Source organism: Rhizobium sp. KNZ2-6A, assembly GCF_056755475.1.
In genome coordinates, this window is record NZ_JBNDIC010000008.1 from 1 (window position 1) to 56,615 (window position 56,615).

Annotated in this window: 55 protein-coding genes (1 of these 55 running past the window's edge); 35 read left to right on the forward strand and 20 right to left on the reverse strand. The window is 59.9% G+C overall.

Annotation, left to right across the window (positions count from 1 at the left end):
* Window positions 1-254: 254 nt before the first annotated feature.
* The 6 genes from ACPYOP_RS07765 to ACPYOP_RS07790 all read right to left on the reverse strand — a co-directional run bounded on the left by ACPYOP_RS07765 (window position 255) and on the right by ACPYOP_RS07790 (window position 7,230).
* Entirely contained in the window at window positions 255-1,547 is a 1,293-nt protein-coding gene (locus tag ACPYOP_RS07765) for a hemolysin family protein (RefSeq protein WP_481409805.1), read from the reverse strand.
* 109 nt (window positions 1,548-1,656) lie between these two features.
* Window positions 1,657-2,565 carry a TIGR03571 family LLM class oxidoreductase gene (locus ACPYOP_RS07770; RefSeq protein ID WP_481409806.1) on the reverse strand — a complete coding sequence of 303 codons (909 nt, stop codon included), beginning with the start codon at window positions 2,563-2,565 and terminating at the stop codon, window positions 1,657-1,659.
* A gap of 790 nt (window positions 2,566-3,355) precedes the next feature.
* The gene (locus ACPYOP_RS07775; RefSeq protein WP_481409807.1) at window positions 3,356-4,483 is read right to left on the reverse strand and encodes an S-(hydroxymethyl)glutathione dehydrogenase/class III alcohol dehydrogenase; all 1,128 of its coding nucleotides are present in this window, start codon (window positions 4,481-4,483) and stop codon (window positions 3,356-3,358) included.
* A 50-nt stretch (window positions 4,484-4,533) separates the two neighbouring features.
* Entirely contained in the window at window positions 4,534-5,367 is an 834-nt protein-coding gene (locus ACPYOP_RS07780) for a sugar phosphate isomerase/epimerase family protein (protein ID WP_481409808.1), read from the reverse strand.
* A 280-nt stretch (window positions 5,368-5,647) separates the two neighbouring features.
* Window positions 5,648-6,310 carry an HAD-IA family hydrolase gene (locus tag ACPYOP_RS07785; RefSeq protein WP_481409809.1) on the reverse strand — a complete coding sequence of 221 codons (663 nt, stop codon included), beginning with the start codon at window positions 6,308-6,310 and terminating at the stop codon, window positions 5,648-5,650.
* Window positions 6,310-7,230 carry a sugar-binding transcriptional regulator gene (locus ACPYOP_RS07790; protein ID WP_481409810.1) on the reverse strand — a complete coding sequence of 307 codons (921 nt, stop codon included), beginning with the start codon at window positions 7,228-7,230 and terminating at the stop codon, window positions 6,310-6,312. Before ACPYOP_RS07790 ends, ACPYOP_RS07785 begins: the two co-directional genes overlap by 1 nt.
* 229 nt (window positions 7,231-7,459) lie before the next feature.
* Here ACPYOP_RS07790 and ACPYOP_RS07795 point away from each other — a divergent pair, with 229 nt between their 5' ends.
* The 10 genes from ACPYOP_RS07795 (at window position 7,460) to ACPYOP_RS07840 (ending at window position 17,543) form a co-directional block, all read left to right on the forward strand.
* On the forward strand, window positions 7,460-8,401 hold the full coding sequence (locus tag ACPYOP_RS07795) for a tagatose-bisphosphate aldolase (protein WP_481409811.1): 942 nt from the start codon (window positions 7,460-7,462) through the stop codon (window positions 8,399-8,401).
* The gene (locus ACPYOP_RS07800) at window positions 8,394-9,806 is read left to right on the forward strand and encodes an ROK family protein (protein WP_481409812.1); all 1,413 of its coding nucleotides are present in this window, start codon (window positions 8,394-8,396) and stop codon (window positions 9,804-9,806) included. Before ACPYOP_RS07795 ends, ACPYOP_RS07800 begins: the two co-directional genes overlap by 8 nt.
* A gap of 228 nt (window positions 9,807-10,034) precedes the next feature.
* Complete coding sequence (locus tag ACPYOP_RS07805; protein ID WP_481409813.1) at window positions 10,035-11,024, forward strand: substrate-binding domain-containing protein; 990 nt, start codon at window positions 10,035-10,037, stop codon at window positions 11,022-11,024.
* 108 nt (window positions 11,025-11,132) lie between these two features.
* Window positions 11,133-12,197 (forward strand): ABC transporter permease subunit, encoded by a 1,065-nt coding sequence (locus ACPYOP_RS07810; protein WP_481409814.1) that lies wholly within the window; start codon window positions 11,133-11,135, stop codon window positions 12,195-12,197.
* A complete protein-coding gene (locus tag ACPYOP_RS07815) occupies window positions 12,190-12,936 on the forward strand; it encodes an ATP-binding cassette domain-containing protein (RefSeq protein WP_015343065.1) in 747 nt (248 codons plus the stop codon). Before ACPYOP_RS07810 ends, ACPYOP_RS07815 begins: the two co-directional genes overlap by 8 nt.
* A 193-nt stretch (window positions 12,937-13,129) precedes the next feature.
* The gene (locus ACPYOP_RS07820) at window positions 13,130-13,387 is read left to right on the forward strand and encodes a FitA-like ribbon-helix-helix domain-containing protein (RefSeq protein WP_481409929.1); all 258 of its coding nucleotides are present in this window, start codon (window positions 13,130-13,132) and stop codon (window positions 13,385-13,387) included.
* Window positions 13,384-13,803, forward strand: a complete 420-nt coding sequence (locus ACPYOP_RS07825) for a PIN domain-containing protein (protein ID WP_481409815.1) — start codon at window positions 13,384-13,386, stop codon at window positions 13,801-13,803. The genes ACPYOP_RS07820 and ACPYOP_RS07825 overlap by 4 nt, the downstream gene beginning before the upstream one ends.
* Before the next feature lie 274 nt (window positions 13,804-14,077).
* A complete protein-coding gene (locus ACPYOP_RS07830; RefSeq protein WP_481409816.1) occupies window positions 14,078-15,595 on the forward strand; it encodes an HAL/PAL/TAL family ammonia-lyase in 1,518 nt (505 codons plus the stop codon).
* 115 nt (window positions 15,596-15,710) lie between these two features.
* Complete coding sequence (locus ACPYOP_RS07835) at window positions 15,711-16,715, forward strand: ornithine cyclodeaminase family protein (RefSeq protein WP_481409817.1); 1,005 nt, start codon at window positions 15,711-15,713, stop codon at window positions 16,713-16,715.
* A gap of 51 nt (window positions 16,716-16,766) precedes the next feature.
* A complete protein-coding gene (locus tag ACPYOP_RS07840; protein ID WP_481409930.1) occupies window positions 16,767-17,543 on the forward strand; it encodes a phosphate/phosphite/phosphonate ABC transporter substrate-binding protein in 777 nt (258 codons plus the stop codon).
* Window positions 17,544-17,592: 49 nt separating this feature from the next.
* Here the strand turns inward: ACPYOP_RS07840 and ACPYOP_RS07845 are convergent, their stop codons facing one another.
* Window positions 17,593-18,189, reverse strand: a complete 597-nt coding sequence (locus tag ACPYOP_RS07845; RefSeq protein WP_481409818.1) for a nucleoside 2-deoxyribosyltransferase — start codon at window positions 18,187-18,189, stop codon at window positions 17,593-17,595.
* A gap of 227 nt (window positions 18,190-18,416) precedes the next feature.
* On the opposite strand from ACPYOP_RS07845, the gene ACPYOP_RS07850 reads away from it, so the two are divergent.
* From ACPYOP_RS07850 to pepT, 3 genes are all read left to right on the forward strand, one after another.
* On the forward strand, window positions 18,417-19,664 hold the full coding sequence (locus ACPYOP_RS07850; RefSeq protein ID WP_481409819.1) for an adenylate/guanylate cyclase domain-containing protein: 1,248 nt from the start codon (window positions 18,417-18,419) through the stop codon (window positions 19,662-19,664).
* Window positions 19,665-19,909: 245 nt separating this feature from the next.
* The gene (locus ACPYOP_RS07855) at window positions 19,910-20,434 is read left to right on the forward strand and encodes a DUF992 domain-containing protein (RefSeq protein ID WP_481409820.1); all 525 of its coding nucleotides are present in this window, start codon (window positions 19,910-19,912) and stop codon (window positions 20,432-20,434) included.
* 135 nt (window positions 20,435-20,569) lie between these two features.
* Window positions 20,570-21,802, forward strand: a complete 1,233-nt coding sequence (pepT, locus tag ACPYOP_RS07860; protein WP_481409821.1) for a peptidase T — start codon at window positions 20,570-20,572, stop codon at window positions 21,800-21,802.
* Between the two features lie 131 nt (window positions 21,803-21,933).
* Here pepT and ACPYOP_RS07865 read toward each other — a convergent pair whose 3' ends face one another.
* Entirely contained in the window at window positions 21,934-22,551 is a 618-nt protein-coding gene (locus ACPYOP_RS07865; RefSeq protein WP_481409822.1) for a hypothetical protein, read from the reverse strand.
* A 495-nt stretch (window positions 22,552-23,046) separates the two neighbouring features.
* On the opposite strand from ACPYOP_RS07865, the gene ACPYOP_RS07870 reads away from it, so the two are divergent.
* The 4 genes from ACPYOP_RS07870 to ACPYOP_RS07885 are packed head-to-tail and all read left to right on the forward strand — an operon-like array spanning window position 23,047 to window position 27,640.
* Window positions 23,047-23,544 carry a Csu type fimbrial protein gene (locus ACPYOP_RS07870; protein ID WP_481409823.1) on the forward strand — a complete coding sequence of 166 codons (498 nt, stop codon included), beginning with the start codon at window positions 23,047-23,049 and terminating at the stop codon, window positions 23,542-23,544.
* 26 nt (window positions 23,545-23,570) lie between these two features.
* On the forward strand, window positions 23,571-24,290 hold the full coding sequence (locus ACPYOP_RS07875) for a fimbrial biogenesis chaperone (RefSeq protein ID WP_481409824.1): 720 nt from the start codon (window positions 23,571-23,573) through the stop codon (window positions 24,288-24,290).
* 22 nt (window positions 24,291-24,312) lie between these two features.
* On the forward strand, window positions 24,313-26,676 hold the full coding sequence (locus ACPYOP_RS07880; protein ID WP_481409825.1) for a fimbria/pilus outer membrane usher protein: 2,364 nt from the start codon (window positions 24,313-24,315) through the stop codon (window positions 26,674-26,676).
* A gap of 1 nt (window position 26,677) precedes the next feature.
* Window positions 26,678-27,640 (forward strand): Csu type fimbrial protein, encoded by a 963-nt coding sequence (locus ACPYOP_RS07885; RefSeq protein ID WP_481409826.1) that lies wholly within the window; start codon window positions 26,678-26,680, stop codon window positions 27,638-27,640.
* 46 nt (window positions 27,641-27,686) lie between these two features.
* Here the strand turns inward: ACPYOP_RS07885 and ACPYOP_RS07890 are convergent, their stop codons facing one another.
* On the reverse strand, window positions 27,687-27,992 hold the full coding sequence (locus ACPYOP_RS07890) for a hypothetical protein (RefSeq protein ID WP_481409827.1): 306 nt from the start codon (window positions 27,990-27,992) through the stop codon (window positions 27,687-27,689).
* A 395-nt stretch (window positions 27,993-28,387) separates the two neighbouring features.
* Between ACPYOP_RS07890 and ACPYOP_RS07895 the strand changes: the two genes are divergently transcribed.
* Window positions 28,388-29,347 (forward strand): acetylxylan esterase, encoded by a 960-nt coding sequence (locus ACPYOP_RS07895; RefSeq protein ID WP_481409828.1) that lies wholly within the window; start codon window positions 28,388-28,390, stop codon window positions 29,345-29,347.
* Complete coding sequence (locus ACPYOP_RS07900) at window positions 29,344-30,072, forward strand: esterase family protein (protein WP_481409829.1); 729 nt, start codon at window positions 29,344-29,346, stop codon at window positions 30,070-30,072. Before ACPYOP_RS07895 ends, ACPYOP_RS07900 begins: the two co-directional genes overlap by 4 nt.
* Before the next feature lie 25 nt (window positions 30,073-30,097).
* Here ACPYOP_RS07900 and ACPYOP_RS07905 read toward each other — a convergent pair whose 3' ends face one another.
* Window positions 30,098-30,286 (reverse strand): hypothetical protein, encoded by a 189-nt coding sequence (locus ACPYOP_RS07905; protein WP_481409830.1) that lies wholly within the window; start codon window positions 30,284-30,286, stop codon window positions 30,098-30,100.
* A 356-nt stretch (window positions 30,287-30,642) separates the two neighbouring features.
* Here ACPYOP_RS07905 and ACPYOP_RS07910 point away from each other — a divergent pair, with 356 nt between their 5' ends.
* Complete coding sequence (locus tag ACPYOP_RS07910) at window positions 30,643-32,979, forward strand: glucose/quinate/shikimate family membrane-bound PQQ-dependent dehydrogenase (protein WP_481409831.1); 2,337 nt, start codon at window positions 30,643-30,645, stop codon at window positions 32,977-32,979.
* 14 nt (window positions 32,980-32,993) lie between these two features.
* Here the strand turns inward: ACPYOP_RS07910 and ACPYOP_RS07915 are convergent, their stop codons facing one another.
* From ACPYOP_RS07915 to ACPYOP_RS07940, 6 genes are all read right to left on the reverse strand, one after another.
* Window positions 32,994-34,283, reverse strand: a complete 1,290-nt coding sequence (locus ACPYOP_RS07915; RefSeq protein ID WP_481409832.1) for a DUF763 domain-containing protein — start codon at window positions 34,281-34,283, stop codon at window positions 32,994-32,996.
* Window positions 34,284-34,391: 108 nt separating this feature from the next.
* On the reverse strand, window positions 34,392-35,135 hold the full coding sequence (locus tag ACPYOP_RS07920) for an aspartate/glutamate racemase family protein (RefSeq protein WP_481409833.1): 744 nt from the start codon (window positions 35,133-35,135) through the stop codon (window positions 34,392-34,394).
* Between the two features lie 4 nt (window positions 35,136-35,139).
* On the reverse strand, window positions 35,140-35,961 hold the full coding sequence (locus tag ACPYOP_RS07925) for an ABC transporter permease (RefSeq protein WP_481409834.1): 822 nt from the start codon (window positions 35,959-35,961) through the stop codon (window positions 35,140-35,142).
* 1 nt (window position 35,962) lies between these two features.
* Complete coding sequence (locus ACPYOP_RS07930; protein ID WP_481409835.1) at window positions 35,963-36,874, reverse strand: ABC transporter permease; 912 nt, start codon at window positions 36,872-36,874, stop codon at window positions 35,963-35,965.
* A 71-nt stretch (window positions 36,875-36,945) separates the two neighbouring features.
* Window positions 36,946-38,244 carry an ABC transporter substrate-binding protein gene (locus ACPYOP_RS07935; protein ID WP_481409836.1) on the reverse strand — a complete coding sequence of 433 codons (1,299 nt, stop codon included), beginning with the start codon at window positions 38,242-38,244 and terminating at the stop codon, window positions 36,946-36,948.
* A gap of 31 nt (window positions 38,245-38,275) precedes the next feature.
* A complete protein-coding gene (locus ACPYOP_RS07940) occupies window positions 38,276-39,364 on the reverse strand; it encodes an ABC transporter ATP-binding protein (protein ID WP_481409837.1) in 1,089 nt (362 codons plus the stop codon).
* A gap of 272 nt (window positions 39,365-39,636) precedes the next feature.
* On the opposite strand from ACPYOP_RS07940, the gene ACPYOP_RS07945 reads away from it, so the two are divergent.
* The gene (locus tag ACPYOP_RS07945) at window positions 39,637-40,350 is read left to right on the forward strand and encodes a GntR family transcriptional regulator (protein ID WP_481409838.1); all 714 of its coding nucleotides are present in this window, start codon (window positions 39,637-39,639) and stop codon (window positions 40,348-40,350) included.
* A 94-nt stretch (window positions 40,351-40,444) separates the two neighbouring features.
* On the forward strand, window positions 40,445-41,671 hold the full coding sequence (locus ACPYOP_RS07950; protein ID WP_481409839.1) for an amidohydrolase family protein: 1,227 nt from the start codon (window positions 40,445-40,447) through the stop codon (window positions 41,669-41,671).
* Window positions 41,672-41,700: 29 nt separating this feature from the next.
* Here the strand turns inward: ACPYOP_RS07950 and ACPYOP_RS07955 are convergent, their stop codons facing one another.
* Window positions 41,701-42,006, reverse strand: a complete 306-nt coding sequence (locus ACPYOP_RS07955; protein ID WP_481409840.1) for a hypothetical protein — start codon at window positions 42,004-42,006, stop codon at window positions 41,701-41,703.
* Window positions 42,007-42,276: 270 nt separating this feature from the next.
* On the reverse strand, window positions 42,277-42,531 hold the full coding sequence (locus tag ACPYOP_RS07960) for a hypothetical protein (RefSeq protein ID WP_481409841.1): 255 nt from the start codon (window positions 42,529-42,531) through the stop codon (window positions 42,277-42,279).
* A 194-nt stretch (window positions 42,532-42,725) separates the two neighbouring features.
* Between ACPYOP_RS07960 and ACPYOP_RS07965 the strand changes: the two genes are divergently transcribed.
* From ACPYOP_RS07965 to ACPYOP_RS07995, 7 genes are all read left to right on the forward strand, one after another.
* A complete protein-coding gene (locus ACPYOP_RS07965; RefSeq protein WP_481409842.1) occupies window positions 42,726-43,421 on the forward strand; it encodes a FadR/GntR family transcriptional regulator in 696 nt (231 codons plus the stop codon).
* Complete coding sequence (locus tag ACPYOP_RS07970; protein WP_481409843.1) at window positions 43,418-44,584, forward strand: PLP-dependent transferase; 1,167 nt, start codon at window positions 43,418-43,420, stop codon at window positions 44,582-44,584. Before ACPYOP_RS07965 ends, ACPYOP_RS07970 begins: the two co-directional genes overlap by 4 nt.
* Window positions 44,585-44,625: 41 nt before the next feature.
* Window positions 44,626-45,885 (forward strand): ABC transporter substrate-binding protein, encoded by a 1,260-nt coding sequence (locus tag ACPYOP_RS07975; protein ID WP_481409844.1) that lies wholly within the window; start codon window positions 44,626-44,628, stop codon window positions 45,883-45,885.
* A gap of 90 nt (window positions 45,886-45,975) precedes the next feature.
* Window positions 45,976-46,911, forward strand: a complete 936-nt coding sequence (locus ACPYOP_RS07980; RefSeq protein ID WP_481409845.1) for a carbohydrate ABC transporter permease — start codon at window positions 45,976-45,978, stop codon at window positions 46,909-46,911.
* Window positions 46,912-46,914: 3 nt separating this feature from the next.
* Window positions 46,915-47,745, forward strand: a complete 831-nt coding sequence (locus tag ACPYOP_RS07985) for a carbohydrate ABC transporter permease (protein ID WP_481409846.1) — start codon at window positions 46,915-46,917, stop codon at window positions 47,743-47,745.
* A 4-nt stretch (window positions 47,746-47,749) separates the two neighbouring features.
* Entirely contained in the window at window positions 47,750-48,808 is a 1,059-nt protein-coding gene (locus tag ACPYOP_RS07990) for an ABC transporter ATP-binding protein (RefSeq protein ID WP_481409847.1), read from the forward strand.
* Window positions 48,809-48,958: 150 nt separating this feature from the next.
* On the forward strand, window positions 48,959-50,008 hold the full coding sequence (locus ACPYOP_RS07995) for a DUF2278 family protein (RefSeq protein WP_481409848.1): 1,050 nt from the start codon (window positions 48,959-48,961) through the stop codon (window positions 50,006-50,008).
* 73 nt (window positions 50,009-50,081) lie between these two features.
* Here the strand turns inward: ACPYOP_RS07995 and ACPYOP_RS08000 are convergent, their stop codons facing one another.
* A complete protein-coding gene (locus tag ACPYOP_RS08000; RefSeq protein WP_481409849.1) occupies window positions 50,082-51,224 on the reverse strand; it encodes a M24 family metallopeptidase in 1,143 nt (380 codons plus the stop codon).
* A gap of 240 nt (window positions 51,225-51,464) precedes the next feature.
* Between ACPYOP_RS08000 and ACPYOP_RS08005 the strand changes: the two genes are divergently transcribed.
* The 6 genes from ACPYOP_RS08005 (at window position 51,465) to ACPYOP_RS08030 (ending at window position 55,925) form a co-directional block, all read left to right on the forward strand.
* Window positions 51,465-51,692 carry a DUF1127 domain-containing protein gene (locus tag ACPYOP_RS08005; protein WP_481409850.1) on the forward strand — a complete coding sequence of 76 codons (228 nt, stop codon included), beginning with the start codon at window positions 51,465-51,467 and terminating at the stop codon, window positions 51,690-51,692.
* Window positions 51,693-51,761: 69 nt separating this feature from the next.
* Window positions 51,762-52,613 carry a helix-turn-helix transcriptional regulator gene (locus ACPYOP_RS08010; protein WP_481409851.1) on the forward strand — a complete coding sequence of 284 codons (852 nt, stop codon included), beginning with the start codon at window positions 51,762-51,764 and terminating at the stop codon, window positions 52,611-52,613.
* Window positions 52,614-52,695: 82 nt separating this feature from the next.
* Entirely contained in the window at window positions 52,696-52,857 is a 162-nt protein-coding gene (locus ACPYOP_RS08015) for a hypothetical protein (protein ID WP_481409852.1), read from the forward strand.
* A 385-nt stretch (window positions 52,858-53,242) separates the two neighbouring features.
* Window positions 53,243-53,809, forward strand: coding sequence for a hypothetical protein (locus ACPYOP_RS08020; protein WP_481409853.1), 567 nt, complete (start codon window positions 53,243-53,245; stop codon window positions 53,807-53,809).
* A gap of 258 nt (window positions 53,810-54,067) precedes the next feature.
* Complete coding sequence (locus ACPYOP_RS08025; RefSeq protein ID WP_481409854.1) at window positions 54,068-55,528, forward strand: efflux transporter outer membrane subunit; 1,461 nt, start codon at window positions 54,068-54,070, stop codon at window positions 55,526-55,528.
* 85 nt (window positions 55,529-55,613) lie between these two features.
* Window positions 55,614-55,925, forward strand: coding sequence for a hypothetical protein (locus ACPYOP_RS08030; protein WP_481409855.1), 312 nt, complete (start codon window positions 55,614-55,616; stop codon window positions 55,923-55,925).
* Window positions 55,926-56,189: 264 nt separating this feature from the next.
* Here the strand turns inward: ACPYOP_RS08030 and ACPYOP_RS08035 are convergent, their stop codons facing one another.
* A protein-coding gene (locus ACPYOP_RS08035) for an ATP-binding protein (protein WP_481409856.1) crosses the window boundary here: on the reverse strand, window positions 56,190-56,615 show its 3' end. The gene runs 840 nt beyond the window's last position; 426 of the gene's 1,266 nt are visible here — the last part of the coding sequence; the start codon falls outside the window, past its right edge; it ends in the stop codon at window positions 56,190-56,192.

The window sequence follows — 56,615 nt, forward strand, 5'->3', positions numbered from 1 at the left end:
CGTTGACGGGAACTTTTGCCGCCACCAACTGATGTAGGCGTCGTCGGTCGGCGAGAGCAAGCTGCGTATAGCATCGGGACATGCCAAAATCTCCAAAGTGAAGCCATTGAAATCATTGGCATGTCGCACTTGGAAATAGAATGTACCCCGTTACATACAAATATCAGATAACGTACATTATGGAACTAAATCGTATGCCTCGCATATCGGCGAGCCTGTGCTCTGCCAAGCCATCGTAAGCTTCGATAATCAGCTCAACGACCAACCTCGTCCGTGCTCACTAAGAGCTTGTCGATCCGTCTACCGTCGAGGTCCACCACCTCGAAGCGCCAGCCGTTCTTTGCGAAGCTTTCGCCTACGTCCGGAAGATGGCGCAGCTCCTGCAGCACGAAGCCTGCGACGGTCTGATAGTCGCGATCGTCTTCGATCTTAAGGTTCATGAAATCAGCGAATTCATCGATGGGCATCCAGCCCGAGACGAGATAGCTACCGTCGTGACGGCGGACGATCGCTTGTTCGCCGCCGGCATCGGCTTCTTCCTGTACCGCGCCGAGAATAGCTTCGAGAATATCGCCTGAGGTGATGACGCCTTCGAAATGGCCATATTCGTCATAGACCAGCACCATGTGCGACAAGGACCGGCGCAGCGCCCTGACGACATCAAGCGCGCTCGAAAGGTCCGAAACGATCGGCACCTGCTTGGCCAGCGCCAGAATGTCGACGGCACCGCCGGAGGCCAATGCATCGAAGAAATCGCGCGTCGTCAACACCCCGACGATCTCGTCGGAGCTGTCCTTGCGCAACGGCAGCCGGGCCTTTTCGGTGCGGCGAAGCTGTTCGCGGACCTCATCGAAACTGTCTTCTATATCGATGACCTCGACATCGCGACGCGGTGTCATCAGCGCCCTGGCGTTTCGGTCGGCCAAGCGCATGACACTCGAGATCATCGCCTGCTCTTCCGTCGCGATGACGCCGGCGCTCTGCGCTTCGGCCAAAACCGTCTTGATTTCTTCATCGCTGACGCCGTCTGCGGCCTTGCCGGATTGGCCGAGCGCGCTCAGGACCAGTCTGCCCGAAATATCGAGGAGCCAGACGAGCGGGGCCGCGGCACGAGAAAGGAACACCATGGCCGGCGCAACCTTGCTGGCAACGGCTTCAGGCGCCCGAAGCGCCACCTGCTTGGGCACCAGTTCTCCAATGATCAGTGACAGGTAGGTGATGGCGACGACGACGGAGCCGACACCGATTGTATCGGCAACCGCCGTCGATAAGCTTTGCATGGCAAGCCAGCCCGACAGCCTGGCGCCAAGGGTAGCGCCCGAAAAGGCGCCGGATAGAACGCCGACGAGCGTAATGCCGATCTGCACGGTGGACAGGAAACGCCCCGGCTCTTCGGAAAGCCTTATCGCCATTGCGGCACCGCGGCTGCCTTGGTCGGAAAGAACCTTAAGTCGAGCGGGTCGCGACGATACGATCGCCAGTTCCGACATGGCAAGCACGCCGTTGAGAAGGGTGAGAACGACAACGATCGAAATTTCGAGAAGCAAAATCGGCCCTTTTTGGTTTCAGCGGAAAGATAGGTGGCAGGAGCGGCAAAAACCAGCATCCCATGGCCATGATTTCCATGGCGCCACCATCAAGAACAGTTCGCTGACCCTAGCGCATGGCCGGCAGGATATCCGCGGCAAGCTCTTCCATGACCTCGCCGGGCGGCCTGCCCTGGGCGATGAGGTTGAAAGCGACGTGATGAATTCCGGCTTCGCGCATCGCAGACAGCGCATCGATCAGCCCTCGCCTGCCGGTTCTGCCGCCGAGATTGACCTCCTCATACGGTGCATCGGATCTGTCGAGCAGGTCCAAAACCATCGACTGGCCGAAGCCGCGAAAGTCGGTGACGACTTTTGTCTGGGCGTTATGCCACAACGCCAGCCGGTCTTTCTGGACGGACAGCGGCCGGTAATAAGTCATCCAGGCCGCCGCATGTCTGGCGATCCATTCGAGGGATTGCGACGATGACCCCACAGCCACCATCGGAACGGACGCCTGCTGTCGGTGAGGCCTTATCGCAAATTCCTCCCGTACGCGGCCATCTTCGCCGATGACCTTTTGATCCGGGTGGAGAGCGGCGGCGAGGCGTTCCCAATGCGATTGGAAGAGCGCCTTGCGGTTCTCGACACTTTCACCGAACACCTCATATTCGCTCGGCCTGTCTCCGGAACCAAGGCCGAGGACGAACCGTCCTTTCGAGAGGGATGCCATCGAAAGGGCAGCCTTGGCGATATGAAGCGGATGCCGCAGAGGCAGCACGATCGCGCCCGTTGCCAGGGCGATCCTGGATGTGGAGGCTGCCAATGCCCCGAGGAAGACCCATGGATCGGCGTGGCCGATCGGGTCGGGGTAGCTTTCGCTGTTAAGGGGAACGTCCCTCACCCATAAGGCATCGAAATCCAATCCGTCGGCCTGGGCGGCAATACCGAGCTGGTCGTCGAACCGCACGTCGGCAAGGGTCCTCTCCTGCGCCGGCAGGACAACGCCGAATGAAAGCCCATCGGGATGGAAAAGCACGTTACGCCTGAATCCTGTTGCCTCTGGCAGGGAGATAAGGCGGCCTGCCGCCGAGAAAAAGGGCTGGTGTCTTGTTGTGTGCGGCGGTGCGACATTCACTTGGTATGATCCGCGTGAAGAGGCGGATCATACGGCTTGAAATTAGCATTTCCGATGGAAGATCGCGCCGGCAGCTCAGCTTGCGGCGATGCATTGCTTGACGAAATCGCGCAAAGCCTTCTTTCCCAAGCCCTTGGCCGTGCCTTGATCATGGCAGGTCTCACGTTTCGCCGCTCGGACTGCCAAAAAACTTCAAGCTAGGCTTCGGCTTATAAGCTCGGAGGCAACGAGTTTGTCGGCATCCAAACTTGAACATTGTGAAATGGGCATATTTCGGTCAGTTTCCGCCTCATGCGATATGTCCAAGAAGAGTCTGCCATTCTGTTTTGCACCAACGAAACCGATATGGCTCTGGTCGCAGCCGACGGCGCCCAACGGCCTCTAGGCTTGAACATGCATTAGCGTGCTGTTCGAGTGACTGCTCGTCGAGACGGATGGGCGCACATTCAATTCGGCTCGGAAGAGTTCCGAGTCCGAGAAGAGTGTCTGAGGTTCATTGAGCCGCTGCATTTTCACGTCGGAGACAATGTCGAATTTTGCGATGGTCAAGGAACCATCCGAGACATCATTTGGCATTTCAAAGACGGAGAACCGAACTACCACCTTGAGCAGAGTGGAAAAAAGCTCTCAAGACGCTACCTCACAAGCGATCTTGTTCGCTTGTGAGGCATGGCCTGCTCGCCGGGCACCTTTAGTAAACCACGACGCCCCTGACACTCTTTCCGGAATGCATGAGGTCAAACCCCTTGTTGATGTCCTCGAGCGGCATGGTGTGGGTGATCATCGGATCGATCTCGATCTTGCCCTCCATGTACCAGTCGACGATCTTCGGCACATCGGTGCGGCCGCGGGCGCCGCCGAAGGCCGTGCCCATCCACGAGCGGCCGGTGACCAGCTGGAACGGCCGTGTCGAAATCTCCTGGCCGGCGCCGGCAACGCCGATGACCACCGACTTGCCCCAGCCGCGATGGCTGGCTTCCAGCGCCTGGCGCATCACCTTGGTGTTGCCGGTGCAGTCGAACGTATAGTCGGCGCCGCCGATCTGGTCGGCGCCGCGCTTCGTCATGTTGACGAGGTAAGGCACGATGTCGTCGCCGACCTCCTTCGGATTGACGAAATGCGTCATGCCGAAGCGCTCGCCCCATTCCTTCTTGTCATTGTTGAGATCGACGCCGATGATCATGTCGGCGCCGGCCAGCCGCAAGCCCTGGATGACGTTGAGGCCGATGCCGCCGAGACCGAAGACGATGGCGGTTGCCCCCATCTCCACCTTGGCGGTGTTGATGACCGCGCCGATGCCGGTGGTGACGCCGCAGCCGATGTAGCAGATCTTGTCGAAGGGGGCGTCGGGATTGACCTTGGCAACGGCAATCTCCGGCAGCACGGTGAAATTGGCGAAGGTCGAGCAGCCCATATAGTGATGGATCTTGTCCTTGCCGATCGAGAAGCGCGAGGTGCCGTCCGGCATCAGGCCCTGGCCTTGCGTGGCGCGGATTGCCGTGCACAGGTTGGTCTTGCGGCTAAGGCACGACGGGCATTCGCGGCATTCGGGCGTATAGAGCGGAATGACGTGATCGCCCTTCTTCACCGAAGTCACCCCCGGTCCGACATCGACGACGATGCCGGCGCCCTCATGGCCGAGGATAGCCGGGAACAAGCCCTCAGGATCGGCGCCTGAGAGCGTGAAATCATCGGTGTGGCAGATGCCGGTCGCCTTGATTTCGATCAGCACCTCGCCGGCCTTCGGCCCCTCAAGCTGAACCGTCATCACCTCAAGCGGCTTGCCGGCAGCAACCGCTACGGCTGCTCTTAAGTCCATGGAAATTCCTCCAAAATCAATGGTCTATAGCTGGTATCTCGTTTGATTTGTTAGCTAGATACTCTCGCCCACAAATCACTTACTTCCTGCCTCATCAGCAGGGATTCCTCCCAGCGGTCGGTGGTATCTTCGCCGTCGCGCCCCGTGATGGCATAGGGTTTCGGCCCCAACTCGCAAGTGAAGGCGAGCGTTGCGTCCTTGTCGGCGCGGTTGCGCCAGCTCTTGAAGCCATATTCCCACCAGCCGAGGAAGAGATCGACCCATGGCCTATGGTGCTGGAAGGAGATCTCGATCTGCACCTGTTCGCGCGAGGCGACGCGGCCGTGGAAGGCCCAGGAGCTGTCCAGGATTCGGTGTATGAGCGCATGGTTCTCGTCGGATACCGGCCAGGCGAATTCGCGCCCGACGAGGAAATGGGAGATGTCGCCGAGCAGTCGCAGATCCGGCAGCCGATCGAGCAGGTCAAGCGTGAAGAACAGATCCGTCGTCATGCGGTCGCGATGCGTTTCGATCCAGACGTCGATGCCGGCCTCTTCCGCCAGCCGCTGCCATCCCTCAAGCAGGGGAATGCAGTCTTCCAGCCGCCTCAGGCGCACATCCGGCTGCAGACAGATGTGGTGAACGTTGTATTCGGCGGCGACCTCGAGCACCGGCTTCAGATCGTCGATGGTCTTCGGAAAGCACTGGCCTTCCGCCTGCAGGCCATGCTGCTTGAGCAGACCGGCGACACGGGAAACGACGTTGCGATCGTACCAATGGGTGCTGATACCATCAAAGCCGGCGGCGGCGATCTTTTCGATATTCTCTTCCAGAGAAAGCTCTGGATATCGTGCGCTGCGCCGCTCCATGGACCAGAGCGACTGGAATATGAGCAAGTTCTGCATAGGTCCTCCCGTACCAGTGGCTTGCTCAGATCACGAATCCGAAGCCTTTGCCAGTCGCCGCAGTGATGGCTTTTGATCATCGGCGCGTTTCATTGCAAAGCCGATGTATTCGCAGGCCGCGAGCCAGCGGTATGATGGTTTTTCATCAAAATACTTTCGGACGTTGATAGGCTTCAATTCGAGAGCCTTAACTGAGCGAACAAGCGTCGAATCTGAGATCCCTGTTGCCGAGGGCGGCTGGCCGCGAACTGCTTCGTGCTGAAGCAGGCCGCAGTTGAGCTCAGGCGGGCATTCGTGTCAGACGCAGAACTCCGGTATGGTCGACATCCAGAGCAAGGCGATCATAATCCACGACGTTCGGATGCCGCGTGAACAGCGGCGTTCGGTGGGTCGCGCTGATGACGAGCACGGAAGCGCCAGACGCTTCAGCTGCCTCTATTCCGGCAGGCGCATCCTCAAAAACGAGACAATCTTCAATGGGTTGCGCCAATATCTTTGCAGCCAGAATGAAGCAATCCGGTGCTGGCTTGCCATTCTGCACATCCTCTCCGGTAATCAGAACCAGTGGCCAGGGAATACCGGCCGCCTCAAGGCGAACCCTGGCGAGCTCGCGTGGCGCGGAGGTGACGATCGCCCATCGATCCGCCGGCAGGCTTTTCAAGAAGTCGATGGCGCCCGCAATCGGTTCGACACCGGCCACGTCATCGATTTCGGCCTGTGTGAGGATCCTGGCCTCTTCGGCGGGATCGATCCCCGACAGGCCGAGCCGGGTGATCGTCTCGACCGCCTTGCGGCCGTGAACGGTCGCCAGCAAGTTGACGGCGTCGACGCCGCGTTTTTCAGCCCATGCGGTCCAGACCCGTTCGCCGACCGCGATCGAATTCAGGATGGTTCCATCCATGTCGAACAGGAAGGCGCCGAAGGTGCGGCCGTCAAAGGGCATCAGGATCGATCCTCGGCTTTCTGATTGGACGACAGACGGTCGAGAATGGCCTGTGCGGTATTGGCGTCGGTGACCAAAGCATTGATCATCCCCGATCGCGCGGCGCCGATGATGCCGCTTGCCTTGCCGGGGGTCGCCGCGACCGCGATGCAGAGTGGCACCTTGCGCAATTGTTCGGGCGAGGCGGCGATCATGCCCTCTTCTCCGTCCCAATGCAGGATTTCGCCCGCTTCGGTGACATAGTGGCGCAACACGTCGCCAGCCGCGTGGCTCAGCGCTTTTTCTCCGGGCAGCGCTGTCTCCGAAGGGTTTGCGGCATGCGTCAGCCCGACACCGACGATCGCAGCATCCAGCCTGTCCCAAAGGGAGGTCACCTGCTGCACGGTAGGGTCGCCCAGAAACGCATCCCGGAGTTCGGCCGAGGAAATATAGGGCGCATGCAGAAAATGCGGCACGCCGCCCATCTGGGCTGCCGCCTGGCGGACGAATTCGTTGATCTGGAAATGTGGGGCTGCCTGTTGCATACCGCCATTCAGCGCGACCGTGACGATACCGGGCAATTGCGGCAGCCCCGCCATTGTCACCTCGCGCACCGCCCTTCCCCACCCGATGCCAAGCGTCGAGCCGGAGCGCAGGCCTGCCTGCTGCAGAAGCGAGCCGACCGGTGCTGCAAGCGCGCTCAGCACATTTGACGACGGCGTATCGATCACGGCGGCCGTGCGCAGCTTCAGGCCCTCGATCAGCGCGGCGCTCAGATCCTCGGCGGGAGAGAGATCGATCACTTCGATCCGGACGATCCCGACCGCTCGGGCGCGCTGCAGCAATCGCGAAACCGTCGCCGTCGATAGGCCGAGCTTCCTGGCGATATCCACCTGCGACATGTCGGACTGGTAGTGCAATTTGGCGACCGTATGCAGCAAAGCGCGATTTGCCGCAGCCTCCTGCGATTGAGACGAATTCAGGTTGAAATTCCTTTCTGCAATGTGTTACATCTACGGCACTTGAGGGAGTTATCGCTCAAAACAGCCGGTTTCGCAACGTTTATACCGCGCATGAGAGCCCTCAATTTCAAGAGCAGCGCCCTCTTCGAGGAGTGGAGAAGGCTTGCTCGGGCGGGTGCCGTTTCACGACGGCTGGAGGAAGGATCATATGACGAAATTGACGACAGCGGAGATGCGCGGCTACCAGCAGATTTGTGGTAGCGACGGTGCCATGATGGTAATTGCCTGCGACCAGCGCGGCGGCATGCGTAGCCTCCTGGCCAAGGATCCGGCAGAACAGGCCGCCATCTCGGACCAGGTGCTGGGGGATACAAAGGCCGATATCGCCCGGTTCCTGGCAAGCAAGGCGTCCTGCGTGTTGGTCGATCCGATCTGCGCCGTGCCTGCGCTGGTCGACGATCGTGTCCTTCAGCGCGACACCGCGCTGCTGATCGGCCTCGACGCATCCGGTTGGGATACCTCGTCGGAAGGCTATCGCCTATCGAAATTGGTCCCTGGCATTTCGGCGCGCCGCGTGCGCCAGCTGGGCGCCACCGGCGGCAAGATCATGGTTTATCTGCGCTCGGATCGGGAAGCGGCGAATGTCCATAATATCCGGATACTGAAGCAGTGCATCGAAGACTTTGCCCACGAAGATCTTTTGCTCGTCGTCGAATTCCTGGCCTATAAATTCGAAGATGAGGACGAGGCCGGCTATAAAGCCGAGCTGCCGTCGCTGATCGTCGGGGGCAGCAAGATCTGCCTGGATCTTGGCGCGAAGGTTTTGAAGATCCCTTATCCGGGTTCGTCTGAAGCCTGCGCCGAAGTCACGCGTCTTTCGGGCGACGTGCCATGGGCGGTGCTCTCGGCTGGCGTCGACCATGCAACCTTCCTGACGCAGGTCGAAGATGCCATGCGCAACGGTGCTTCCGGTGTCATCGCCGGCCGCTCGCTGTGGAAGGATTGCATCTCGCTCGACCGCTCGGTCACCAAAGATCGACTGGAATCGGTTGCGGTGCCAAGGCTTCGCGAAATCCAGGCCGTCATCGCGACGCACTTCAAGGGCACGGGCTCGCACGGCGTTGACCACAGGCAGCGCGCCAATGGCTGACATCGCCATCGGCGTCGATATCGGCGGCACGAATATTCGTGCGGCCCGCGTCTCCGCCCGCGGCGAGATCCTTGCCAAATTGTCGGAACGCACCCCGGCCGATCCCTTGCAGGTACTGGAGCGTGTCGTCGCAATGGCGCGCGAGCTCGACGCGCCCGAAGTCTCAGGCGTCGGCGTCGGCATACCCGGGCGGGTCGATGTGGCCAGCCGCGAGATTCTGTCGGGCGGCATCCTCAACCTTGCCAGCCTCGACTTCGTGCAGCGGCTCGAGGCAGCTTTCGGAAAGCCTGTCGTCATCGAGAATGATTGCAGCATGGCGCTGATCGCCGAAATGCGGATCGGCGGCGCCAAGGGCTTTCAAAATGTTGCGATGCTGACGATCGGAACGGGTATCGGCGGCGCGGTCGCCCATGCCGGGCGCATTTATCATGGGCATAGGGCGGCAGGGCAGCTCGGCCACATCTGCGTGGCGCAGGACGGCCCGCCCTGCCCTTGCGGCAGGCGTGGCTGTGTCGAAACCTTCAGTTCCGGAACCGCTTTGCGCCGACACATCGCCGAAGCGGGATTGTCGGTCGTGACAATCAAGGAGGTGTTCGACATGGCTGCCGAGGGAGATGATGCGGCGGCGCGTGTCTTGCGCCAATGGGCAATTCCTCTGCGAGCGGCACTCGATAATATCGCGGCGACGATGGATCCCGAAGTCATCCTGCTTGGCGGCGGGCTCGGCTGCGACGCGGCGCGTGCGCTTGCAGACCTGCCGGCGGCAGCGCCTTGGTTCTGCCCCGCAATATTGCCGGCGAAACTCGCCGACGATGCCGGCGTGATTGGCGCGGGCCTGTCAATTTTCGCTGCCGATGCTCCACCGCAGAGAAAGCAGGTCGTCCTGGTCAACGGCGTGCCGGCCTCCGGTAAAAGTCGCCTTGCCAAGGCTTTGTCTCAGCGAACCGGTTGGCCGGTCCTGTCCCTCGATGGTATCAAGAATCCGTTCCTGCAGCATATCGGACCAGTCGATCGCGACTTCAACCGGACCTTGGGAAAGGCGAGCTACCAGGCGATCTGGTCCTTCATCGCCGAGGCGCCGGCCGGCTCGACCTTCATCGTCGATGCATGGTTCGGTTTTCAGCCCAAAGCGCAGCTCGAAAGCTATATCAGCGCCGCGAAGGTCGGGCATGTCGCCGAGCTATGGTGCGAGGTGCCGGGATCGGTTGCAGGCGCGCGTTATGCCAGCCGGCTGCAGGATCGATTGCCGGGCCATCCGGGTGCCGAATACGTGTCGGAACTAATGAAGCTTGCCGATCGTGCCGAGCCGATGGGCTGCGGTGCGGTGATGACGATCGACCAGACGAAAGAGCCGGACATGGACACGATCCTGGCCTGGGTTTGGCGCGTGTTCGACCGCGAATAATATCAGTCGCCGTCCGGATGGACGGCATAAATGCTGGATAAAGCCGACCGTCGTGCGACGCTATGTCCCTCGGCGGATAATGATATTGTTGTCGACATTGAATTGCTTAAGCATATCAAATGGATGAAGGAAATTCCTTGCAGAAAAAAATTACTTGACGTGCCACGGTAACCCACTGATTATCGCTGTGCCGGACAGGGGAGGTTCGGCTTCAAGAGGAGGAAAATTATGGAGCGCCGCTCATTTCTCAAGGCTTCGGCCGTGGCATCGCTTGCTACGGGTGTCGCGGCTGTTGCCGGCACCACCAAGGCTGCAGACAAGAAATTTACGATTGCCCTTATTCCGGGCCTGACGACCGATGCTTTCTACATCACCATGCGCAAGGGCGCGGAGGCCGCGGCCAAGGCCATCGGCGCGACGCTGGTGTTTCAAGGCGGCCCCGATTTCAACCCGGTGACGCAGGTTCCGGTTCTTGATGCGGTGATCGCCAAGAAGCCCGACGCGATCCTCATCGCCCCGACCGACAAGGATCAGCTGGTCCAGCCGCTCAAGAAGGCTGCGGATGCCGGCATCCCGGTCATCACCGTCGATACCTTCATCGGTACCGGTGTCTACCAGACCGGCAAAGGCGATGCCGATTTTCCGCTGGCCTACATCGCATCAGACAACCTGCTCGGCGGTGCGATCGCCGCACGCGCGCTGGCGAAAGCCGTCGGTGAAAAGGGCAAGGTCTATGTTTCCAACGTGAAGCCTGGCATCTCGACCACGGATCAGCGCGAGCAGGGCTTCAAGGAGGAAATGAAGAAGTATCCGAATATCACCGTTCTGGAGACGCAGTATAACGACGACGACGCCAACAAGGCGGCATCGCAGCTGCAGGCGGTCTTTGCCCGCAACTCCGATCTCGACGGTGTCTTCGGGGCCAATCTGTTCTCTGCCCTTGGTGCCGCCAACGGCGTGCAGCAGGCCGGCCAGACGGGCAAGATCCGCGTGGTCGCCTTCGATGCGCCGACGTCGATCGTCGACAACATCAATTCCGGCCTCGTCGATCTGGCGATCGCGCAGCACCCGGCTGAAATCGGCTATTTCGGCGTGATGGCAGCCTACGCGCACCTGACCGGCAATTCGATCCCGACGTCGATCGGCACCGGCTTCACGGTCATCGACAAATCGAACGTCGCCGACAAAAAGGTCGCGAAGTTCATCTACTCCGATTGATCGGAGATAGTCTGTGCCTCGCCGATCGGCGAGGCACATCATCCAACGATGATAGAGCGAACGGCGCCGTGATCTTCGCGCCTTCAACGCTTCAGTTTGGACCAGTCCATGACAATCGACAATGCAGAGGTCCGCAAGGCGGATCATCACGTGGCGCCGCAGGCGGATCACGGCGACCAGGCAAAAACCATCCTAAACCGCATCGCGCAATTGCGTGCATGGCTCTTTCTTGCCGGACTTATCGTGAGTTTCGAGATCTGGGCGCGGATCGATTTCGGTGGCACGTTCGTCGGCTCAAGCTTCAACTGGCAGTCCGTCGCGATCTTCGCGGTGGCGCCGCTGCTTTTGGCGATCGGGCAGACCTTCGTCATCATTTCCGGCGGCATCGATCTGTCGACCGGCTTCATCATGGGGCTTGCCGCCGTCGTCGCGGCACACATCGCCAATATCGCTGGGCTCTACATGCCCCTGCCGGTCGCGATGATATTCGGCATTCTTGTTGCCATGCTGGCAGCCGCCGTACCCGGCTTCATCAATGGTCTCCTGGTCTCCCGTCTCAAGGTTCCGCCGTTCATCGGCACGCTTGGCATGTTCGGTGTTGCGCGCGGCACGGCCTTCCTGATTGCCGGCGGCACCACCGTGCCGGTCAAGAATTCCTATTTCGCCGAGCTCGGCAACGGGCGGTTCTACGGCGTGCCCTATCTCGTCATCGTCACGCTGGTCTTCGTGGTGATCATGCATTACCTGCTGAGCCAGACCCGCTTCGGCCAGCATAATTACGCCATCGGCGCCAATGCACAGGCCGCGCGCCGCGCCGGCATCGACATCAAGTCCCACCTGCTGCGCCTCTATATTCTCTCGGCCGTCTGCGCGGGCTTGGGCGGTGCGCTTTATGCTGCCCGTTTCACCGCGGGTGCTGCCCAGGCCGGCGAGCCGCTGCTGCTCGACAGCGTGGCCGCGGTCGTCATCGGCGGTGCAAGCCTGTTCGGCGGCTCCGGCACGATCACCGGCACCATTGCTGGCGCTCTCGTCATCGCGGTCATCCAGTACGGCCTCGTCTTCATGAATGTGGAGCCGTTCTGGCAGTTCATAGCCGTCGGCATCGTCATCATCATTTCGGTGCTCATCGACCAGGCGCAGCGCCGGTTCAGCGGAGCGAAACAGGATGAATAGCGCGACTCCCCTCCTCGAGGTCCGCAATCTCTCGCGCTATTTCGGCGCGGTGCGTGCCCTCGACAATTGCTCCATGGTCGTCCGGCCCGGCGAAGTCGTGGCGCTTGCCGGCGATAACGGCGCCGGCAAGACGACGATGATCAAGGCGATCTCCGGCGTCTATCCGCCGACGGCGGGCGAAATCCTGATTGAAGGCAAGCCCGTCACCTTCTCATCGCCGCAGGATGCGCGCGAGAAAGGCATCGAGACGATCTACCAGGATCTGGCGCTCGCCGACAATCTGACGATCGGCTCCAACATCTTCCTTGGACGCGAACCGATGAAGAAACTCTTCGGCTTCTTGCCGGTGCTCGACCGGAAGGCCATGGCGGAAGCGGCCCGCAAGACGATGGCGGAACTTGATTTTCATGTGAAGCGGCTCGATGCGCCGGTCAGCAATTTCTCCGGCGGCCAGCGCCAGGCGGTCGCGATCGGGCGCGCGGTTTACTGGAATGCCCGCATTCTGGTCATGGATGAGCCGACGGCGGCGCTCGGCGTGCCGGAACAGCGCAAAGTCGTGGCGCTCATCAAGTCACTGAAGGCGCAGGGGCGCGGCGTCATCTTCATCTCGCACAATCTGCAGGATATTTTCGCGGTCTCCGACCGCATCGTTGTCCTGCGGCGCGGGATCGTCGCCGGCGAGCGCAACATCGCCGACACCAATCATGAAGAAGTCGTTCGGCTCATGATCGGCGGGTAGCGGGATCGCCAGCACTGAGATCGAGAACGGCAATGGTGTTTATCGCCATTGCCGTTTCCCTATCGGCAATCAAGGGGGGCATGTTGGATTCGCAAGCGCAGCAAAACGCCGGCAAGCGTGATTCCCGTTGATTTATCTGATTGCATTCTTATATGATTGCTATCAATGCAATCAAATGTGGGAGTGTGAAGCAATGCCATCGATCACCATCCGCAATGTGCCGGACGAGGTGCATCGCGCGATCCGGGTGCGAGCTGCAATGCACGGTCGCAGCACTGAAGCCGAAATCCGCGACATTCTGGAAAAAGCGGCAAAGCCGGAAGGCCGCGTGAAGCTAGGTTCGCTGTTGACATCCATCGCCCGTGAAGCAGGTGGTCTAACCGAAGCCGAAGCCGAGAGCTTCAACGAGCTTCGCGACAAGACCCGGGTCGAACCGATTAGCTTCGAATGATCGTTCTGGACACCAACGTCATTTCCGAGCTGTGGAAGGCCACGCCCGATCCCACTGTGTTGTCGTGGATCGACGCACAGATGATCGAAACTCTTTACCTCTCGATCATCACCGTTGCCGAACTGCGCTTCGGCTTAGCCACGATGCCGGAAGGCAAGCGGCGTACGATCTATCAAGACCGACTGGAAAGAGAGGTTTTGCCGGCCTTCGCCAACCGGGTTCTGCCGTTTGACCTGGACGCCTCGCAAGCCTATGCCGATCTGATGACGCTAGCAAGGGCGGCAGGCAAGTCCATTGGCAAGGCGGACGGCTATATTGCCGCCACGGCCGCCTCACATGGCCTTATGGTAGCCACGCGCGATACCAGCCCTTTTGAGGCTGCCGGCTTAAACGTCATCAACCCTTGGAACACCTAGAAATGAAAAGCGGCGAAGGCAGCCGTGCGACGTGCGATAAGTCCGTCGGACAATCCGAACACTCAACTGGCAGCTTGTTCGCGCTGGGCATTGCCTGGCGATCTAGGCGCCCGCACCCATTCGATCGGCGATCGCGGAGCTGACAAGGAAATGTTCGCGACCTTCGACCGGGGACATGCGCACTCCTGACCTATCCCAGCAACAAATACCGTCTGGAGACTGGATCGAGAAAGAACCACCGGGCTATAAGTGCTTTTCCTGGAGGCAAGCAGGCATGACCAAAGCCGTACACACCGTGTCTTTCACAGATGCTGCACCGACGATAGGCGACATCGCTTCGATCGCGCGACGTAGCGCACGGATCGAGGTTTCACCTAATGTCAAAGACAAGATCGCCACAGCCCGCGCTGTCGTTGAACGTTATCTGGTGGCCGACCGGCCTGTTTATGGTTTGACGACAGCATTAGGCGCGGGCGTCGACACTCGACTTGCCACCGACGACCTCATTGCTTTCCAATTGCGCGTGCCGCAAGCCCGCGCAGTCGGCGTCGGGCCAGCGCTGCCGCGCGAAGCCGTAAGGGCAATGATGGCCGCCCGCGTCGCTGGCATGGCGGCTGGCGGCTCCGGCGTGTCGCTCCCGGTTTTCGCCGGCCTCGCCGCCGCGTTGAATGCCGGCTTTCATCCGGTCGTGCCATCGCTCGGCTCGATCGGTGCCGCCGATCTTGCGCCTTTGGCGCATATGGCACGGGCATTGTTGGGGGACGGCGAGGCTGAAGTGGATGGCACGGTCATGCCGGCGCTGGACGCTCTCGCGAAAGCCGGCCTGAAACCTTTGCCGATCGCGCCGAAGGATGGCCATGTCCTTGTCGTCGCCAACAGTCTTTCGGTCGGCAAGGCGTGCCTCGGCATCGAGGATATCGAGCGGCTTTTTGATTGGTCGCTTGCGGCGATCGCCCTGAACTTCGAGGCATTCCGGGCGAACGTCTCGGCCTTCGACGACCGGGCGCTGGCGGCCCGGCCGGCCTTCGGCCAGCGCGAGGCGGCGGCGAGACTTCGCGAGCTGCTTTCCGGAAGTTCTCTTCTTATCGATGGCGCGGCGCGGCGTCTGCAGGATCCCTTGAGCTATCGCTGCGCTCCCCAGGTATGGGGCGCCCTCCTCCATGCGATCGGCGAGGCGCGCGCCGTAACCGAGATCGAACTTGCCAGTTCCGGCGACAATCCCGTCGTGCTGGCCGAGGAAGGGCTTATCCTGTCGCATGGCAATTTCGACATGACGGCCTTCGTTCTCGCATGGGAGCGGCTCGGCCAGGCAATCGCCCATTGTGCGGCGGGGATCGCCTACAGAACCATGAAGATCATGTCACCTGGCATGTCAGAGCTGCCGCGATTCCTGACGCCGCTCGGACAGAGCAGAACGGGTTTTGCCACGGTGCAGAAAACCGTCTCGGCACTCGAAGCCGAGATACGCCATCTGGCTATGCCGGTCTCGCTCACGCCTATTCCGGTGGCGGACGGCATCGAGGACCAGGCGTCGATGGCGCCGAGCGTCCTGTCGAAGATCGAGGCCATGATTGAGTGGCTGCGCTATCTCGTCGCCATCGAACTTGTCGCATCGGCCCAAGCCGTTGAGCTGCGCGATGTGATGGGCGAGCTCGGTGCCGGGACGCTGCGCGCCTATCGCAAGGTGCGCGAATTGGTTCCGCCGCTGGAGGAAGACCGTGCGCAGGGCCCTGATTTTCAGAGGCTGTCGGAGTTCATTAAGAATGCCGACGCGACGGAGGTGGCTTCCTGATCGCTATGGCGGCAAGGTGGTCCGCGCCCATCGCCTTGCTTTTCCGCAGGCCGCCCATGCGGCCCGCATCATTCGTTAGACCGACATGGCCCGGTGAAAGGCCTGGAGAACCGTAATGCAGGAAATCTGGATCGACTATCTGAATGCCATCGATGCCAAGGCGCTGGCGCTTTCCAACGACGAAATACTCGACGCCGTGACCAAGGCGCTCGATGCGCAGGGGCGTGGCGAGACCGTCATCGAGCCTCGCGTTCATCTCGTGCCGGAGAGTTCCGACAAGGGGCATTTCAACGTGCTGCGCGGCTATGTGAAGCCGCTCGACTATGCCGGCGTCAAGGTCGTCGGCGATTTCGTCGACAACTACAAGCAGGGCCTGCCCTCGGAAATGGCGGTCCTCAACCTGTTCGATCCGCGCACCGGCGTGCCGAAGGCCATCATCGATGCGACAGCCATCACCGACATGCGCACCGGCGCCGTCACGGCCATCGGCGCACGCCATCTCGCCCGCAAGGACAGTAAGATCCTCGGCCATATCGGCGCGCGCGGCACCTCCTATTGGAACGTGCGGCTGCTCGATCACATCTTCGATTTCGACGAGGTCCGCGTGCATTCGCGCCGCCCCGAGAGCCGGGAAGCGTTCGCCGCGCGGCTGGAACAGGATCTCGGCAAGAAGATCATCGTGACTGATAATTGGGAGGATTGCCTGAAAGGCGCCGACATCATGATCGAGGCGAGCCGCCTGCCGGAGCCGACGCCGCTCTTCAAGACTGCGTGGGTCAAGAAAGGCGCCTTCGTCGTGCCTTACGGCACGATGAGCGCGCTCGAATTCGACCTGACCGATATCATGGACAAGGTCGTGGTCGATGATTGGGGGCAATGCGGTCCCGGTCGCCCCTTCGGCGCGCTGCGTCGCCATGTCGACGAGGGCAAGGTGACGGCCGAAACACTGCATGCCGAAATCGGCCAGATCGTTTGTGGCGCCAAGCCTGGCCGCGAAAGCGATGACGAGACCATCCTCTTTTGGCATCGCGGGCTCAGCACGACCGATGTCGCGCTCGGCGCGGCGATGGTCGAAAAAGCAAAACGCATGAATATCGGCCAACGCCTTCGGTTTGCGTGACGAGCCATGACGATATCTCCCACGCCCGCCCCTGCCATTGCCTGCTCGCGCATGTACAATCTCAGCCCGAAGATATCGGGGCTTTGGGACCGCCTCTTTCATTGGCTTGCGGATCGGTCTGATGTCGAGCTTGAGGTCATCGCCCATGCCGCTCCGGCGCCGCTTTCCGAGCTATGGGCGCGTCCGGACATGGGCGCCGTCTTCATGTGCGGCTTTCCGTTCTCCAGACTTGCGAAATCGGAGCGTCCGTCGCCGCTCGTAGCGCCTGTTTCGCTGGCGGGTTGGGCAAACGGCCAGCCGGTCTATGCCAGCCATATCGTTGCCGCCCGTGACAGGCCGCTTGCAGAGGCCGACCTTGCGACTGCGCGCTGGGGCTGGACGGTGCGGGACTCGCAATCCGGCTACAATGCGCCACGCGAATTCTTTGCAGCACTTGCCGGCGGACGGCCAGCGACCGAGACCTTCGGTCCGCTCCTCAACCCGCGCGGCGTAATCGAGGCGATCCGTTCAGGCGCCGTCGATGTCGGCGCGATCGATGCCTATGCCTACCAGCTTCTGGAGATGCACGAGCCGGAAATGATTGCATCATTGCGCGTCATCGCCACGACGAAGCCGGCACCCTTCCCTCTGCTGGTTGCCTCCCGACAGCAACCGCCCGAAATCACCGCTGCGCTTCGTGCCGCTCTGCTTGGCGCGCACCAGGACCCGGAAGGGCGCGATATCCTTGCGTCACTCGGGCTGGCTGCGTTCGCGGAAGCGGATATTGCCGCATATGAGCAGCTGCCTGCGCGAGCGCTCGCTGTCGATGAAGCTCTCGGGACGTGGTGAAGTTCGAATAAACTTCCGCCGCTTTCGCTGAGGCAGCAAAAGGAAGCAATCAATAGGCGGCGCATTCCGCGCTGGTGGCTTGCTTCAATAATTTGCCAGCAGCGACGCGAAGGCATTCCTCGAACGCCGTCAGGTCCACAAAGAGCTGATCCGCCGCGACCTGACGCGTTATGATGATGCCGTTGCGTGCCGCAATGCCGCCGTCGAGCATCAGATTGTCGGCCATATCGAAGTTTTCCAGCGCCATTCCGTCGGGACCGCGATGGCGTCCGTCCGGACCGAGACGAACCTCGCCACCATAAAGCCCGCTCACGCGCTCGAAATGGTTCTCCGTGCAATTGGAAAAGGCGAATGCCGGGCAGCCGCGTGCGCACATGAAACCGAGCTCGAAGGCTGTGCCGACATCCGCGGCAATACCGCGAAACGGCGTCAGGTTGGCGATGATGAGATCGGCGCTCGACATCAGTTTCTCGTTGATCGCGCTGATGGCAAGACCCCGCTCTCGACGGGTCTCCGTCTCCGGCACCACTAGATCACCGGGCGAGACGGGCGTAAATCCGTAAGCGCGAGCCAATGCAATCTTGCGATCAAGGATTTCCCTTGCGTTGGGAAGGAAGACTTCGGGGCCTGCCAGATATGCTCTCAATAGCTTTGCCTCTCGACACGATATTGCACCGCGGGAATTGCGGAACCATATGAAGCCCTATGGCCGATTCAAGCCTCTTCTGCCATAGCCTGAAACATAATTTACGGAAACGCGAAATAGAGGCGATTGCCGTTTCCCGGCCGCTGACGAGGCGCGTATAGTCATGTTCACGATCGAATGGCGTCGACGGCCCGTGACAGCTAACGGAATTTGTGGGGTATAAGGAAATGCAATCTTCCATCGAGGCAATTGCCGAATCATCACATGACGACCGCGGCAACTGGCCGACAAAGCAGAGCAAGATTCTCGATTGGCTGATGAACGATGTGCGCGACCAGCGTTTCATCGATAACATCCTCGTCGAGCTCTGCGAAAAAATGCGCGCAGCCGGAATTCCGATCGCAAGAGCGACCATGCATTTCCGGACGATGCATCCGCAATGGCTCGGCGCGCGGATTCTCTGGCGTACGGGAATGAAGGAAGCCGATATCGCGACCTTCAGCTATGGTGTCGAGAATACGCCGCAGTTTCTGGCAAGTCCTATCAACGAGATCTTCAATGGTGCGACCGAAGTCCGGCAAAACCTGGAGGTTTCCGGCAAGGAGCAGCTGACCTATCCTTTGTACAAGGAAATGCATGCCGAAGGGCTGACGGACTATATCGCCTGGCCGATCTATCATACGCTCGGCAAGCGTCACATTGCCACATTTGCCACGGATGCACCCGGCGGCTTCACCGAGCAGCATTTGACTTTTTTGAAGGACTTGCTGCCGGCGCTGACAATGGTAACCGAGATCCGGCTGAAGAATATCATGGCCCGCACGCTGTTGCGCACCTATGTCGGGCCGCATGCCAGTGAGAAGATCCTTGCGGGTGCGACGACACGCGGCAGCGGCACCACGGTCGGCGCTGCCATCCTCATCTGCGACCTAAGAGATTTCACCACCATTTCCGATATGTGGCCGCGCGACGATGTCATCGAACTGCTCAACAGCTATTTCGATGCCATGGTCGAGCCGATCGAAAAACATGGCGGCGAGATTCTCAAATTCATGGGCGACGGCTTGCTCGCCATCTTTCCGTTAAGCGATCCCAACGCATGCCACAATCTTCTTCTCGCCGTCAGCGAGGCGCAGGCGGCCGTCGCCTTACTCAACGAGGAAAACCGCAAGCATGGCCGCGAAGTGCTGCGTTATGGCGTGGGCGTGCATGTCGGCGATGTCATGTATGGCAATATCGGCTCGCGCACCCGGCTCGATTTCACCGTCATCGGTCCGGCCGTCAACATTGCCTCGCGGCTGGAATCGCTGACCAAGGAGGTCAAGCGGCCGGTGCTGCTCTCGAAAGCATTCGTCGATATGGCCGCATGCCGGCGCGATATGGAAAGCCTTGGTTCTTTCCCCCTCAAGGGTCTGGGTGAGCCGGTCGATGTATTCGCCTTCGCGGCAAAAGAGATGCCCCGGCAACCTGGCTGATCGTCGTATCAAATCGCCCGGTGAAGCGGCGATTTGATACGACGCGACTCAGTCGGTTGCAAAACGTGAAATGGTCGGGGGTGCCGCTGCGGATCGACTTCCCTATATTGTGAAGTGGATCATGACGATAGCCGCCTTATTTTTGGGATCGTTCTGCGCGTACGTACGTTTAGTAAGGGTTGATTCTATCGGCTCGACCACGAGGGTGCCTGCCACCCCATAATACTCTGACAAGGAGAAAACAGATGAGAAAAATTTTGACCCTGGCATTTTCAGCAGCATCGTTGATCGTTGCAGGCGTGGCGGTGGCACGGGCGGCGGATATGCCGACGACCTATCGCGAAGAAGAGCCCGATCAGCGCAATGGGGTAAAAATCGGCTATCTCGAATGCGAAATCGGCGGCGGTGTCGGCTATGTCCTTGGCTCGGCCAAGGAGGTGGATTGCACCTTCCATTCGACGGTCGGACGCGAGCGCATCGACCACTATACCGGTGCGATCAGGAAGATGGGTGTAGATCTCGGGTTTACGACCCGCAGCCGGCTTGTCTGGTTGGTCTTCGCGCCGACAGCCGGCTATCATCATGGTTCTCTGAGTGGTCTCTATCAGGGCGCCACCGTTGAAGCGACGGTCGGAGCCGGCGTCGGCACGAACATTCTCGTTGGCGGCACGTCCGGCTCGATCCATCTTCAGACCGTAAGCGTGACAGGTCAGCTCGGCCTGAACCTTGCCGCGACCGGCACGTCGGTTACGCTGACCTCGGCCGAGTAAGCTTTCGGCGACAGTCATATATTGCATGATATGGCCGCTCCCGCCTGGCGCTGGAGCGGCCGTTATTTTTCGTGCGGACGGCGCGCCAGCGCGGCGCTATAGCTAAACAAAATGTGATTCATTGGAGCCAGGTTCATGACCGATACCGTCACCGATCGCTTTCTTCGTTACGTCGTTATCGATACGCAATCGGACCCGACCTCGCGAGCGCAGCCTTCCACCGAAAAGCAGAAAAATCTCGGGCGCGTCCTCGTCGACGAGTTGTTGGCGATCGGCCTTTCCGACGCACATCTCGATGAGCACGGCTATGTCTATGCGACCATCCCGTCGAATGTCGACAAGCCGGTTCCCGTGATCTGCTTCTGCTCCCACATGGATACGGCGCCCGATTTCACCGGCACGAATGTCAAGCCGCAAGTCCTCAAGAACTACGGCGGCGGCGATATCCGTCTGCCCGGCGATCCGCAGCAGGTCATCCTCGTCGACGAGCACCCCGCCCTGCGTGACCAGATCGGCAACGACATTATCACCTCCGATGGTACGACGCTGCTCGGCGCCGACGACAAGGCGGGCCTTGCCGAGATCGTGGCTGCCGCCCAATATCTCGTCGACAATCCGGATATCCGTCACGGCACCATCAAGCTTCTGTTCACGACCGACGAGGAGATCGGACGCGGCGTCGACAAGGTCGATCTGAAGAAGCTGGGGGCACAATTCGCCTATACGGTCGATGGCGAAACGGCGGGCCATATAGAAGACGAAACTTTTTCGGCCGACAGCGTCGACATCGTCATCCAGGGCGTTGCCATTCATCCGGGCTTCGCCAAGGGAAAGATGGAAAATGCCATCAAGATCGCCGGTACGATCATCGACAGGCTGCCGAAAGACATCGCCCCCGAAACGACTGCGGACCGGGAGGGCTTCATTCATCCCACCGGCATCAGCGGTTCGATGGAGAAGGCCGCGCTCGGCTTCATCATCCGCGATTTCGACGAGGCGGGTCTTGCGGTCAAGGAGAACAGGCTGGAGCAGATCGTCAGGGATGTCATGGCCGCCTATCCCGGCTCCTCGCATACATTTACCGTCAAGCACCAATACCGCAACATGAAGCCAATCCTCGATCGCCACCCGCAGATCGTCGAAAATGCCGTCGAAGCCATCCGGCGGGCCGGCATGACGCCGGTGCGCGGCAGTATTCGCGGCGGTACGGACGGTTCCAGGCTCTCGTTCATGGGCCTGCCCTGCGCCAATATCTTTGCCGGCGGACATGCCTTCCATTCGCCGCTGGAATGGGTCAGCCGCCAGGATATGGAACGAGCCGTGAAGACGCTCGTTGAGTTGGCGAAGATCTGGGCGGAACGCTCCTAGAGCGCTCAGCTTTTCACGCAATCCCTGACCGCTCTATCTCTTTGTTGTCCCGCAATTCCGGACGGAAAACCGCTGCGCACTTTTCCTGGAATTGCTTTAAGCGTTTCCCAAAAATGGACGTTTTTCCTGGTTTACCAATCTATGCGAGCGACGTTGTCGAGCGCCTCGCGGCCTCGTCGCAGCATCACGCCTGGCGCATCCACCGCCTTCGTCAATATATGGCGAGCGCCGGCCAGCGGGCGAAAGCCAACCCCTTCCTCCACGACGGGAGGCGGATCGTCGTCCCGGGCAAGAGTTGGCTCCGCCTCGGCATATTGCGGATATCCCGAGATCAACGGATCGCGTGTTTCGCATTGCGGCAGGCAGCGATCGAAACGCTCGACGTCGCCGGAGGCCGCGACACTCGTCTTAACGGCATCGGTGCGTGAAGCGACCTTCCTCGCCGGAGCGCTGCTTTTCGCAGCGGTGAGAGGCGATGGCTGCGGGATCGGCACCGACATCACCTGTTGGGCCGGGCTTGCATCCACCGCGACCTGCATTCCGTTCGTCGCCACATCATCCAGCAGTCCGCCGCTGCTGATCGTAATTCGACCGCTGTCATCTTTAATGCGCATGGCGCGTTCCGTTGGAGCCGTCTGAACAATCATGTAGAGCGCACCAACCACCGTGCCGCAAACGGCGAGACCAGAACCCAGCCGCCGGGTCGTCTCGCTTTGGCCATTCCACCATCTCATAGGCTGCGTATCCATCGATCGCTCCTTAGGACAAGATCTCGCCTTGCCTATTCTGACGCGAACTGTGGCGCGGCTTTTACCGAAACATGGCTAATTCCGGACCTTTTGCAAAAAGATGCTGATTGGGGCGCTTGTCCAGGGGGACGATCGGCAAGTCACGGGCTGCCGTTCGATCCGTGAGCCTGGCGCGTCTCTTTTTCAAAGTTTGACCCCAGCGAATCACCACTCTTTTTTCAAGTGCATGATTCGCGGAATTCGAAGCTCATATTCCCGCCGCCATCAGCCAGTTTTGGTGGTCATATATTTCATTCCTCGTTAACCATATTGTTCAAAATTACCAATCATACGTAAGTAATTGCTCAATAAAACGAAATTATACTTTGGAGGTATACTTTCGATACTGTGGCGTTCTCGTCCGCCCTTTTCTGCCTCATTGCCAGCAAAGCAGATATGTGATTACTTTATTATATTCTGATGTTTTTTGCGGGATGTGCTGAGGGGGGAATGCGAATGCTGAGATTTATGCGCGGCGCTGTCTTTGCTGCTATCACAATGATCGCAGCAGCGCCGTCCGTCATGGCTGCCACCGCGACGGCCAATATGACGGTTCGCATTACCATCCAGGCGCAGTGCCTGATCCAGAGCGCCAACGATCTTGATTTCGGCACCAACGGCGTCATCGCCGCCAATATCGATCAGGCCACCACCATCGGCGTTCAGTGCACATCGGGGCAAACCTACAATATCGGCTTGGGTGCCGGCGCCGGCAGCGGAGCGACGACGGCCGTGCGCGTGATGACAGGGCCGAGCAGTGCAACGATCAATTACGGCATTTATCGCGACGTCGCCCGCACGCAGACCTGGGGCATAACCATAGGTACTGACACTGTCACAGGGACAGGCAATGGCGCGGTCCAGAACATAAACGTTTATGGCCGCGTGCCGCCGCAGACCACGCCGGCTGCGGGCGTCTACACGGATACCGTGGCGGTCACCGTCACCTACTGAAAACCCGTCGATAGAGGGAGGCTGTCATGCAACGCATGTTGCCATGCATTGCCGCGTCCGTGCTTTTCTGTCTCAGTGCCTACGGCATCAACGCGGCGTCCCTGCGCGTAGCGCCCACCAGTCTCGAACTCGTGGCGCCGGCCAGCGCGACTGTTTTGAACCTGGGCAATGACGGGGACCACCCCATCAACGTGCAGATACGCGTTTTCAAATGGAGCCAGGCTGACGGCATAGAGCGCCTGGAGCCGACGAGGGATGTCGTCGCCAGTCCTCCGTCGACGAGGATGAACCCGAATGGCCAATACGTGGTCCGGGTGATCCGCACGAACAAGGCACCGGTCAGAGCGGAAGAAACCTACCGCGTCATCGTCGACGAGTTGCCCGATCCATCACGGAGCCGGGCCGGCACGGTGACCCTCATCATGCGTCAGTCCATTCCCGTCTTTTTCAAGCAGGCGGATGTGAAGGCGCCCGATGTCTCCTGGAGCCTTGCCCGTCAAGGCGGCGGTCTCGTTTTGGTCGGCAGGAACAATGGCGGCAGCCGCTTCCGTTTGTCGAACGTCACCCTGGTGCAAGGAGGGACGAAGATCAGCAACCGCGATGGGTTGGTCGGATATGTGCTCGGCGGTGCGACGATGCAATGGCCGATCGGGACGACGAGGTCCCTTTCCGGCAGCGCGGTAACGCTGCATGGCCAGAGCGATCTTGGGCCGTTCGATGCAAAAGTCGCCGTTAATCAACGGTAGCGCCGGTGCCGTCCTCCTATACATGTGTCTTTCAGTTTCGGTGCTGCGTGCTCAGGAAGTGCCCAATCTGCCGGCGGCGGCCGTGACGGCGGACCGGCCGGCCGGCACCCGCGATATCTACCTGGAAGTATTCATCAACAATACGTCGATGAAGATGATCGGTAACTTCAAACAACGCCCGAATGGCTCGCTTGCAGCCGCCGCCGAGGAATTGCGCGAAGTCGGCATAAAGCCTCCCGCTGATGCCGACGACGACACGTTCATTGAACTCGGCGCTCTGCCCGGCCTGTCATATCAGATCGACGAGGAAACCCAACGGCTCTACGTCCAGACGACCGACCAGGGCCGTGCACCGCACGTCATCGATGTCAGGCGGCAACAGGAAAGCACGGTTCCCGCACCCCAGGCCGGCTACGGCGCCGTTCTCAACTATTCCCTCTATGCAAGCTCCAACAGCCTTTTTGAAGAGGGTTCGAACCTGTTCCAAGGCATCTCCGGCGCGTTCGATGCCCGCTTCTTCAGTCCCTACGGAACGCTCAATCAATCCTTCCTGGCTGGCTACTCCAACGGCAGCCTCGACGGCATAACCCGCCTCAACACAACGTGGAGCTATTCCAATCCGGAGAGGCTCCTGACCTATCGCGCCGGCGATATAACGACAGGCGGCCTCTCCTGGACGCGGCCGGTCTATTTCGGTGGCATTCAATTCCAGCGCAATTTCGCACTGCGTTCCGATCTGGTGACCGAGCCACTGCCGGGCTTTGCCGGCAGCGCCGCCGTCCCTTCGACACTCGATATCTACACGCAAAACGTCCGCACCTATTCAAGCGAAGTTCCCGCAGGACCGTTCGAAGTGACCAATCTCCCCGTCTTTTCCGGCGGCGGGCAAGCGACCGTGGTCTTGCGCGACAGCCTTGGGCGGGAGACGACGCAGACCTTGCCCTTCTATGCGTCCAATTGGCTTCTGCGTCGCGGCCTGCTGGATTTTTCGGCGGAACTCGGTCTCCCGCGGCGAAACTTCGGCACGGAATCGGATGACTATGACGGCCGGATCATGGGTGTTGCCACGGCTCGCTACGGATTGACCGATTGGCTGACGCTGGAGGGGCATTTCGAAGGTGGCGCGGATCTGTTGAATGGCGGCGCCGGAGCGGCCTTCCCGCTCGGCGCCTGGGGCGTGGCATCGGTCGCCGGTGCTGCGAGCAGAAGCGGCTCTCGCACGGGCGCGCTTGTGAATGCCTCGTTTGAGCTGAGCTACGACAGGTGGGCGCTCTATGCGCGCATGCAGCGCGCCTTCGATGATTACGACGACATAGCATCCGTTTCCGCCAGACCGACGGCGAGCACGGCAGGCGAATTCACGATATTCAGCGCCGGCGTGCCGCGTGCCATCGATCAGGTCACCCTCAGCGTGCCGGCGCCGCTGGATCTTTCCAGCCTCAATCTTTCCTATACGAGGCTTGAAAACTCGGACGGAAGCAAGAGCCGGATCGCGGGGCTTTCGTATAGCCAGACGTTCAAGCATGCGACGCTCTACGCCACTGCCTTCACTGACCTCGATGAACGAAGCAATTTCGGCGTCTTCGCCGGCCTTTCCATTCCCTTCGGCGACAGCGTCACAGCGAATACGGGCATCGAGAGCGGGCCGAACGGGCTTGACGTGGTTGCCGACGTTTCCAAGCCGCTGCGGCAGGAGGACGGCAGCGTCGGCTGGCGGCTGCGGACCTCCGAAGGCGAGGATGCCAACCGGGAGGCTGCGATCAGCTATAGAGCGCCATTCGCTGAGTTCGAAGCCGGCGTCCAGCAGCAGAACCATCAGGCACGGGCGGTCGCCCGCATGGACGGAGCCATCGCGGTCGCCGGCGGCGGCATCTTTGCCACCAACCGGATCGACGATGCCTTCGCCGTCGTCGACGTCGGCACACCGGATGTCGAAGTCCAGCAGCAGAACAGGCCGATCGGCAAGACCGGTTCGAGCGGCCGCATTCTGGTGCCGAACCTCAATTCCTATGAACCCAATACCGTTTCCATCGATCCCAAGAATCTTCCCGTCGACGCTGATGTGCCGGCAACCCGGGAAATTGTCGTCCCGGCGGATCGCAGCGGTGTCGTCGTCAAATTCGGCGTGGCGGAAGCGCCGCAGACAGCCCTCGTGACAATCAGAGACAAGAACGGGGCGCTCTTGCGGCCGGGCTCGAGCGGCACATTGCAGGGATCCGATGAGGAGTTTGCCGTCGGCTATGACGGCCAAGCCTATATTCGCGGACTGCATGCGCGCAATTCGATCGATGTGTCGCTGGAAGATGGAACGAAGTGCCACGCCGAATTCGCCTACAAGCCGCAACGAGGCGAGCAGGTGGTGATCGATGATGTCAGGTGTTTTTAGGATGCTGCGGTCGATTACCCTTCTGCTCGTCTTGCTGCTGCCTTCGCTGTGCGCGGCACAGAGCTGCAACTTCACCGCAAGCGATATGAACTTTGGCGCAGTCGATACCTTGTCGGGCACCCCGGTCAATTCAACATCCACGATAGGTGTAAGTTGTTCCGGAGGCGCCCTGGACCTTGGCAAGCGACTCCTGATTTGCCCCAATATCGGCGCCGGCAGTGGTGGCGCATCCTCGTCGGCAGCCCGCCAGATGGTGAACGGCGCAAGTTCTTTGAACTATCAGCTCTACTCCGATTCCGGCCGGAGCGTGATCTGGGGGTCGAGCAACTGGTCCTATCCGTCACGGGCACCGGCCTATGCGCTGACAATGTCCCTGTTGAATGGTTCGCTGGTCGGCGCAACCGGCAGCATGACGGTCTATGGAGCCGCACTCGGGACTCCACCGACGGCGGCGCCGGGCGGTTATACATCGAGCTTCACCTCCCCCGACACCTCGTTCTATTATAGCTACAGCAGCGCCACCAATTGCACCTCGCCCTCCGGAACAGTGGGAACTGCGTCGTTCAGCGTCAATGCGAGCGTCGCCGCCAACTGCCTGGTCAGCGTTCAGAACATCGATTTCGGCACGCAGGGCGTGCTGCGCACCAATGTCGATGCCACCGGTTCGGTAACCGCGACTTGCACGCCGGGCACGAACTACACGATCTCCCTGAACGGCGGCACCGCGAATGCCGCACCGACGGCACGCAAGATGGCGAAAGGGGCCGAGACCGTGACTTACGGCCTCTACAAGGATACGAATCGGCTGCAGCCTTGGGGCGATGCCAATACGCCGGGCAGTACCGTCGCTGGAAGCGGAACGGGTGCGGCTCAACTCCTGACGGTTTACGGCCGCGTACCGCCACAGACGACGCCATCGCCCGGGGTCTACACCGATACGGTCGTGGTCACGCTCACCTACTGACGTGACTTACCGGCGGCGAGCCGGTCAAGCGACCGTTGCAACAGATCTAGTTCTGAACGAAAGCCGGCGGCATAAAATTGGCGCGGGCGGAGTAGTGCGGCTGGCCGACCACATGCGCTATCACCAGCGCATAGACCAGGATCGAACCCAGGACGATGACGATGCCGTTCAGCGGAAAGCCCGTCTTCGATGTCGCACCGGGTGACGCTTCGGGGGGATTTATGCCGACGCGCTTTTTCGCGACTGGTCCAGTGTTCGCAAAGGGAAGCAGCAGTTCCCTTTCCAGGCGGGCTTGCGCATCAAGATGCTTGTCATGTTTGCTTGTGGGCCGGAACTGGATGACTTCGCCCATTTTTCTCGCGGTCCTTTTTTACCGCTCGCTGCTATCGGCCATTCTCTTGGCCATCATCGGCATCAGTGTAATCGACACGAACCACGACCTTTTCGGGCCGTTGCTCACCATGCGGAACGATCACGGCTGCAACCGAAATTCCCGTAAGTGCCGTAAGCATCCTGATCATCAACCCACTATACGCCAGGGGACGGAGGGATGCGACAGCAGTGCGCAGGAAACCCAGCCTATTTGCGCCATCTTTTCATTATGGGTGGCCAAACTGCAAAGGACGAATATCGTCCGGAGATGATCGACTTTCCTGGCGAATTCATGGATGGAGAGACTGCCGATTTGCAGACGCGCAGGCAGTGTTCGTCCTTGCCTTGCCGATCCTTTCACGCGACAAATTTGCCATGAGTATACCGACAACCCATCCCTTCGACTTCGATCCGACCTATGGCTTGCAGCTGAGCCAATTGCAGGCCATCGAGACACCGAAGGCTCCGCCCGGCTTCGACGATTTCTGGCATCGGCGATACAATGCCGCCATTGCGGTCGACCCGCAACCGAAGCTTCGTCACAGCAGGTTGCGTCACGATAACTGGCATGTTTTCGATATCAGCTATGTGTCGACGGGATCGTTTCAGATCAATGGTTGGTTGCTCGTTCCGCGCCGTGGTCAGGTGCGACGCGGGCTCGTCGTCGGACATGGATATGGAGGAAGGGACCAGCCCGAGTTCGATCTGCCGCTGGAAGAGACCGCGGTTCTGTTTCCCTGCAGTCGCGGCCTTTCTCTAAGTGCCCGCCCGCCGATCCCCTCGGATGCGTCGGGGCATGTTGTCCATGGCATCGAAAGTCGCGACACCTACGTCATCGGCGGCTGCGTCGAAGACATCTGGCTCGCCGTTTCGACCTTGGAGACCCTATACCCATGGCTTGCCGGTCATATCGGCTATAGCGGCATCAGCTTCGGCGGCGGCATCGGTGCGCTGGCAATTCCGTTCGATGCGAGGATCAGGCGCGGCCATCTCGTGGTCCCGACCTTCGGCCATCGTCCGCTATGGCTGACCTTGCCGACCGTCGGCAGCGCGCAATCCGTTCAGACCTATCAGAGGCAACATGGCAGCGTTTTGGAAACCCTGCGCTTCTTCGATGCCGCGATCGCGGCAAGCCGCATCACCGTTCCGATGCTCGTCGCGCCTGCCCTTTTCGATCCGGCCGTTGCGCCGCCGTGCCAGTTCTCCGTCGCAAATGCGCTGCAGAAGTTTAACGAAATCTTCACCCTGGATGCCGGCCATTTCGATTATGCTGGCATCGAAGAGCAGAACGCGATTCTGCGAGACAAGGTCGGGCGATTTTTCAAGGTTCTATGAACCGCGAATACCTGCGCTGGCATAGCCCGCGGCTGGATCGAGACATGGAGCTGCTGGTGTTCGGCCACGCCTGCGCCAAGGTATTGGTGTTCCCCACGCGCGACGGTCGATTCTGGGAATATGAGCAGATCGGCATCGTCGCCAGCCTCGCCGACAAGCTGAAAGACGGGCACCTTCAACTCTATTGCATCGAAGGGCTGGCTCGGGAAACCTTTTACGGTGCTCATCGCCATCCGGCCGAGCGCATTCGCAGGCATAAAGCGTTCGAGGACTATATCCTGAACGAAGTCCTGCCTTTGATGGCGCAGAAGAATGCGCATGAGTGCACCATCGTTCATGGCTGCAGCCTCGGCGCCTTCCAGGCCGCCAGCCTGGTTTTCCGTCACCCTCACCTCTTCCGTAAGCTGGTGGCCTTTTCCGGCCGTTACGATCTGACGATGACGGTCGAATCCTTCACCGATCTGTTCGACGGTTACTACGACGAGGAAATCTACTTTCACACGCCGACACATTTTCTGCCGGGACTGGCCTGCGAATGGCGATTGGAGAAGCTGCGTCAGATCGAGATCGTCATGACGATCGGAGATGCCGATCCCTTCATCGACGACAACCGCCATCTGAGCCGCCTGCTGGCCGACAAACAGATCGATCATCGGCTGCACGTGTGGAATGGACGCGCTCATCGAGCCGGCGCATGGCGCAGAATGGCGCCGCTTTACATCTGATCAGGCAGCGTCCGCTGGCGGGATATCAGGCAAGTCCGGCCGGGATTGGCCTCAAGGCCTTGCGCGCACCATAGTCCCGCTCGTGAGACTTGCGATGTTGCTGTTCAGAGCTTACGGAGAACTCAATCAGAATGCGCTCCATCATGCCATCCGGATAGGTTCCGGTGTCGGCGGTCTCGACTTCCGACTGGGCGGTAACGATCTTCAGATTCATCTTTAGTCCTCCGGCTCGGCACGGAAACCCTTGATTCCAATGTTTGTTCCATTAGTATCCGCATAATTGTTAAAAAATTAACTACGTCCGTTAATCAATTCGGGCGAGGCGGTATCGAACTTGAACGGCCGGCCGGATTGGAACATTCTTGCAATCCTGGCATTCAATCTCTGATGGATTGGGGAGCTTGATGCATCGATCCAAATCACTTTGGAAACGGCACTGGATGCTGCCAGCGAAACAACCGACATCGATTTCCACTTAAAGACCTGCCCCGGACTCCGTTTGGAGCCCGCGTGCTTTTTGCATGCCTTCGATCAATCACTGTCCAATCGGCGGATAGACTGGAACGGATCATGGCCATCATCATCACTTCGATCATTCTGGCACTCATTGGCCTGGCGCTTGGCGGCGGCGGACTTTGGCTCGTATTGCTCGGCGGAAGTTTCTTTTATCTTCTGGCCGGGCTCGCCTTTCTCCTGACCGCCATCCTGCTTGCCATGCGCAAGGCCGCCGCCCTTTGGCTCTATGCGATTTTCGTGCTTGCAGCGCTTGCCTGGGCGATATGGGAGGTCGGCTTCGACTGGTGGCAGCTCGGTCCGCGCGGCGGCCTCATCATTCTGATCGGGCTGTGGTTGCTGACGCCCTGGATCCGGCGCCCCCTCGGCTTTCGTAGCCTCGACGGGGTTCACTATGGAGCCAATCCCTGGCCGCTTGCCATTTCTCTCGTCATCGCCATCGTCGTTGCCGTCTATTCGATGACGACGGATCCTCATGACCTTGCCGGCGAGTTGCCGACGAGCGTTGTCTCAAGTGCCCCGACGGGCGGCGATGTGCCTGATGGCGAATGGCATCAGTATGGCAGAACCTCCTTCGGCCAGCGCTATTCGCCTCTCGATCAGATCAATCCGCAGAACGTTGCCAATCTCAAGGAGGTCTGGCGCTATCAGACCGGCGATGTGAAGCGTCCCGACGATATCGGTGAGACCACCTATCAGGTCACGCCGCTGAAGGTGGGTGACACGCTTTTCATTTGCACGCCACATAGCCTGGCGATCGCGCTCGATGCGAAGGACGGCAAGGAAAAATGGCGTTACGACGCCAATGCCGGCATGAACCCCAACCGCCAGCATCAGACCTGCCGTGGTGTCTCCTACTATCACGACACGGCTGCCACAGTCGGAGCGCCTTGCGTCGATCGGGTCTATCTGCCGACCTCGGATGCCCGATTGATCGCGCTCGACGCAGCCAATGGCAAGGTATGCCCAAGCTTTGCCGATCAGGGCACGCTGCATCTGGAAGCCGGCATGAAATACAATCCCGCCGGCTATTATTATTCGACGTCGCCGCCCGTCATCGTCGCCGACAAGATCATCATCGGCGGTGCGGTCAACGACAATTACTCGACCCAGGAGCAATCCGGCGTCATTCGCGCCTTCGATGCCCGGACCGGCGCGCTGCTCTGGAACTGGGACTCGGGCAATCCGGACCATACGGCCCCCATACCGGCAGGACAGACCTACACCACGAATTCGCCGAACAGCTGGTCGGTTTCCAGCGCCGACGAGGCGCTCGGCATGGTCTATGTCCCGCTCGGCAACCAGACGCCCGACCAGCTCGGCATGGGGCGCAGCGAAAATGTCGAACGGTTTTCCTCCTCGGTGGTGGCGCTCGATATCAACACCGGCCAGCTCAAATGGGTGCAGCAATTCGTCCATCATGATCTCTGGGACATGGATGTGCCGGCCCAGCCCGTGCTCTTCGACCTGACCAAGGCCGATGGCAGCGTCGTTCCCGCGCTGGTCGCTTCGACCAAGCAGGGCGACATCTATGTGCTCGATCGCCGGACCGGCGCGCCGATCATTCCCTTCAAAGGGATTCCGGCGCCGGGTGGCGCCATTCCCGAGGATCATGCCTCACCCAGTCAGCCGATCTCGGACCTGACTTTCTCGCCGCCGCCGCTGCAGGAAAAGGACATGTGGGGCATCTCGCTGTTCGACCAGCTCGCCTGCCGCATCTCCTTCCATCAGCATCAATATGAAGGCCGCTACACGCCGCCGTCGCTGCGCGGCTCCATCATCTTTCCAGGCAATTTCGGTACCTTCAACTGGGGCAGTGTCGCAGTCGATCCGGAACGGCAGATCATGTTCGGCATGCCAACCTATCTCGCCTTCACATCGCGGCTGGTGCCGCGTGCCGAGATCCCGCCGAAGGGAGCCGGCGACAAGGGCAGCGAACAGGGGCTCAACCGAAACGAGGGCTCGCCCTATGGCGTCTACATGGGGCCATTTGTCAGCCCCCTCGGCATTCCCTGCCAGGCGCCGCCCTGGGGCTATGTCGCCGGTGTCGACCTGAAGACCGGCAAGATCGCCTACAAGCACAAGAACGGCACCGTCCACGACATGACGCCGTTGCCGCTTCCCTTCAAGGTCGGCGTTCCCGGCATCGGCGGTCCTATGGTGACCAAAGGCGGCGTCGCGTTCCTTGCTGCCGCGGTAGACGATTATCTTAGGGCCTATGACGTGACGACCGGCCGGCAGCTCTGGCAGGCGCGCCTGCCGGCGGGCGGTCAGGCAACGCCGATGACCTATACGACAAGCGACAACAAGCAGTATGTCGTCATCGTCGCCGGCGGTCACGGCTCCGTGGGAACGAAGCCGGGCGACTATGTGATCGGCTATACGCTGCCATAGGTCGATGATCTTGGTCAGCGTTTCCGGGAGCGGAAGCGGTCGGCTTCGATGTGATCGCCATCGGGCTCGGAGGGAGGCTCCCAGCCGAAAACGCTGCGGCCACCATAAGAGCGGGAGCGGTCGAACTCGCCGGCAACGATCTCCTTGAGATCGGGGCCGGTGACATAACGCTCCAGCATTCTCGACTGATCGTCCAGGCGCTTCAAGGCCGACAATTCCTCGTCGCGACCGAGGCGACCCTTTCTGACGGCTGATTTCATCACGCTGATCGTCTCGTCATAGACTTTCAGCGGCACGGGAAAAGGATGCCGATCCTTGCCGCCATGCGCGAGAGAAAAGCGCGCCGGATCGGAAAAACGGCAGGGCGCGCCATGCACGACTTCGGCGACCATCGCCAAAGCCTTGACCGTTCTGGCGCCGACGCCGGGCGTCAGCAGCAGCTCCTGGAAATCGACTGGGCCTCGGTCGGCCGCGGCGGCGAGGTTTCCATGCAGGCGCCGCATGTTCACGTCTTCTTCGCGCACGTCATGATGGGCCGGCATGATGAGATAGGGCAAGGTCGGCTGAAGCTCGACTTTATTATTGACTTCAGCCTGTCTTTCCAGCGCATTGAATTCACGGATAATTCCATCAGGACCAATCGAGGCGAGCAAATCGAGCTGTTCGCCGCGGGAGTGCTCCGCACGCCGATCGGCGAGATTGATGATCTCGCCCTGCTCGCGCCCTTCGATGGCCGCGTGGGGTGAATCCAGGAAGCTCGTGAGGCCTTCGGATAACCAGTGATAGCGCCGCGCCTGCCGCCGTTCGCCATTCATGCCCTGCTGGATGACGACCCACTTGCCGTCATCGGCGACGATGAAGCCATGCAGGTAGAGATCGAAACCATCCTGCACGGCCGCACTATCGACCTTCGCGATCAGCCGGCTCTTGGTGGCGAGCGATGCGCCGTCGATACCGACGCGATCGCCGATATCAAGCAATTCGCCCGGTGTCTTGCGCGATTGCGCGCCACGCCCGCCGCAGACATGAATGCCGAGCTCGCCCGAAAGCGGCGTCAGGCCGCGCTTCAAAGCGCCGAGAACGCTTGTCGTGATCCCCGAGGAATGCCAATCCATACCCATGACGGCGCCGAAGGACTGGAACCAGAAGGGATTGGCAAGACGCCGAAACAGCTCATCGCGCCCATAATGCTGCACGACCGCCTCGGTGATGACTGCGCCCAGGCGCGTCATCCGGTCTCCAAGCCAGCGCGGTACACGGCCGCCATGCAGGGGAAGATCAGCTTTGCCAGCTCTCTGTGCCAAATCCACGACTCTCGTTCTTTACCGTGGCATTGTAGTCCGGGGAGCCGTGATATGCCATTCGCAAGGTGCGGCGATCAGCCGAGGCACAAAATATGAATTGTGATGAGGTTAAGCCAACGCCGACGTCGGCGCAAAATCCTGCATCGCACCTGAAAAAGACTTGGGCAATGGGGAGGCGTAGGAACTGCGCTTGCTGGTGGATAGGCCCAGCGACACCAAAGCTTCAGCCTGCTTGACCGCTGCGGCGACACCATCCACGACCGGGACGCCGTAGATCGATTGCAGTTCCCTTGCGAGATCGGTCATGCCGGCACAGCCAAGCACGATGGCCTCCGCTCCATCTTCGGCAAGCGCACGCTCGATTTCCGCCCTCAGCTTTCCGATTGCGCCGGAAGACGAATTCTCGAGCTCAAGAACGGGAATGTCCGAAGCTCGAACCTTCGCCCGGCCGCCCATGCCATAACGTTGGACGAGATTGTCGATGAGGATGCGGGAGCGCTCGAGCGTCGTCACCACGCTGAAGCGCTGCGCCAGAAAACCGGCCGTTGCGACAGCCGATTCACAGAGCCCTACGACTGGAACGTCGCAGAACATGCGGGCAGCTTCCAGGCCGGTATCGTCGAAGCAGCAGATAATTGCCGCATCGTAGCCGGCTGCCTGCCTCTCTTTCAATTCGCGCAGCATGCCGGGTACGGCTATCGCTCCATCGTAATAGCCCTCGATCGAAGCCGGCCCCATCTGCGAGGTGGCGGCGATGATTTCCGTGCCGGCACTTGCCACGGCGCGCGCAGCGATTGCCGCCTTCTCCGTCATGGAAACGGTCGTATTCGGATTGATAAGCAGCAGGCGCATGATCTCAACTTTTCTTGGCTTGGCGGCGGCCGAGCATGGACATGACTGCAAGCGCCAGCAGAATGATGGTGAAGGAAAAGAGCGTCGTCACCGTTCCGAGCGCATAAAGCACCGGCGTCGTGACGTTCGTCGTCATCCCGTAGATTTCGAGCGGCAGCGTATTGTAGGTGCCTGATGTCATCAGGGTGCGGGCGAACTCGTCATAGGACAGCGTGAAGCCGAACAGGCCGACGCCGATGAGACTTGGCGCGATCATCGGCAGCACGACATGGCGAAAGGTTTGCCAGGAGCTGGCGCCAAGATCGCGGGCGGCTTCCTCATAAGCCGGCGAAAACCGGTTGAAGACCGCAAACATGATCAGCACACCGAAGGGCAAGGTCCAGGTCAGATGCGCGCCGAAGGCCGAGGAATACCAGGCGGGTGCAAGACCGCCCTGCTGGAAGACGACGCCGATCCCGAGCGAGATGATGATGGACGGCACGACGAGACTGGCAACGGTGGCATAGAACAGGAACGTCGAGCCGCGAAAGCGGCGGCGAAAGGCAAGGCCCGCCAGCAGCGACACGACCACGGTCACGATCATGACCATCACGCCGAGCATCAGCGACCGCTGGAACGAGGCCCCGAAATCGCCGACCGCCTGCTTCTCGAAAAGATTGGCGAACCAATGCAGCGAGACGCCGTTCAACGGGAACGTCAGGCCGCCGTCCGGCCCCTGGAAGGATAGGATGACGACAGCCGATAGCGGGCCGTAGAGAAACAACACGAAAATGGTGAAGAAGATCGCCAGGACATAGAATTCCAGGCTGCGCTTTTCGCTGTTCATCTCAAAGCTCCTTGCGGATATCGACGATGCGCAGGATGGCGGCGACCATCAGCAGCACGACGATCAGCAGCACCACGGCATTGGCGGCTGCCGCCGGATATTGCAGCAGCGACATCTGGTTCTTCATCATCAAGGCGATGGAAGCGCTCTGGCCGCCGGACATCACCTGGACGGTGGAAAAATCCGCCATGACGAGCGTAACGACAAAGATGCTGCCGATCGCCATGCCCGGCTTGGCAAGCGGGATGACGACATTCCACAGCACCTGCCATCCGCTGGCGCCGGCATCCCGCGCGGCTTCGAACAGGGAACGGTCGATACGCATCAGCGTGTTGAAGATCGGCGTCACCATGAAGAGCGTATAGAGGTGCACCATGGCAAGTACGACGGCGAAATCGGAATAAAGCAGCCATTCTATCGGCTTCGGGATCAGGCCCATCTCGATCAGCGTCGAATTGACCAGCCCGTTGCGCCCGAGCACCGGGATCCACGAGATCATGCGAATGATGTTCGACGTCATGAACGGCACGGTGCAGACGAGAAAAAGGATCATCTGCGTCGAGGTGCGGCGAATATGGAAAGCCAGGAAATAGGCGACCCAGAAGCCGATAAACAAGGTCAGTGCCCAGACAATCGCGGTGAATTTCAATGTGTTGAGGTAGGTTTTCCATGTAACCCACGAACCGAGCGTGTCGGTGTAATTCGTGGTCAGGAACGCCGGATAAAGGCCGGCGAAATCATAATCCCAGAAACTGACGATGCCGATCATGGCAATCGGCAACAGGAAGAAGAAGCCGAGGATGAGAAACAGCGGCGTTGCCTGCAGATAGGCGACGGCCCAGGCGGGCACGGCAAATCCGCGTCCGGCTTTCTGAGTTTCCTGCTCCGCATCCGAGGAAGCGATTGTCGCCATATTCCGGCCTCTCCATTGATAGAATCCTCTCCCCGTTTCGATACGGGGAGAGGCGATGACGGATATGCAGCTTAGGCAGCGATGAACTCGTTCCAGCGGCGAACCATGTAGCGGTCCTCGTCCATGACCGAGTTCCAGCAGGCGACCGCACCCATGCGGGCTTCGAAGGAACCGCCGTCGCGAACGGCGCCGGCCTTCTCCATGACCTTGCCTTCCGGAGAAAGGATATCGCCCTGCGCCGGCTTGCCCTCGATCCAGTAGCCCCATTCGTCGGCCGACATGAAGCCCTTCGCGGTGTCCATGCAGGCGGAATAGTAGCCCTGACGGTTAAGGTAACCGCCGACCCAGCCGGAGGTGTACCAGTTGATGTATTCGTAGGCAGCGTCGAGCTGCGCACCCTTCAGATGCGAGGCGAGGCCGAGGCCGCCGCCCCAGGCGCGATAACCTTCCTTGAGCGGCTGGAAGGTGCAGGCGATGCCCTTCGAGCGAACGGCGGCAACGGCGGGCGACCACATGGACTGGATGACCACTTCGCCCGATGCCATCAGATTGACGCTCTCGTCGAAGGACTTCCAGAAGGCGCGGAACTGGCCATCGCCCTTGGTCTTGATCAGGAAGTCGATGGTCTTGTCGATTTCCGCCTTCGTCATGTTGCCCTTGTCGGCATATTTGATCTTGCCGGCAGCTTCCATGATCATCGCGGCGTCCATGATGCCGATGGACGGGATATTGAGGATCGCGGTCTTGCCCTTGAAGGCCGGATCGAGAATGTCGGCCCAGCTGTTGATCGGACGACCCGTGAGATCGGGACGAATGCCGAGCGTATCGGCATTGTAGATGGTCGGAACCATCGTCATCCACTGCGTCGGCTCCTTGGCGAATTTCTTCGAGCCCTGCCCTTCGACAAAGCCCACCGTGTGCGGTGCCGTGCCCTGCGCGATGACGCTGTCGGGCTTCAGCTTGCCGTTGATGAAGAGCGGCACGATCTTGTCGTAATATTTGAGCTTCTTGACGTCCATCGGCTGCATGACGCCGGTCGGGAAAACCTTCTTGGCGATCCAGTATTCGATGTCGGCGATATCGTAGCTGTTCGGCTGCGTCACGGCTCGCTGTGCTGCGGCATCCGAATCGGTCGCCGTCATCTCGAGCGTAATGCCGAGATCGGCCTTGCACTTCTCCGCAATGGCATTGATGTTCGAAACGCCGGTACCGAACTGGCGCAGCGTGATGTTCGATTGCGCCCAGATGGTCGGAAAGCCCGTGATGGCGCCGGAGCCGGCCATGGCGCCGAGAGCGGCAGCACCGGTCTTCAGCAGTGAGCGGCGGGAAATGCCTTTCGTCGTCTTGGTAGTCTTGATTTCAGTCGTCATGTCAGTTCCCCTTTTTTGATGCTTCGGATTTTCATGCGGACATACGGCCAAGAAGGATCGCGTCCTCCTGAGCCCAACTCAATGAGACGGCGTCGCCGACCGTCATGGATTTGGCTGAAACGTCGTCGTTGCTTGCGATCACGGTGAAATCGTCGCTTCCCGCGCCGATGACAGTGATCTTCAGAGTCGCACCGCGATATTCGATATTGGAGACCACGCCGTTGAAGCCGAGGCCTTTACCGTCGGACTGCGAAAGTCTGATACGATCGGTGCGAATGGCGATATCCACGGCTTCGCCGGTCTGGCGTCCCGTCCCTCTTGCGGAAAAGCCCTGCCCTTCCGGCACGGTCATGGTGACGAGGCCGTCTTCGCTCGACGCTACCCGACCCGACAGGACGTTGTGGTCGCCCATGAAGCGGGCGACGAAGGCGGTTGCAGGATGCTCGAAAATTTCCCGCGGTGAGCCGGCCTGCTCGATCCGCCCGTCATTCATGATGACCATGATATCGGCGAGCGCCATCGCCTCTTCCTGGCTGTGGGTGACATGGACGAAGGTGATGCCCAATGTCTTCTGCAGCTTCTTCAGCTCGGCGCGCATGCGGATCTTCAGGAATGGATCGAGCGCCGACAGCGGTTCGTCCAGCAGCAGCGCTTCGGGGTCGGTGATCAAGGCGCGAGCGAGTGCGACACGTTGCTGCTGACCGCCCGAAAGTTGTGCCGGGCGCCGGGTCGCATAGGCCTCCATCTGCATGAGCTTCAGCATTTCGAGCGCCTTGGCGCGACGCTCATCCTTTGCGACACCCTTCATCTTCAGGCTGAACGCCACATTGTCGACGAGGTCGAGATGGGGAAACAGCGCGTAGGACTGGAACATCATTGCCGTGCCGCGCCTGGCCGGCGGGAAGTCCGTCACGACGGTATTTCCAAGGCGGATGTCGCCGGAGGAAATGCCTTCGTGGCCCGCGATCATGCGCAGGGTCGACGTCTTGCCGCAGCCGGACGGACCAAGGAAGCAGCAATAGGAGCCGGCCGGTATCTTCAGGCTGATCGCATGAACAGCCGTGGTCGCTCCATAGATCTTCGAAACGGATACTATATCGATTTCTGCCGCTTTCGACATCATCCATCTTCCCCTTTGGTTTGGGAAGGACATTGCATCAATCGTGCCAGTTTCGCTGCAGCGCACTAAATCACTGAGATGTCTGCGTTATTCCGGAGGGGATGGATTTCTGCTTTGTTGGAGGCGGTTCGGAATCTGCTCATCAAATAGGCTATTGTGCTCGATTTGTGCAAATCATTGTATACAATTTAGCGCTATCTTTGCATAAGATTTCATTTAACTTCCACGCGAAACCGGGCTATCATTTTCGTCGACCATTCGGGTAGGCGATCATGAATTCTTCAGCAGACGGGCTTCTGATGCCCATCGATTCTACGGATACGGGCGCACAGCAGATCCGTGACGCCATTCGCGACGCGATCGTCGAACGCAGGCTCGCACCCGGCACGAAGCTGTCCGAGAGCGATGTCGGCGGCCTGTTCAATGTCAGTCGCACGCTGGCGCGTGCCGCCTTGCAGGCGCTTTCCTATGAGGGCCTCGTCAGCGTCGAGAAGAACAGGGGCGCTTTCGTTGCCTATCCATCCCCCGAGGAAGCCAGGCAGATATTTGCCGCGCGCCGCCTGGTGGAGCCGGGCATATTGAAATCGGCGGCCGAGCGGATCACCCCGCTTCAGCTCGGGCAGCTAAGACAGCTTCTCTTGGAGGAAGGCCGTCTGATGGGCGAACGTGGGCAGTCCGCCCGCCGCGCCGAGATCAAGGCTTCGGGCGATTTCCATCTGATGGTGGCGGCCATTTCCGGCAATCTCATCATGCAGCGCTTCATGGAAGAGCTTGTCGCCCGCTCGTCATTGGTGATCGCGCTCTACGGACAGTCGAGCGCCTCCAGTTGCGGCCATTCCGAGCACGGCGACATTATCACCGCTCTGGAGCAGAAGGATGTCGATACGGCCTGTCACCTGATGCTTCATCACATCGCGCATATCGAAGCCGATCTAGATCTGCGCGAGCGCAAAAGTTTCGGCCTCAAAGAAGCGTTCGAGCAGTGAGACGGCCGTCTTGCAGACAGTTCCGACCCTGTCCTGCGGAACTGATCGGCAAGACCGGACTGCTATCCCACCCTCCAATGAGCGAGGCAGCTTCATGCTCGATTTGGTGATTTCGAATGTCCGCATCGCCAGGCGGGAGGGCTGCTTCGATATCGGTCTTAAGGACGGCAGGATTGCCGCGATCGAGCATGATCTGATTGCGGATGCGCCGCGTCATGATATGTGCGGCTGCTTCGCCTTCGGCGGCTTTGTCGACAGCCACATCCATCTCGACAAGGCCTGCATCCTCGACCGCTGCTTCATATGCGAAGGCACGCTGGAAGAGGCCGTGCGCGAGACGGCCAAGGCAAAAGCCGCCTTCACGGTCGAGGATGTCTATGCTCGCGCCGCCCGCGTGGTCGAGAATGCGATCGTCAACGGCACCATGGCGATGCGGACCTTCGTCGAGATCGATCCACGCGCCGGTTTTCGATCCTTTGAAGCAATCAAGCAGATCAAACGCAGCTATGCCTGGGCGATCGATATCCAGATCTGCGCCTTCGCCCAGGAAGGGCTGACTAACGAAGCCGAAACGGCGGGTATGCTGGATCACGCGCTGCGCGATGGAGCTGACCTCATCGGCGGCTGCCCCTATACCGATCCTGATCCTCTGGCCCATATCAGCCGGATTTTCGATCTGGCGGAACGCCACGACGTCGACGTCGATTTCCATCTCGATTTCGATCTCAATCCATCGGGCTCCGCAATCCCGGCCGTGCTTGCGGAAACGAAGCGGCGCGGCTATGGCGGCCGCGTCTCCATCGGCCATGCCACCAAGCTTGCAGCCATGCCGACATTCGAAGCCGGCGTAATTGCCGCGCGTCTTGCCGATGCTGGAATCGCGGTAACGGTTCTGCCGGCGACCGATCTCTTCCTGCTTGGCCGGGACAGCGATCATCTTGTCCCGCGCGGCCTTGCCCCGGCGATGCTGCTGGCAGCCAATGGAGTCACCGTGACGGTCGCGACGAACAATGTTCTCAACCCATTCACCCCCTTTGGCGATGCCTCGCTTGCCCGGATGGCCAATTTCTTCGCCAATATAGCCCAGCTGTCGCGGGACGAAGACATCGCTGCGGCATTCGACATGGTCACGGCCAATGCCGCGCGAATGATGGGGCGCGACTATGACCTCAAGCTGGGCGTACAGGCGGATATCGTGGTGGTGGATGCGGCCGATCCGTTGTCGCTGGTTCGCGAGATCCGGCACCCGATCGCCGGCTGGAAAAACGGCAGGCAGACTTTCATGCGCCCGCAGGCGCGCCTACTCACACCCGCAAACTAGCAGACAAGACCGAAGGCGCCGCGCCGCGTCTACCGCTTCAGTTCTCGCTCGAATTTTTCGATCTGCTGAAGAACCCAGGGATCATCGGCGGAATGTTGGGTCACGTCCTGCTGCAGCCGCGTTTGGCGGCGGCGCAGGATCCAGTCGACGAAAGCGCGAAGCAGCCGCATGCCTATATCCAAGTTCATTTCAGTATTTGCGAGGCTCGGCGACGAGGCCCGAAAGCCAATCGGAATCCGAGCCTCGACAACCGCAAGGCGTTGCGGCAATTGCCTTTTTGCGCGTGCGAAAATGAACGGTAGCTGAACAATGTTGCACGGTAAAATGGTTTTCACCTGTATCTCTCGCTAAGAGCAAGTGCCCTCTTCCGTGAGATCGGCAGCGTTTCCTTGGAAGAAATTGACGGGAGTTTCTCGCCGAATCTCCCCAAGCGGGATTCACGAGTGAAGGGCTTTTTTACGCAAGCGTACCGTTATCGGCAAAACTGACCTAGCCGAGAGCGAGGGCGGCCATTAAGAACGCGGCGTCGCTTCCGATTTCCCCGGAGCGGCACAAGCTTAGCCTCGCCCGTGCGAGGCTTTTTTCTTTCCTGCTTCCATTTTTATTCAACGGCGCGGCTCGCCGCCGGGCGCATAGGCCGTGTCCTGCTCGAAGGGAAATACGGAGCCGCAACGGCAGCGCATCATGTGCTTGCGCGGGTCGGGCGACGGACGTTCGGTGGAAAAGCCGCGAGGCATGTCGTCTACCTTGAAATCCCGGCTGGCAGCCCGGCGGTCGTCGGTTTCGGAAACCTCGGCAAATCCGGTATGGGCGCATTTCGCGCATTCCAGCTTCCGTGAATATCGATCTCGCGCGGCCATTCTCTTCCAATCCGGGACTCACATTCGCACCCTTCTAGCAGTGCCGTCGACGCACTTGAAGGCCGTGGACGATCTGCCTCACAGCTCGATGTCTTTCCCTTCGCAATTGAAGGTGCGGAAAAAAGCGCATCATTTGAAAAAGAGATTGACCTGATGGCAGATGTCAGACCAATTTATCACTCATGACCAAACCAATGCTGACACCTCTTCCTTCCATCGACCGGACGCAGCAAGTCATCGACGCGCTGTCGACCTTCATCGAATCGTCGAAGCTGCAGGCGGGCGACAGGCTACCGACCGAGCGCGAGTTGATGGCGGCGCTTTCGGTGGGGCGTTCGACCATTCGCGAAGTGCTCACCTACTTTCAGGCGCTAGGTGTGATGGAGACCCGCAAGGGCAGCGGCACCTATCTGCTGAAGCCGGTTTCCAAGGCGACCATCCACATGCCGCTTTCCCTCGATCCGTCGCATCTGCGCGATGCGCTGCTGCAGACGCTGGAGGTCCGCCGTGGCATCGAATGCGAGGCCGGCATGGTGGCGGCGAGAAAGCGCACGGACGAGGATATCGTCATCATCGAAGAGAAGCTCAACGAGATGGAGCGTGTCCATATGGCCAAGGGCACGTCCGGGCCGGAGGATCTTGCCTTTCACCTGGCGGTCTACGACGCCACGCACAATCCGCTGTTTCGGCAGCTTCTCGAACAGATGCGCGAAACCTTCGAACGCTTCTGGGATCATCCCTTCGACCGGCAGGATTTTGCGCGCCGGTCCTTCCCTTATCATCGCACGCTGTTCAACGCGATCGTCGACCAGGATCCCGAGGCGGCGCGCGCCGAAACACTGAAAATTCTCGACGTTGTCGAGGAAGACATCAAGGAAATGTCCCAATGACCGACGGGCTAGAGCCGTTCGAACTTGCGTCCCTTATCACAGCCCATGACGACGGCAATTTTGCCGAGGCCGTGGTGCCGCCGATCTTTCAGACCTCCTTGTTCACCTTCTCCAGCTATGACGAGATGATCGCATCTTATCGCGGCGAAAAGGTGCGGCCGATCTATACGCGCGGGCTCAACCCGACGGTGCGCATGTTCGAGGAGATGCTGGCAAAGCTCGAGGGCGGCGAGGATGCGCTTGGATTTGCGAGCGGCATGGCCGCGATCTCGTCGGCGATCTTAAGCTTCGTCGAGCCCGGCGACCGGATCGTTGCCGTCAAGCATGTCTATCCCGATGCCTTCCGCCTCTTCGGCACGGTTCTGAAGCGCATGAAGGTCGAGGTGACTTACGTCGACGGTCGTGATGAAGAAGCCGTCGCCAAGGCGCTTCCCGGCGCCAAGGTCTTCTACATGGAAAGCCCGACCAGCTGGGTGATGGAAGCGCATGATGTCGGCGCGCTGGCCGCCCTTGCCAAGCAGCATGGCGTCGTCTCGATGATCGACAACAGCTGGGCCACGCCTTACTTCCAGCAGCCGCTGAAGCTCGGCGTCGACCTCGTCATCCATTCCGCCTCGAAATATCTCGGCGGTCACAGCGACGTTGTCGCCGGCGTCGTCGCCGGCTCGAAGGAAATGATCGCGCGACTGAAGGCCGAGGCCTATCCCTATCTCGGCGGCAAGCTTTCGCCCTTCGACGCATGGCTTTTGATCCGCGGTCTGCGCACGCTGCCGATCCGCATGAAGGCGCATGAGGCCGCGGCGATGACCATCGCGATGCGGCTGCAGGAGCTCGATGTCGTCGAGCAGGTCTGCCATCCGGGCCTGGCCAATCGGCTGCCGGCCGGCCTGAACGGCACTTCCGGCCTGTTTTCTTTCATATTCCGCGAGGGCGTCGATATCCGCGCCTTCGCCGATCGCCTCACGCTCTTCAAGCTGGGTGTGAGCTGGGGCGGACATGAGAGCCTGATCGTGCCGGGCGAAGTCGTGCTGCAGCAGAAGGCGCAGCCGAATTCGGCGCATACCTTCGGCATCCATCCGCGCTCCGTACGTCTCCATATCGGTCTAGAAGGAACCGAGGCCCTATGGAAAGAGCTCGAGGAGGCGATCGCCGCCGCCTCGTAAAGTCGTCAATCTGAGAGGAAAACTTAAAAAGGGGAACCAACATGAAAAGACTGGTAACAGCAGCACTCTTTACCGCAATGATGGCGGGCACCGCCTTTGCCGACACCACACTGAAGCTCGTCGAAGTGATCACGAGCCCCGAGCGCACCGAGACGCTCAAATCGATCGTCGCCAAGTTCGAGGCCGCAAATCCCGGCACCAAGGTCGACATCATCTCCCTGCCCTGGAACGAAGCCTTCCAGAAATTCGCCACCATGGTTTCGGCCGGCGACACGCCCGACGTGATGGAAATGCCGGACACCTGGCTGTCGCTCTACGGCAATAACGGCATGCTCGAAAGCCTGGAGCCTTATCTGGCGAAGTGGGAGCATACGAGTGAACTGACGCCGCGCGCGCTTCAACTCGGCCGCGATGTGAAGAACACCGCCTATATGCTGCCCTACGGCTTCTATCTGCGCGCCATGTTCTACAACAAGAAGATCCTGAAGGATGCCGGCATCGCCGAACCGCCGAAGACGATGGACGAGTTCGTCAAGGCATCCGAGGCCATCTCCAAGCTGCCCGGCAAATACGGCTACTGCATGCGCGGCGGTCCGGGCGGTCTCAACGGCTGGATGATCTTCGCTGCCTCCATGGCCGGCGACAACAAATACTTCAAGGATGACGGCATTTCGACGATGAACAGCCCCGGCTGGGCCAAGGGCATCGAGTGGATGGTCGATCTCTACAAGAAGGGCTATGCGCCGAAGGATAGCGTCAACTGGGGCTTCAACGAAGTCGTCGCCGGCTTCTATTCCGGCACCTGCGCCTTCCTCGATCAGGATCCGGACGCGCTCATCGCTGTTGCGGAACGCATGAACAAGGATGATTTCGGCGTCGCACCGCTGCCGAAGGGGCCTGATGGCAAATCCTTCCCGACCATCGGCTACGCCGGCTGGTCGATGTTCTCGGCGAGCCAGAACAAGGATCTGTCCTGGAAGCTGATCGCGACCCTTGAAGGCAAGGAAGGCAATCTGGAATGGAACAAGAAGATCGGTGCGCTCCCGGCCTATACGGCGGCTGAAAAGGACCCCTTCTATGCCGGTGATCAGTTCAAGGGCTGGTTCCAGGAACTCGCCGACAAGGACACCGTTCCCACCGTGATGCCGACCTATCTTGAAGAATTCGCCTTCTTCAAGGATGCGCTGGCGATCAAGACCTCGCAGCAGGCGCTGCTTGGCGATATCTCGGCCAAGGACCTAGCGGACCAGTGGGCCGATTACCTGACCAAGGCTCAGCAGAAATTCCTCGCCAAGAAATAATCCGCATACCCGGCGGCGGAGCGATCCGCCGCCGTTCCTGCCCAATTGAAACAGACGGCGTCCGAGCGCCGCGAATGGGAACTCTTGCAGATGACTTCGATCACCGACACGCTCGACAGGCGTCACGACCGCAGGTCGTGGCTGAAGCGCCTCGCCGACGCCTCGGAGCCCTATCTCTACAGCGCCCCTGCCCTCATCCTCATCATCGCCGTGATGCTGGTGCCGCTGGCGATCGGCATATCCTACGCCTTTCGCGATATTCAATTGCTCAATCCATTTTCCGGCGGCTTCATCGGCCTGGAGCACTTTCGCGAGCTCTCCAAGGACAAAGCTTTTTATTGGGCGCTGAAGAATACGCTGTGGTGGACCGGCGCTTCCGTGGCGCTGCAGTTCATCTTCGGACTGATCCTGGCATTGCTGCTGGACAAGCCGTTCGTCGGACGGTCGATCGTGCAGGCATTGGTGTTCCTGCCCTGGGCCGTTCCCTCCTTCCTTGCAGGCCTTAACTGGTCGTGGCTGTTCAACCCGGTCATCGGCCCCATACCGCACTGGCTTTATGCCATGGGCCTGATGAGCGAGCCGGGCAACATTCTCTCCGATCCGCACTACGCCATGTGGGGACCGATCGTCGCCAATGTCTGGTGGGGCATTCCCTTCTTCGCAATCACGCTTCTGGCCGCACTTCAGGCCATCCCACGCGACCTCTATGAAGCGGCATCGATCGACGGCGCCGGCTGGTTCGAGCGCTTCCGCTCGATCACCCTTCCCTTCCTTGCGCCGACCATCGCCATTACCGTTCTCCTTCGCACGGTCTGGGTATCCAACTTCGCCGACCTGATCGTCGTCATGACGGGCGGCGGCCCTGCCGATCGCACGCAGATCGTTGCCAGCTATATCTTCACGCAGGCCTTCAAACGGCTGGATTTCGGCTATGCCTCGGCCATCGCCCTGGTGCTGCTGGTCCTTCTCCTCATCTATTCCATGCTGATCATCCTGCTGCGGCAGACCCTGCTGAACAAGGATTGAGCCATGAGACGATCCATCTTCCCCACTATCGCGCATCGCCTGGCAATTCTTTGCTACGTCGTCTTCGCGCTCTTCCCGCTCTTCTGGCTGCTGAAGGTCTCGGTGACGCCGAACGATCTGCTCTATACAGAAGGCGTGCGCATGTGGCCGTCGCGCACGACCTGGGAGCACTATGCCTTCGTGCTGCAGCACAGCGACTTCCCGACTTTCTTCAAGAACAGCTTGATCGTCTCCGCCTCGACGGCGATTGCGGTGACGATCTGTGCGTCACTCTCCGGCTATGCGCTCTCGCGTTTCAACTTCCGCGCCAAATACTGGATCGTGGCGCTGATGCTGCTGACCCAGATGTTTCCGCTGGTCATGCTGGTCGCGCCGATCTTCAAGATCCTGACGCCGCTGCATCTGACCAACAGCCTGAGCGGCCTCGTCATCGTCTACACGGCCTTCAACGTCCCCTTCGCCACCTTCCTGATGCAGTCCTTCTTCGACGGCATTCCGAAGGATCTGGAGGAGGCTGCGATGATCGATGGCGCGACGCAGTTTACCGCCTTCAGGCAGATCATCCTGCCGCTGACGCTCCCCGGCATTGCCGCGACGCTCGGCTTCGTCTTCACCGCCGCCTGGAGCGAACTGCTCTTTGCGCTGATGCTGATCAACGGCAATCAGGCCGCCACCTTCCCGGTCGGCCTGCTCACCTTCGTCTCGAAATTCTCGGTGGATTTCGGGCAGATGATGGCGGCGGGCGTCATGGCGCTCATTCCGGCTGCGCTCTTCTTCCTGCTCATCCAACGCTATCTCGTGCAGGGCCTGACGGCCGGCGCGGTCAAGGGTTAGTCATATGGCATCGATCGATATTCAGAACGTCAAGAAGGCCTATGGCCATGTGCAGGTCCTGCACGACATCGATCTCAGGATCAAGGACGGCGAATTCGTCGTTCTCGTCGGCCCTTCCGGCTGCGGCAAGTCCACCTTGCTCAGGATGATTGCTGGTCTCGAAGACATTAGCGGCGGCGAAATCCGTATCGCTGACAACCGCGTCAACGAGCTGCATCCGAAGGACCGCGATATCGCCATGGTCTTCCAGTCCTATGCGCTCTATCCGCACATGAATGTCGCCGGAAATATGAGCTACAGCCTGCGGCTGCGGAAGATGGCGAAGGACGGCATCTCAAAGGCCGTCGCCAATGCCGCCGCGAAGCTCGGCCTCGATCCGCTGCTCGAACGCCGCCCGAAGGCACTCTCCGGCGGCCAGCGCCAGCGTGTCGCCATGGGCCGCGCCATCGTGCGTCAGCCGAAAGCTTTCCTCTTCGACGAGCCGCTGTCGAATCTCGACGCTCGCCTTCGCGAGCAGATGCGCGCTGAAATCAAGAGGTTACATAGCGATCTTAAAGCGACGTCGATCTATGTGACCCACGACCAGATCGAGGCGATGACGCTGGCGGACCGGATCGTCGCCATGCATGGCGGAGTGGTGCAGCAGGTCGGCAGTCCGCTTGAACTTTACGATCGACCCGCCAACCTCTTCGTCGCCGGCTTCATCGGTTCGCCCGGCATGAATTTTCTCGATGCGACCTGCGAAGGGAATGGCGTCAAGCTCAAGGATGGCACGCTCGTGCCGCTTTCCGGGCCGTTGAGCCTGGCTGCCGGCGCGAAAGTGACGCTCGGCATTCGGCCGGAGCATGTCGTACTGTCGTCCAACCCGTCCGACATGGCCGCCAATGTCGAACTCATCGAGCCCACCGGCTTCGGCATCATCCTGCATCTTTCGCTGCATGGCCTGCCGTTCAAGGTATTCACCCTGGATCGCAGCGCATTGAGCGCAGGTCCGCAGGTGAATGTCGCCTTCCCGCCGCAGCATTTGCATGTCTTCGGCGAGGATGGAACGAGAGCGGGATGAGATTGCCCTTTCGATCTGGGATGATCGCGGCGGCTTCGCAGCCGGTGAAGCCGGAAAAACTCTGACACGCCTACAAGACCCTGCGGTGTCGCAGAAGCTTCATTCTGATGCGACACTATGTGCTGCTTATGTGCACTATGGGAGGATGTCGTGCCGCTTAACAACTACGCCGTGCTCAAGGGCAGACCCATCAACAATCGATTGGCAACCGGCTCGAGCCCGCATTACCAAGTGCTGGTTTCGGAAAACGGGACGTTGTATCGCATCGCCATCAATGTGCGTTCGCAGGACGGCAGCGAGGTCGAGTTCCTCGTGCGCTCCCGTTTCGAACACCCGATCACCGCACAGTTGGCGGAGCTGCCGGAAGGCTTGCACCCGACACCGAGCCAGCCAGGCGGCGTCGCGCTCGATTTCATCCGCGGCAACCTCATGCAGCCTTGGGAGCTGAAACCGCTCCCGATCTCGGCCGCAGGCCCGGACAATGACCTTAACGAAAAGATCGACGCCTATATCCAGCGCGCCATGTCGGACGAAGAAGCGATGATCTATGCCTTTGGGGAGATTTGGGGACCGGAGAACAACAAGGCCGATCAGTATTTCGGCTTCAAGCCCGGCCGCGGCATTCATGACATTCATTTCAACCAGGGCAATCCGCCCGGCAATTATGCCTCTCAGAACGGCCCATGGCAGGATGGTGGGCTGATACTGGAGTTTCCCCGCGAGCAGCAATGGGTCGCGATCTTCATGAAATTCCAGACGCAGGCATGGCATTCGGACGATAAGGACGGATCGCTCATCGTGCCGCGGGATCGGGATCATCCAAACCTGCCGCACGCGCCGATCGACCGCGACGCCATACCCTCCTTCGATGTTCCGGATGGGCTGGTGCGCATCATTGCGGCCTATGTCAACGATGTGAAGACGCCCGAGCGGGAAACCGTCACCTTGCTGAATACCGCCGATGTGCCGGTCGATCTCACCGGCTGGCAGATCAAGGACAAGCAGAAGAATGCGATGGCGCTCAGCGGTTCGATCGCCGCTGGCGCGACGCAGGTGGTCGAAATCCAGCCGCCCGTCACCCTATCCAACAAGGGCGGGATCATAACCCTGCTCAACGCGCAGGGCCTCAAGGTGCATGGCGTTTCCTATACCAAGGAGCAGGCAAAGCAGCCTGGGCGAACCATTCCGTTCCAGGGGTGAGAGTTTCGGCTAATGCCGAAAGCCGATATCGGGGCATTGCCCTGCGCCTGTGCGTCGGGCTGGGTCTCCGCAGTCAGGCGAAAGGTTCGGTCGGCCCCTTGGATGGCTGAGTAAACCAGCGCGGGCCGTCCGCGGTCATATAGATATGATCCTCCAGCCGAATGCCGAATTTCTGTGGAAAGACGATCATCGGCTCGTTCGAAAAGCACATGCCGGGCGCAAGCGCCGTCGCATTGCCGCGCACGATATAAGGCTCCTCGTGGATGTCCAGCCCGAGACCATGGCCGGCGCGGTGTGGCAGGCCAGGCAGCCTGTAGTCGGGGCCAAGTGCATGTTTTGCCAGCACGGCCCGCGCCGCATTATCCAGGCTGGAACAGGCAGCACCCAGCTTTGCCGCGTCGAAAACTGCTTGCTGCGCCTCGCGCTCGATCGCCCAGGCGTCTTCGAAGGCACTATCGCCGGACTTCAGCTTGTATGTTCTTGTCAGGTCGGAATGATAACCGTCGATGCGTGCGCCGGTATCGACGAGGATGACATCATCTTCGCCAAGCGTCTGATCGCCGTCTGCGCCATGCGGAAGCGATGTCGCCTCGCCGAAGGACACGATGCAGAAGGTCGAGCCGCCACCGGCTCCGGCCTCTCGATGCCGCCGATCGATGAATTCGACTACTTCCGACGCGCGAATTCCCGGCTTGAGCAAGGCATGAGCCTGCTTGTGTACATCGAGCGTCAAGTTCATCGCATATTGGATGAGCGCGATTTCCGTAGGAGATTTGATCCGGCGCAGGCCGTTGAGGATCGGTCCGCCATTGGTCAGCCTTTCAGGCCCGAACTCGCTCGCCAATGCGTTGTAGAAATAGAGCGGCATATTGTCGTCGAGCGCCAAAACGCCCGAATTTCCAAGCACCCGCGCGATCAGTGCCGAACTGCTCTCCTCTTCCTGCCATTCGAGGATTTCGGCCGGCAGATGCGCCAGCGTCTCCACGCGACTGCGCTCGAAGCCAGGAACGATGTAATAGAGTGCTGTCGGTGTGACGAGTGCCCCCAGAAACCTCTCGCTCGCATGCCAGACGAGCCCGGTGAAATAGCGCAGGCTTTCTGTCGGCCCGAGCAGCATGCCAGCCAGTCCGTTCTGGTCGAGCAACTGGCGAAGCCGCGAAAGGCGTTGCTGCCTTTCCTCTTCGGTGATCCGGGGTACGGGATGTTGCCACGACATTTTCACTCTCCTCAGTAACCTTGGCCTTAAGCTAGTTGGCCTCGACCCTATCGTCGCTGTGGGCAATATGTCGACAATAAAAATACTGCCATTGCGACCGCCATCCACGATTGTTTGCAGCCACCCCCTATATGGCGTTCCTCTCGCTTGGCCGCCCCGTCGATCGCTAAATTATCTGACAGCGCGGATGTCGCTGCAATGGTTCACTGTCTCCATCGAAACAAGCGATGGAGTATCGTCATGCAAGTCGCAAACATCACAATTCCCTCCGAATGCAGCCGTGCCGTCCGCAGAGCCCAGCGTACGCCTCTCTCGGCTTTCATCGATCTGGTGCGCCTCTTTGCGCGCAAAATCGCCGAGAGAAAAAACCGGAATGCGCTGCTTGAGCTTTCCGACAGCCAGCTGAAGGACATAGGGCTTTCTCGCGGGCAAGCTGGAAGCGATGTCCATGTTTACAGCCGCTACTAAAAATATGAATCAGAACGTGCTAGGTTCACGCTGTGCAACCGGCTGAAGCGGTGGGATGAGGATTTCGGCATGCTACAATTTTCGACAACCGTGCTGCTGAAGACGAAAACCGTCTTCATCCGCGATGTCGTCTGCAATGGCGACTGTCGACACAAGAGCGATGAGGAATGCGCCCACAAGACAAGTCTCGTCTATACCTATCGCGGCGTCTTCAAGCGCCATGTCGGTCAAAGCGAGGCCGTTTCGGAAGCCAATCAGGTTGTCTTCTTCAATCGTGGCCAGGACTACAGGATCAGCCACCCCGTCGAGGGTGGCGATTCCTGTCTCGATCTCATGATCGACGACGCCCTGCTGCATGAGCTTACGCCAAAGGAACAGATGCAGTCTGGCGACGGCGTCGTTTTCCGCCGCCAGCGCCGCCGCATCGATCCGCGAGCGCAAGCGCTTGTGGCGATGCTTCGTCACGGGCTCAGCCGCAACATAGCCGAAAGCCTGGAGGGTGAAACGCTGGCGCTGACGCTGGTGCGCCGCTCGCTCGGCGAGCGCACCTCGCATGAGGCGGGCGCAAGCTTCGGCCGGCAGAAGCTCGTCGACCGCGCGAAACTCGTTCTGACTTCCGATCTCGCCCGGCGGTGGACGCTTGCCGAGATTGCCAAGGAGGTCGGCGTCTCGCCGGTATATCTGACGCAGGTCTTCCAGCAGGTCGAAGCCATGCCGCTCTATCGCTATCAGCTGCGGCTGCGGCTGGCGCGAGCACTCGATCTTCTCGGCACTTATGACGACCTGACCATGCTCGGGCTCGATCTCGGCTTCTCCAGCCACAGCCATTTCAGCGCCGCCTTCAAGCAGACCTACGGGCAGACGCCGGCGGAGTTTCAACGCTCGGCGCAACTGAAGCCGAGGCGCTACGCGGTTCGCTAAAGATTCCGACAGCATCTACCTGTCGATCGATGCTTTCATGATCCTGCCCCGGCAAGGGGAGCAATCGGGAAAGGATCAGGACATGAAGAAAACAACATGCGCTGCCTGTGACTGCGAACTCGGCGCAGACACGATCAAGGTCAACCTCGGCGGTAAATCGGTCGAGGTGTGCTGCGAGGAATGTGCGGCTGCCTTGAAGGAAGCCGGGCAGTCGACGTCAGCTGTTGCGAGCGGGAAGGAATAGGAAAGCTGTTCGGCCGCCCCGGAGCGCCGTGCCGACCAAATCAGGAAGGAGCCGTACCCAAGGGTGCGGCTCTTTTCATGGGCGATAGCCTCGCTTGCGCTGGGATCGTCATCTTAGGAACAGCAGCAGTTTCGATTCTGGATCGGGCCTCGACGCAATTTTAATGCTCGCTCTGCGCGTGTTCCGTCAAGAAAAGTTGTAATGAATTGTTGCCGCCGGCTCATCTGGCAAACTTCGTTCGCAACATTCTCCCGACGAGAAATGTTTAGAAATATCGGGACCTATTGCGTTCATATGGCCCCACTAGCTTCAGCATCAGTCAATCGTAATGAAGGCACTGATTATGAGGCAACGATATCTAGTCGCAACTTTGTTGATAACGGCCATGGGCGGTATCGCCGCTTCGGCACTCGCCGGCGAGACGGCCGCTACGCCCGACATGCAGACCCCATTCATCGCCGAGATGGCGCCGCCTCCCCCGGCTCACATGCAAGGTTGGGGCTTTCCCGGTCCGCATCCCCAAGGCCCGATGATGGCTTTTGGCGAAGACATGCCCATGCCGCCGCATGGCTTCCCTCACCCGTCGAACCCGGCTCTGGAACTGGCAGGCAAGTTGTCGGCGATGGAAACCTTGATCGGTATTCGCAGCGCTCAGCTCGATGCCTGGCGGGATTATACCAACGCACTTACGGATTTTCTGGCCTTTGCAAAGCACCAGCCCCCCGGCCCGCCGCCGGCAAATAGTGACACCGCGCAGCCCGGTCACGATGCGGGTAAGCCAACGGAGCTCTTCGGCGAACGTCTCGCCGATGGCGCTCTCGATCGTGCCGCCAAGGCAACCGTCCTCAAGGACAAGGCTGCCACCCTTCGCACTATTCTGACCGCAGATCAGCTTGCAAAGCTTGAGGATGCCGAACGGTCCCTCGTTCCCGGCCCTCATGCATTCCGCTGATCGCAATAGAGCTTCGATCAGGGAAAGGCCGCTGCCTAGTCAATCCAGACCATTTCCTCTCCACCTCCAATCGATCGAGATCCCCCCGGACGCCCTTGTCGGTTGGAAGGAGTAGCCCCTTCTGGGGCTGAATGATCCGGGAGCGCCCCGCCCGGTGCTCCCGGACCTTTCGCGTGCACGAGGATCGACAAAGCCGGCACAAAAGACCAATTGATCAGGGATAGAAACGTGTCGACATATTCGTGTTCACGAAAAAGCTTGCCCCATATAGCCATCGCCGCCGCCCTTGCCGGAACGCTGACAGGCTGCGTTGTCGGCCCGGATTATCGGACACCCGACCTGACAATGCCGTCTCATTGGGGCAGCAAAGCCGGAACGAAGCCTTCGAAAGCGCCCCAGCTATCGCAATGGTGGAAGCAACTCAAGGATCCGACACTTGATGCGCTGATCGAGGAGGCGATCGGCAGCAACCTCGATGTGGCGACCGCCAAGGCGAAAATCCGCGAAGCGCGCGCCACTTACCGCGAGCAGAAAGGCGCATTGCTGCCGAGCGTCGAGGGAACCGGTTCTGGGACGCGAACACGCACATCGGCCGCATCGAGTGGTGGCACAGACGCGACTTTTTCGACGCTCTATGCCGGCGGTTTCGACGCCAGCTGGGAACTCGATCTTTTCGGCGGCAACAAGCGCGCCGCCGAGGCGGCAAAATACGGCGTCGATGCTGCCGACGAGCAGCTGCACGACACTATGCTGACACTGATCGGCGATGTTGCTTCCTATTATATCCAGACACGCGAATACCAGGCGCTGCGCGATCTTGCCAAGCGCACCGCCGTATCACAGCGCAAGAGCGCAGCCCTGACGCGTATGGAGTATCTCGCAGGTAGCGCCACCGGCGTCGACACGGCCAAGGCCGACGCTCTCGCCAGCGGCACCGAGTCGGATATTCCGGCCTATGAAATCTCCTATGCGGAAGCGGTCCATCGACTGAGCGTGCTGCTGGGCAAACCACCGGCCGCGCTCGAGGAAAGACTTAAGACCGGCGGCCCGATTCCGAGCCCCAGGATGAATGTCTCGACCGGTATTCCCGCCGATATCCTGACTTCGCGGCCGGACGTCCGTCTCGCGGAGCGGCAACTCGCGCAATATACGGCCAAGATCGGCCAGGCCGAAGCCAACCGTTATCCGTCCATCTCCCTGACAGGCGACATTTCGTCGTCGGCCGCCAATATCGGCGATCTGGCAAAGAAGTCCTCCATCGGATGGACATTCGGCCCGTCGCTGACGGTGCCGATCTTCCAGGGCGGCCAGCTCAAGGCCGCCGTCGACGTTGCCAAGGCGGAGCGGGATCAATATTTCATCGCCTACCAGTCCGCCGTGCTGTCGGCCATGGAGGATGTCGAGAACGCGGTCGTATCCCTGACCCAGGAGCGGCTGAAATATGCCAAGCTCGTTTCGTCCAGCAATTCCTACCGCAACGCATCGGATCTTTCGCGCACGCTGAATAAAGCGGGCGTTTCGGATTTTCTCGATGTGCTCGATGCAGAACGTTCGCTCTACAGCGCCGAGGAGTCCGTCATTCAAAGCAAGGCCTCGGTCGCCACCGATTACATCTCGCTGAACAAGGCGCTCGGCGGTGGCTGGGACGGGCAGATCGATGTCTATAAGCCTGCGGTGGCCGACAGCAATAGCGGTCCGCATTTGACGGCGGCCAAGTAATCCCATGCTGAAAACCCGGATTGCCAAGCGCCAACGACCATCAATCCGAAGCGCGCCGAAAATTCGGTATTCGTAAAGTCCCGCCATGCTGGTTTGTCTGCCCGGCGGCGCTTTGGGCATTGCGACGGCACTTAGTCTCGGTGCCTCGTTCAAATATTTCGAATCTAATTTTACTTCGGCCTATTCGGCGAGTTCGATCATCCTCGCCTTCACCTGCTCCTGCGCGAGCGGCCTTATCTGCGGCGGCACCCTCAAGCGACTGATCATTCGGGATAAAATCACGGTGGCATTGCCGGAGAGCAATCCGGCTTCGCCATTCGTGTTGGGGGCGTCATGGCGAAGCCGGGTATGCGGGGCGATCAAAGCCTGCTCGAGCCAAGCTGCTGATCATCCATAATTTTACATAGATCGACGCCCGGAACATTTCCGAATGTTGCTGAAACAGGGCATTTTGACGAATTTTAATGTCTCGGCTTTTCTATCGGAAAAATATTATTTAGTAAATTCTATGATCTTACTGCAAATACTGTTGTTCATAGAATTTCGAAAATCCTACGTAAGTAAATCCTGTTTTGAGGCAAAATTCGAGTATTTACCCGGCCACCACCTTGGAGCGTGGCTGAATTTGCATGCCGCTGATTGTTCGGTCTGTTCCGCTTGATCAGCCCGCGGGCTTCGCCTCGGCACTCTTGAACGATACGACTTGCTCCAGTCCTCGCGGCTGGCGGTTTCGAACGGTGATTTCGCCCTCGAACCGGGTGACGATTTCGCGCGCAATGGCCATGCCGAGGCCGGCGCCGGGGAAGGATCTCTGCCTTGCGATGTCGATGCGGAAAAAGGGTTCGAATACCTGATTCAATCGATCCTCGGGAATGCCGGGACCGGTATCGATGATCCTCACGACAGCCCGGTTGCCAAGATGCGTGACGGTTACCGTCGCCGACTGGCCATGCGTTGCGGCATTGATGAGCAGGTTACGCAAGGCGCGGGTGACGGCCAGCGGCCCCGCGCAGATCGTCGCCTGCTCAAGATCGCCGCTCTTGACGTTCATATCGATCGCCTTCAGTTCCGTGACGATGCCGTCGAC

What these genes read in the sequence shown, in the direction of transcription:
- ACPYOP_RS07775 (WP_481409807.1), bottom strand. Translation starts at nt 4,483, where the DNA reads ATGGACTTAAGAGCAGCCGTAGCGGTTGCTGCCGGCAAGCCGCTTGAG.
- ACPYOP_RS07780 (WP_481409808.1), bottom strand. Translation starts at nt 5,367, where the DNA reads ATGCAGAACTTGCTCATATTCCAGTCGCTCTGGTCCATGGAGCGGCGC.
- ACPYOP_RS07785 (WP_481409809.1), bottom strand. Translation starts at nt 6,310, where the DNA reads ATGCCCTTTGACGGCCGCACCTTCGGCGCCTTCCTGTTCGACATGGAT.
- ACPYOP_RS07795 (WP_481409811.1), top strand. Translation starts at nt 7,460, where the DNA reads ATGACGAAATTGACGACAGCGGAGATGCGCGGCTACCAGCAGATTTGT.
- ACPYOP_RS07800 (WP_481409812.1), top strand. Translation starts at nt 8,394, where the DNA reads ATGGCTGACATCGCCATCGGCGTCGATATCGGCGGCACGAATATTCGT.
- ACPYOP_RS07805 (WP_481409813.1), top strand. Translation starts at nt 10,035, where the DNA reads ATGGAGCGCCGCTCATTTCTCAAGGCTTCGGCCGTGGCATCGCTTGCT.
- ACPYOP_RS07810 (WP_481409814.1), top strand. Translation starts at nt 11,133, where the DNA reads ATGACAATCGACAATGCAGAGGTCCGCAAGGCGGATCATCACGTGGCG.
- ACPYOP_RS07815 (WP_015343065.1), top strand. Translation starts at nt 12,190, where the DNA reads ATGAATAGCGCGACTCCCCTCCTCGAGGTCCGCAATCTCTCGCGCTAT.
- ACPYOP_RS07820 (WP_481409929.1), top strand. Translation starts at nt 13,130, where the DNA reads ATGCCATCGATCACCATCCGCAATGTGCCGGACGAGGTGCATCGCGCG.
- ACPYOP_RS07825 (WP_481409815.1), top strand. Translation starts at nt 13,384, where the DNA reads ATGATCGTTCTGGACACCAACGTCATTTCCGAGCTGTGGAAGGCCACG.
- ACPYOP_RS07830 (WP_481409816.1), top strand. Translation starts at nt 14,078, where the DNA reads ATGACCAAAGCCGTACACACCGTGTCTTTCACAGATGCTGCACCGACG.
- ACPYOP_RS07835 (WP_481409817.1), top strand. Translation starts at nt 15,711, where the DNA reads ATGCAGGAAATCTGGATCGACTATCTGAATGCCATCGATGCCAAGGCG.
- ACPYOP_RS07840 (WP_481409930.1), top strand. Translation starts at nt 16,767, where the DNA reads ATGTACAATCTCAGCCCGAAGATATCGGGGCTTTGGGACCGCCTCTTT.
- ACPYOP_RS07850 (WP_481409819.1), top strand. Translation starts at nt 18,417, where the DNA reads ATGCAATCTTCCATCGAGGCAATTGCCGAATCATCACATGACGACCGC.
- ACPYOP_RS07855 (WP_481409820.1), top strand. Translation starts at nt 19,910, where the DNA reads ATGAGAAAAATTTTGACCCTGGCATTTTCAGCAGCATCGTTGATCGTT.
- pepT (WP_481409821.1), top strand. Translation starts at nt 20,570, where the DNA reads ATGACCGATACCGTCACCGATCGCTTTCTTCGTTACGTCGTTATCGAT.
- ACPYOP_RS07865 (WP_481409822.1), bottom strand. Translation starts at nt 22,551, where the DNA reads ATGGATACGCAGCCTATGAGATGGTGGAATGGCCAAAGCGAGACGACC.
- ACPYOP_RS07870 (WP_481409823.1), top strand. Translation starts at nt 23,047, where the DNA reads ATGCTGAGATTTATGCGCGGCGCTGTCTTTGCTGCTATCACAATGATC.
- ACPYOP_RS07875 (WP_481409824.1), top strand. Translation starts at nt 23,571, where the DNA reads ATGCAACGCATGTTGCCATGCATTGCCGCGTCCGTGCTTTTCTGTCTC.
- ACPYOP_RS07880 (WP_481409825.1), top strand. Translation starts at nt 24,313, where the DNA reads ATGTGTCTTTCAGTTTCGGTGCTGCGTGCTCAGGAAGTGCCCAATCTG.
- ACPYOP_RS07885 (WP_481409826.1), top strand. Translation starts at nt 26,678, where the DNA reads ATGCTGCGGTCGATTACCCTTCTGCTCGTCTTGCTGCTGCCTTCGCTG.
- ACPYOP_RS07890 (WP_481409827.1), bottom strand. Translation starts at nt 27,992, where the DNA reads ATGGGCGAAGTCATCCAGTTCCGGCCCACAAGCAAACATGACAAGCAT.
- ACPYOP_RS07895 (WP_481409828.1), top strand. Translation starts at nt 28,388, where the DNA reads ATGAGTATACCGACAACCCATCCCTTCGACTTCGATCCGACCTATGGC.
- ACPYOP_RS07900 (WP_481409829.1), top strand. Translation starts at nt 29,344, where the DNA reads ATGAACCGCGAATACCTGCGCTGGCATAGCCCGCGGCTGGATCGAGAC.
- ACPYOP_RS07905 (WP_481409830.1), bottom strand. Translation starts at nt 30,286, where the DNA reads ATGAATCTGAAGATCGTTACCGCCCAGTCGGAAGTCGAGACCGCCGAC.
- ACPYOP_RS07910 (WP_481409831.1), top strand. Translation starts at nt 30,643, where the DNA reads ATGGCCATCATCATCACTTCGATCATTCTGGCACTCATTGGCCTGGCG.
- ACPYOP_RS07920 (WP_481409833.1), bottom strand. Translation starts at nt 35,135, where the DNA reads ATGCGCCTGCTGCTTATCAATCCGAATACGACCGTTTCCATGACGGAG.
- ACPYOP_RS07925 (WP_481409834.1), bottom strand. Translation starts at nt 35,961, where the DNA reads ATGAACAGCGAAAAGCGCAGCCTGGAATTCTATGTCCTGGCGATCTTC.
- ACPYOP_RS07930 (WP_481409835.1), bottom strand. Translation starts at nt 36,874, where the DNA reads ATGGCGACAATCGCTTCCTCGGATGCGGAGCAGGAAACTCAGAAAGCC.
- ACPYOP_RS07935 (WP_481409836.1), bottom strand. Translation starts at nt 38,244, where the DNA reads ATGACGACTGAAATCAAGACTACCAAGACGACGAAAGGCATTTCCCGC.
- ACPYOP_RS07940 (WP_481409837.1), bottom strand. Translation starts at nt 39,364, where the DNA reads ATGTCGAAAGCGGCAGAAATCGATATAGTATCCGTTTCGAAGATCTAT.
- ACPYOP_RS07945 (WP_481409838.1), top strand. Translation starts at nt 39,637, where the DNA reads ATGAATTCTTCAGCAGACGGGCTTCTGATGCCCATCGATTCTACGGAT.
- ACPYOP_RS07950 (WP_481409839.1), top strand. Translation starts at nt 40,445, where the DNA reads ATGCTCGATTTGGTGATTTCGAATGTCCGCATCGCCAGGCGGGAGGGC.
- ACPYOP_RS07960 (WP_481409841.1), bottom strand. Translation starts at nt 42,531, where the DNA reads ATGGCCGCGCGAGATCGATATTCACGGAAGCTGGAATGCGCGAAATGC.
- ACPYOP_RS07965 (WP_481409842.1), top strand. Translation starts at nt 42,726, where the DNA reads ATGCTGACACCTCTTCCTTCCATCGACCGGACGCAGCAAGTCATCGAC.
- ACPYOP_RS07970 (WP_481409843.1), top strand. Translation starts at nt 43,418, where the DNA reads ATGACCGACGGGCTAGAGCCGTTCGAACTTGCGTCCCTTATCACAGCC.
- ACPYOP_RS07975 (WP_481409844.1), top strand. Translation starts at nt 44,626, where the DNA reads ATGAAAAGACTGGTAACAGCAGCACTCTTTACCGCAATGATGGCGGGC.
- ACPYOP_RS07980 (WP_481409845.1), top strand. Translation starts at nt 45,976, where the DNA reads ATGACTTCGATCACCGACACGCTCGACAGGCGTCACGACCGCAGGTCG.
- ACPYOP_RS07985 (WP_481409846.1), top strand. Translation starts at nt 46,915, where the DNA reads ATGAGACGATCCATCTTCCCCACTATCGCGCATCGCCTGGCAATTCTT.
- ACPYOP_RS07990 (WP_481409847.1), top strand. Translation starts at nt 47,750, where the DNA reads ATGGCATCGATCGATATTCAGAACGTCAAGAAGGCCTATGGCCATGTG.
- ACPYOP_RS08000 (WP_481409849.1), bottom strand. Translation starts at nt 51,224, where the DNA reads ATGTCGTGGCAACATCCCGTACCCCGGATCACCGAAGAGGAAAGGCAG.
- ACPYOP_RS08005 (WP_481409850.1), top strand. Translation starts at nt 51,465, where the DNA reads ATGCAAGTCGCAAACATCACAATTCCCTCCGAATGCAGCCGTGCCGTC.
- ACPYOP_RS08010 (WP_481409851.1), top strand. Translation starts at nt 51,762, where the DNA reads ATGCTACAATTTTCGACAACCGTGCTGCTGAAGACGAAAACCGTCTTC.
- ACPYOP_RS08015 (WP_481409852.1), top strand. Translation starts at nt 52,696, where the DNA reads ATGAAGAAAACAACATGCGCTGCCTGTGACTGCGAACTCGGCGCAGAC.
- ACPYOP_RS08020 (WP_481409853.1), top strand. Translation starts at nt 53,243, where the DNA reads ATGGGCGGTATCGCCGCTTCGGCACTCGCCGGCGAGACGGCCGCTACG.
- ACPYOP_RS08030 (WP_481409855.1), top strand. Translation starts at nt 55,614, where the DNA reads ATGCTGGTTTGTCTGCCCGGCGGCGCTTTGGGCATTGCGACGGCACTT.